Raw genomic sequence first — 57,671 nt, forward strand, 5'->3', positions numbered from 1 at the left:
CTTCACAAAGACGGCTGGCTCACGCACCGTGGTGCCGCCCGTGCGCCACGACCCAGTGATGAAGGCGTGCGCCCGTGCGCGGGTGATCGCGACGTAGAACAGTCGCCGCTCCTCGTCAAGGCGATGCTTACCCGCATCCTGCTTGAAATCCTCGATGGAGGTGTTCAGGGTCTTGTGATCGACGGCGTCGCGCCAGAACCACTCGGGCAGGTTGTCCCTGTCCATGCGCAACTCCCAAGGCAGCTCGCCAGTTCCGGAGAGCCACGCGGAATCCTTGTAATACGGGGTGGACTTTGACGGTGTCCCCACGGAGGGGAACTGGCCGTCGTTGAGCCCCGGCACGGCGACAACGTCCCACTCGAGCCCCTTGGAGGAGTGCACTGTGAGAATCTGAACAGTCCCAGGCTCGGGGTTCTTTACGGGGGTAGCGAGCCCACCTTCCTCACTACGAGCCACGTCGAGCCACGCCAGGAAGGCGCCGAGCGTGGTCCGCTCCGACCCCACCGAGAACGAACGCGCAGCCTCAACGAAGGCGTCCATGTTGCGTTGCGCGCGGCCGTCCGGACGCGCCACCGCCGACTCGATGTCTAATGCCCAGGCTCGCTCGGCAAATACGATGAGTTCGGTGAGCCCCAGGTACGTATGGGTGCGCACTAGATCGACGACCCGTTGCAGCACCGTCAGGCGTGACCTAGCCTCGTTACTGAGCGAGCGCTCCTCAAAAGATTCCCACGCAGGGTCGGGCAACTCCGCGAGCGCATCGACAATGGATGGCTCGCCCTCTCGGACTGCTCGTGCACCGGCGAGCTGACGCGACCAGTCCCCCAACGCCATCACATCGCGTGGGCCTAGGTTCACACGCTCTGAGGTCAGCAAACGCATCAGCGAGTCGCCCCTGGACGGGTCGTGGGCAACCTCCAGCAGCGCCACCACGTCCGTCACCTCTGGGGTGTCGAGCAGTCCACCGAGACCGACGACCTCGTACTCAATCCCTGCGGCCTCGAACGCATCGACGAGGGGGGCGAACTGCGCCTTACGACGGCACAGCACCGCTGCGGTGACCTCCTCAATCGCCACGCCGGCCATCTCGGCACACTGCGCCCGTCGCTCGATCAGGAAGCGAGCCACTCCGGCGGCTTCCGACAATGCATCGTCATAGACCACCGACTCAACCCCGGGTGCGGGGCGCTGCACGGGCGCCACCCCCAAGAACTGAGATTTCGAGACGAGGGGCTCGACGTGCACCGCGGACTCCTCACGCAGCGGTGCGGCCGCCGCATTTGCCGCGGCCAGGATGGTGGCCTCGTTGCGCCACGACACCGACAGGGTTTGCTGACGCACGCGATCGTCGCCGCCAAACTTGCGGACAAAGTCCTTGAGCGCCGCCGCCGATGCGCCGCGGAATCCATAGATGGCCTGGTTGGGGTCGCCCACCGCCATCACGGGATGATTGGCGCCGAACATTGTCGCGAACAGCTCGAGCTGGGCAGGCGACGTGTCTTGGAACTCGTCGAGCAACACCACCCGGTAGCGGCTGCGCTCGATCGCCTGGACTGCGGGGAGCTCCGCGAGTTGGACCGCCGTCGCGACCTGATCCGAGTAGTCGAGGTAGCCGCCCACTCGCTTGCGGTGCTGATACTCCTCGACGAGGTCCGCGAGCGCGATGAGCGAACGCAACTTACCCACCTGCCCACCGAGCGCCTTCGTGAAGACTCCCGGAAGGTCATCATCCATCTTCTTAGGAAGCATCTCCATGTCCGCCAGCGCACCTTGCGCCCACCTGCGCAACTGCGCTGGGGTCACCTGGTGATCGCGCATTTGGCCGCTGAGCCGGGGAATGGCCGAGACCACAGAACTTACCGCCGCATCGGTCTCAAGGGTGGCGGTCCAGCCATCCACGATCGAGACTGCAAGCTGCCACAGCGCGGCGTCCGTCAGCACGGTTGACTCCGGGTCGACGCCGATGCGTAGCCCGTGCTCTGCCGCCAACCGAGCGGCGTAGCCGTTGTACGTCGCGACCGACGGCGCGGGGCGCGCGGCATCCGTGCCAAAAATCTTGTCGAGGTGGAGCTGAGAGCGCTCGGCGATTTCCGCGGCGGCCTTGCGCGTGAAGGTCAGGCACAGGATCTCGTCCGGAGCGATGTCACGACCCAGCAGTTCGCGCCCGTGATCTACGAGGTAGGCGATGCGCAGCGACAGCGTCTCGGTCTTTCCGGAGCCCGCACCGGCAACCACGAGCATCGGAGCCAGGTCCGCACCGATGATCGCCTGCTGCTCGGGAGTAGGCGGCTTGCCTACACTGATGAGGTCGGCCAACTCGCCAACCCCGCGGCCAAGCCCCTCCACTGTGCCGGTGGCGCTCGAGACAACGCCGTCGCCCAAGGAGTCCTCGCTCATAGTTCGCTTACCTGCTTTCCGGTGGGGCGCGCGGGGCATGATCGCCGCACAGGGCAGTGATCACACATTGAGTTGGTGGTCGCATCGAACGACGCCCCCGTCATGATGTGCACGACCGTGTCGAGCCGAGCTCGGGTCGCGGCGTCGTCGACGGCCGGTTGAATCAACTCATTGACGGACACTCGGCTCGCGTCGCCCACAAAGACCAGAGACGCGTCGCGCGCCTCGGAGACGCCCTCGAACGCGCCGTGGTTGGCCGCGAGTTGGTACATCGCGAGCTGCCCGTGGTCGACGACCTCTCCCTTGGGAATGGCAGTGCCGGTCTTGAGGTCAACGATGCGAGCCTTCCCATCGCTGATCTCCACTCGGTCGGCCTGGCCTGCCAGACGCGCCCGGCCGAGCGTCACCGCAAAATCTTTCTCCACAAAAAGCTCGTGCGGAACCGAGCCCACAATGTATGCCGCGAGTTTTTTAATCATCGCGCGAGCTCTCTGATAGTCGACGCGCTGCGCCCACGTTTCCAGCCCGCCCACATCGGGCCACCGCCGCTCAAACTCAGCGAACAGTTCCGTCTCCGTGCCCGAGGGTAGTGCCGCTGCAATCTCGTGAATGAGAGTGCCGAGGTCTTGCGCCTGGGTGCTTTCCTTGCTTCCGCCAGCGCTCTCGAGGGCCCACTTCAGCGCGCAACGCTCGACGGCGTCCACGCGCGACGGAGATACCCGCACCACGGCATCGTCATCCCAGAAGGGGAGGTCCGTAGATGGCTCGGGGACGCCATTCCAGCGCGCGGGGTGCGCGCCGGGAAGGTCGAGGAGCGCAAGGTTGGCGAGCATGCGCGCATAGGCGATCCTGTCATCAGCCGATGCCGCCTGGGCCTCCGTGCGCAGCGTCGCGACCGCCGCGCGCAGGTCCGCGACGCGCCCCAGTTCTGTGGCGTCGATCCTCTTGACGCCCGTGGCCTCCTCGATGATCGACACGAATCTCGACGGTCGAGATTCGTCTCCCTCGAGGCACGCGACCACTAGGCGCTGCCGTGCGCGCGAGACAGCCACCAATAGCGCGCGGGTCTCGTCGTCAAGCACGGCCTTGCGCGCGGAGTGCGCCGCCACGACCCTACTCTCCGCGGTCAGCGGGATCGCGTCAGCTCGCCCCGCCACGATGTCAGCGAAGTGTGCGGCGCCCAGCACTGAGTCGCGCAGCTTCAAGTTGGGCCACACTCCCTCGTCGAGGCCAGCCACCACCACCACGTCCCACTCCCGACCGGCGGCCGAGGCTGGGGTGGCGAAGGACACCACGTCCACTCCCACGGCACGCGCGCCGAGTGAGTCCGCGGCGAAGTCTTGCGCCTCCAGGTACTCGAGGAACTGTCCGATGCGCGCTTCGGGCATGCGCTCGGAGAATGTCTGCGCGGCGCGCATCAGCGCGATGACCGCGTCCAGGTCAGCGTCGTCCCGGGAGGAGCCCGCGAGAGCGGCGTCTCGCCACGCGTCGGACACTCCCAAGGAATCCCATACGGCCCACAGCACTCCACCCGGGGTCGCTCGTGGCGCTGAGGCCGCCGCGCGCCCCACCTCGACCGCCAGCGCAGCAATCCGTGCCCTGCGTGCCTCAGGCTCACCGAGCGCACTCAACAACTCCGGCGATTCAAGTGCGGCGATGACGAGTTCCGCACCTGTGGCAACGCCACCCTCCTCGCGGTTGGCCCGCACAAGTGCTCGCCGTAAGCGCCTGATCCCGATGGCGTCGAGTCCAATTAAACGTGAGCCCAGTAGCTCGAGCGCAGTGTCCTCTGTCCACTCCTCGCCCAACGCCAACCGAACAACGCTGAGGAGTGCCGCGACGGCGGGCTCGCGATGCAGTGCCAGCGCATCGCCAACCGTCTCGCACGGAATATCCGCCGCGATAAGGTCGGATCGCAGTTCGCGCAACTGAGCGCCTGAGCGGGCAATCACCACCATTTGCCCCCACGGTGAGGAGTCGCCGTCAAAGCCGTGGCGCGCTCGCCTGAGCTGCGCGGCAATGGCCCGCGACTGCGAGTACCGGTGCGGCGCCACCATCACGCGAACGCGCGACTCGACGTCGTCAGCTGACTCCCCTGAGTCCGTTTCGGCGCTGTCATTCTCGTCGCCGCCAGCACCGTCAGGGTGGATGTCGGCGCTGCTCTGGGGCGCGTCCGCCGGGTTCCGCTCAGGCCCGGGCATCATGCGGATCGCGGAGCCCGCGGGCATACCGATCCGGTCTGCCACGCGCTGAGTGAGCGCGGCGAGGGCGGGGTGCTGGCGATACTGCTCGGTCAGCGTGAGGACCTCAGCATCGAATCCGCCCTCACCCAACGGACGCGCCGCGGCGCCCAGAGCACCTGGCATCGCGCCTCGGTAGCCCTGCACCGACTCGTCCGAGTTTCCGAGCACCGCGATGCGGGCTCCGTTCGCCGCCGCCACCTGCAACAACCTTCCGGTGGCGGATGTCGCGTCGTGGAAGTCGTCCACGATCACCAGATCCCACCCCGGACGGGGCCCGTCGAGAACCTCGTCCCATTGCTCCAGTACATCGGCCGCGTAGGAGACGACGGCAGCGGGGTCGTACCTCGCACCTTGATCGCCAGGAGAGCCTCGCAGCGCCATCACGTTGTCGTACTCCTCGTAGACCTGCGCGGCCGCCAGCCATTCAGGTCGCTGCGTCAGTCTGGCCAGCTCGGCCATGTCCCCCGGGCCTAGGCCCGACTCAGCCGCGCGCATCAGTAAATTCCGCAGCTCCTCGCGAAATCCCGCGAGCGCCGTCGCCTCTAACGGAACGGCGCTTGCCCAATCCACGCGGGCCCCCTCACCTGCCGCGTGGCCCGCGAGCAACTCGCGCAGAATGACGTCTTGTTCCGCGCCGGTGACCAGCGCGGGCGGTGGCATCTCGTCGACGCGGGCGCGCGCCGCGAGCAACGCGTATGCGGCAGAGGCCGCGGTACGCACCACAGGTGACCCTGTGGGCCGGCCCATAGCCGCGGAGACGCGGTCGCGAAGAAGCGCTGCTGCGACACGGGTGGGAGCGATCACCAGCACTCGCTCGGGAGCCAGGCCGGCCGCCACGGCGCGCGCCGCCCCCGCGACTGCGACCGCAGTCTTACCCGAGCCGGGAACACCCACGATGGCGAGATTGCCTGTGCCGGCCGCCACGGCATCGGCCGCACGAGTTTGTGCCGCGTCGAGTGGTGGCTCGACGGCGCGGGCGAGCGGGGCGACAAGCGCTAGAGACGGCATGTGCCTATTCCACCAGAGACCACTGACGCGTCCAGAATCCCCGTCGGCCAGCCGCTACGAGGAAGGGCTTGGAGCTGGCGAGGGGTCGTCAGCGGGTACTGCAGAGTCCGGGAACGCCCATGGGTTGGTAGTGCAGTCCTCCATCGGCTCTCGCTGGTCCGCCATGACGAGGGCAGAACCGCGTACACACTCGCCCTCCGCCTCACCAAGGATGTGGCCCGTGTCGTGTGTGATGAGGAAATCGCGCGCTCCGACGATGTCGTCGCCATAGCCTGGCAGTCCCGCGATCCAGTCGTACTGGCTGATCGCCGCGGTACCCCGGTCCGCACAGGTGGCATCCGCAGTCGGCGTCGAGTCCTCCCCGTTATCCGTCGTGGGCTCTCGAGTAGCCGATGCTCCCTGCCCCGTGGCGTGAGGGTTCGGGCACAACGCCGCGGCCGTATAGGGACTCGCCATCACGATACGCACGTCGGGCACGCCCTGCGTCAAGACGAATTGCATGCGGTCCCCACTGCCCCAGCCGCGGGGGTCGTTGAGGATGTTCATGACGTATGTCCCAAACTTTGCCGCATCGATGTCGATGCCATCCTCGACATCGATGCGTACCAGGCGCACAGGAATGCCGTTATCCGGCACTGGATCCTCACCAGGTGCGGCCGTGAACGTTTCCTCACCGTGCAGGGTGTAATCCAGCGAGAACACCCCTGCGTCATAGTCGTCCTCAGTCAACTCACGGTCGATGGGCTCGAGCGGAGGGACGGACACCTCGACAGACGGCGAGGGTGTAGGGGTCGGGGTGGGCGATGGCGAGGTCTCATTGGCCGCTCGGTACATACCCGGAATCTTGCTGGTACCCCACCCGGTGGCAATGCCTGCTCCGAACGCGAGGGCCACCACGACCGCGGTGATTACTGCGGTACGCCAGGAGATTCCCCTGCCCGCGAACAGGCCCTCGGAACGCCGACTCATGCCCCTACGATAGTTCGTAACACCCGTCGCAAGAACCAGTGGAGGCCAAAACGTGGAAGTTAGAATCGGCGTACAGAACGTGTCGCGAGAGATTTCGCTCGACACGGATATGACTGCAGACGCGGTCGCCAAGGCAGTAGCCGATGCAATCGCTGGCGGCACGCTCGACCTCACCGATGCGAAGGGCCGCCGCATCGTGGTGCCGTCCGCCGCAGTGGGTTACGTAGACATCGGCGAGGAAACCAAGCACCGCGTGGGCTTCGGCTCCTAGGTAGTTCTCGCACGTAAAGCCCCCTTGGTGCCACCGGCTGCCACGGGGGCTTTGCTATGCCCCAAGGCGTCTACCCGGCCAGAGTCGCGAGTCGGTCTCGCACAGCCTCCACCACGGCGCCGATGCTGGCTCCGCTGACGTCGACGGTCACCCCAGGCTCGTCCCCTGCCAGGGGTTCGAGCGTCGCGTACTGCGAATCGAGCAGGCTCGTGCCGGCAAAATGATCAGTGGCCGCGCTCCTGGCTCGCACCCGCTCCTCCAGGACGACCTGGGGCGCCGCGAGGTGGACGAACACGGCATCGGGCGCGTGGGCGATCAGGGCCTCACGGTAACTAAGGCGTAGCGCGGAGCAGGCGACCACAGCATCGGGCCGACCTCCCAGCCACGTGCCGACTATGTCGAGCCATGGCCAGCGGTCGTGGTCGCTCAGCGGCGTACCCGCTGCCATCTTGGCGACGTTGGCGGCCGGATGGAAGGCATCGGCGTCCGCGAAAGGGCTCCCCAGCGCAGTGGCTAGGGCAACTCCCACGGAGGTTTTGCCGCACCCGGTTACTCCCATCACGACCACTCTCATGTCAGCCAGCCTATGGGAACTTTCTTGGTAGATGGCCAGAGCAGGCGCAGCGGCGCGCTCTATACTCACCATCATGAAGCTGAACCGCGTCACCAGCGTTGTCTCCGCTACGTTCCTCGCGTCCGTTTTGGCGATGTCGGCGCTACCAGCGGGCGCGGTTGCTGACGACCAAATCGGCATCTACCCCACGTGGGAGATTTCCGGCAACACTGCCAACGCAACATTTTCTGCATCGACCGCGCCTGCCCCACTCTCGGCAACCTCCGACGCGTCGCGGTTCAGCCAGGCCACGGGACGATCGGCATTCCTTGGGCCTGGGACCGACTTTGGTACAGAATTTGGCTCCTCGCGACAACAGCCCTACTTAACTGTCGGCTCCGCCGCAACAGGCAACTCGACGACAACGGTGACCTTCACGGCGCCGCCAAGCCGGGAATGGGGACTCGCACTCGGGGATGTCGACTCGGAATGGGTGTTCGTCGAGGCGCTCGACGCCTCCGGCAACCCTCTCTCATCTCCCACCGATCTCACCGCGCTCGGATTTCAAGGTGTGGACAACTATTGCGCCACCTCCCCCAAGCCCACTTCTTGCGCATCAGGGGTGTCCTCTGATGAGCCGCGTTGGATCACGGCTCCCGAATCAATCACGTCGACCTGCGTCGGAGTGCCCACGACGGTGAACTACGTCGGCGGCACCTTGCGAGGTAACGTTCCCGACACGTCGGGCGCCTACGGCTGGTTTAAGCCCACGGCAAATGTTGCCCAGGTGCGACTCACATTCGGCTCCCTCTGCGGGATTCCCACTTATCAAATCTGGGTCGCCGGAAGCACGGATTCCGCTGCGATAAGTGGCACCGTTGACGTAGAAGTGGCTCCAGGGAGCGCAGCCCCGACCAGCTCCGTGCGTGCCGTCCTGCGACGCGCGAGTGGCGAACCTGTGGTCGACGCTGCCGAAGAGCCCGTTGAGTCCGTTGTCGCGTCGGACGGAAGCTACGGCTTCCGCACACCGGTAAGCGACGAGCCGCTACTCATCACCTTCGAGACTCCCGCGGGCTTCACTGCCATCGATCCCATCACCGTGGTTCCCGACGCGCCCACTGTTTCGCTCGCGGCCGTCGTCGTGCAGTACAGCGATGGAGCATCGCCGTCGCCGAGTCCGACACCCATTCCAAGCGTCACGGCTGTTCCACGACCCAGCGCAACAGCCGATTTACCAGAGCCGGCTGCGACCTCAGTTGATTCGTCCCCTGCGCCCGAGCTCGCAGAAACGGGAGTCTCCAGTGGCGGCTTATGGGCAGTGGGTGCCGTGGCAGGGCTCGCAATTGCCACGGGATCCGTGATGGTATTCCGGTCGCGCACGCGCAACTCATATACAATGGCGGGGACCCGAGGTTGACCGGTCGTCATGTGAAGCGCGGTACCGCTACAGATCAGCGATGAGCCGCTAAGAAGATGATTCGCGATCGGCTACCCGCCATGCGCGCCACAATACGCGCGCCGAATCACTAGGAATACCCATGACTGATACTCACTCGAGTATGCAAACGGCAGACCAGAGCTTTGCCGACTTCAATGTCAACCCCGCCATCGTCGAGGCGCTCGCCGATAAGGGAATCATCAACCCCTTCCCCATCCAGGCGATGACCCTTCCGGTCGCGCTGTCCGGCCACGACATCATCGGCCAGGCCAAGACCGGAACCGGTAAGACGCTGGGCTTTGGCGTCCCGCTGCTGCACCGCGCCATCTCCCCAGGCGAGGAAGGCTGGGACGAGTACGCGTCGCAGGGCAAGCCCCAAGCGCTCGTTGTCGCCCCCACCCGCGAGCTCGCCGTGCAGGTCGCCAACGACCTCGAGCAGGCGTCCTCCAAGCGCTCCACGCGCATCGTGCAGATCTACGGTGGCCGTGCGTACGAGCCTCAGATTGAGGCGCTCGTCCGCGGTGCCGAGGTCGTGGTCGGCACCCCCGGGCGCATGATCGACCTGCTCAACCAGGGCCACCTGGACCTGCGCTTCATCAAGACCGTGGTGCTGGACGAGGCCGACGAGATGCTGGACCTGGGCTTCCTGCCCGACGTCGAGCGCCTGCTCGCCGCGACTCCCGAGTCGCGTCACACGATGCTGTTCTCCGCGACGATGCCGGGCGCGGTTGTCGCCCTGGCTCGCCGCTACATGACCCAGCCCACGCACATCCGCGCCTCCGAGCCGGACGATGCCGGTGCGACCGTCAAGGCCACCAAGCAGTTCCTCTACCGTGCCCACGCAATGGACAAGGTCGAGGTGCTCGCCCGCATCCTGCAGTCCGAGGGTCGAGGCCGGTCCATCGTGTTCGCGCGCACCAAGCGCACCGCGGCCAAGGTGTCTGACGAGCTGCGTGACCGCGGCTTCGCGGCCGGCGCACTTCACGGCGACCTGGGCCAGGGCGCCCGCGAGCAGGCGCTGCGCGCGTTCCGCTCCGGCAAGATCGACATCCTGGTGGCGACCGACGTTGCCGCCCGCGGTATTGACGTTGACGACGTGACCCACGTCGTCAACTACCAGTGCCCCGAGGACGAGAAGACCTACCTACACCGCATCGGCCGTACGGGTCGCGCCGGCAAGACCGGTACCGCCGTCACGTTCGTGGACTGGGACGACCTGCCTCGCTGGGGCATGATCGACCGCACGCTCGACCTGGGCTACCCGGACCCGCAGGAGACCTACTCCAGCTCGCCTCACCTGTTCACCGACCTCGACATCCCCGAGGGCACCAAGGGGCGCCTGCCCAAGAGCCAACAGAAGCTCGATGGACTCGACGCCGAGCGTGTCGAGGACCTGGGCGAGACCGGCAAGAAGCCATCCAGCGGTGGTCGTGATGGTGGCCGCGGAGGCCGTGATGGTGGTTCACGTGGGAGCCGCGATGGTGGCTCCCGCGATGGCGGCCGCGGTGGTCGCAGCCGTTCCGGCGGCAACGGTGGAAGCAACTCCAACGGTGGCGGTCAGAGCCGTTCCGGTGGCCAACAGCGTTCGGGCGAGGGCTCGGGAGACTCCGCCGCAGCATCGGCCGGTGAGGGCGCCCCTAAGCGCAACCGCAACCGTCGTCGTCGTCGCAGCGGTGGCTCGGGCGAACAGGGCGGCCAGAGCGTGGCCCCCGTCGCATCGGAGTAACTCCTGATGGCAGTTCCCAAGGTGCTGTTGTATTACGTCTTCACCCCGCTGAGTGACCCGGACGCCGTGCGGCTTTGGCAGCGCGACCTGTGCGAGTCACTCGGCCTCGGTGGCCGCATCATCCTGTCCAAGGACGGGATGAACGGCACCGTGGGCGGGGACATCGACGCTGTCAAAAAGTACCTGCGCAAGACCCGGGAGTACCCGGCGTTCAAGAACATGGACGTCAAGTGGTCCGACGGCAACGGCGACGATTTCCCCCGGCTCAGTGTCCGTGTACGGGACGAACTGGTGAGCTTTGGCGCGCCTGGGGAACTCAAGGTCGACGCCGACGGAGTGATTGGTGGCGGCACCCACCTCTCCCCGGCGGCGCTCCACGAGCTGGTCGCCGAGCGGTCGGTCTCGTTCTTTGACGGCCGCAATGCGGTCGAGGCCCAGATCGGCCGCTTCAAGGACGCGGTAGTTCCCGACGTGGCGACCACGCGGGACTTTGTGGCCGAGCTCAACTCCGGGAAATACGACCACCTCAAGGACACACCCGTCGTCACGTACTGCACTGGTGGAATCCGCTGCGAGGTGCTCAGTTCGCTCATGATCAACCGTGGATTCTCCGAGGTCTATCAGCTGGACGGCGGCATCGCGCGCTACGGCGAGGAGTTCAAGGACTCCGGGCTGTGGGAGGGGTCGCTGTATGTGTTTGATGGCCGCGAAGCTGTCACCTTCAGCGATTCTGCGGCGATCATCTCCGCGTGCCGGTCGTGCGGGTCGCCCTCGGCCCGCCTGCAGAACTGCTGCGACTCCGCGTGCCGTGAGCAGTTCGTGATCTGCACCACGTGTGCCGCGGACCGGCACTTTTGTGCCGATCACGCGGTCGCCAGTAGCGCTTAGGTTGGCTCGCTAGCTCTCGGCGCAGTCGCGCTCGCGGGCTCGGGTCACGAGGGTGGTCACCTGACGCGCCGCGTTCTCGAGTGCGGTGGCTGCGACCTCCGGGCGCATCGCCTCCTGCAGGTCTAGGGGGCGAGTGTGGATGGGGAAAACGGCATCGAATCCGGGCATCGGCTCCCCCGGATCGACTGCTCCTGCCAGTGCGACCACCAGGGGGTTTCCGCCCTTGCGCGCGCGCTGCGCGACTCCCGCGGGGACCTTTCCCATGGAACTCTGAGCGTCGATTCGCCCCTCGCCGGTGAACACGAGGTCTGCACCGTCGAATGCCCCGGGGGCCGTTGCGTCCAGAATCCAGTCCACCCCGCTGCGGAGCGTGCCGCCTAATGTTGCGAGCCCGGCGCCGAGTCCCCCCGCCGCGCCTGCCCCTGGCATCTCAGCCACGTCTTTGCCTAACGCTGCCGACCAATGGCGCAGGCCGGTTTCCAGGCGGGCAACCATGGCAGGGTCTGCGCCCTTTTGTGCCGCGAAGGCGTGAGCCGCACCGTCCTGCCCGGTCAGCGGCGCCGTGACGTCGCTCAGCCCAAGAAGTTCGTCCACCCCGAGCGCGGGCAATTCCGCTGTGACCGCACCGCGCAGAAGCGGGTTCCCGTCAGCGGGGTTGAGTGCTGTCCCTGCGCCGTCGCGGATGGTCCCACCCAGGCCGGCGATCAGGCCTGTACCGCCGTCGGTACACCCGGTACCGCCCAGCCCAACGATGATCCGGCGCGGATGGTGCTTGTCAATCACATCGCGCATGAGGCGGCCGAGGCCAAAGGACGTGGCGACAGCCGGCGAGTCCTGAGAAGGCGCACCGGCGCCGTCATGCGGGAGCAAAGGCAGGCCCACGACTGACGCCGACTCGATGACCGCCGCGGTGCCCAACATCACATACGACGCGGTGATTGGCCGTCCCAGAAGATCCGTGGCCGCGATCTGGTGGCGCACCGCACCTGCCACACTCGCCAGAGCGTCGACGGTGCCCTCGCCTCCATCCGCGACGGCGATCACGGTGACGTGTGCCCCCGGCACTGCGGCCCTGACACCACGCGCAACGGCAGCACCGGCATCGGCGCTGCTGATCGATCCCTTAAAGGCGTCCATCGCCACGACCACGCGCGGCGACGGCCTCATTGGTCCCGTCCTTGGCTCGCTCGGCTCTCCACGTCATTCCGCAGTTCTCGCGCGCCGCCGAAGCCCATCATCCGCGCGCTTCCTTGAGCGCCGAGTAGGCCTCCGGGGTGGTCAGGTTCTCGCCCAGCCGGTTGAGCTTCCCGGTCCCGTGATAGTCGCTCGCGCCGGTGCGCACCAGCCCCAGGCGCTCGCCGATCCTCGCGAGCCGCGTGCGTTGCTCGGGCGAGTGGTCACGGTGGTCGACCTCGAGACCCACCAACCCGGCCCCGGCCATCGACTCGATGACGCTAGTGGGGACCACCCTGCCCCGCGCATCGGCGCCGGGGTGGGCGAACACGGGCACGCCACCGGCCCGGCGCATCGTCCGCACCGCCGCGGTGACTTCGGGTGCGTAGTGAGGAACGTAGTACCGCGAGTTGCCTGCCAGGATCTGCTGGAATGCAGCGTCCCGGGTGGGTACGACGCCGTGGTCTACCAGGGCATCGGCGATATGGGGGCGGCCGATGGTGACCGCGCCCCCTGACCGAGCCACGACTTGATCCCACGTCACCGGATAGTCGATCGAGATCTTCTCGACAATCTGCTGAGCGCGGTTGACGCGGGCGTTGCGGGTCTTCGCGAGCATCGCGGCAACCTCCGCATCGGCGGCATCGTGCCAGTAACTGAGGAGGTGAATGCTGATTCCTCTATGGCTGCAGCTGACCTCGATGCCTGGGACGAACTCAAGACCGAGTTCCGCCGCGCAGTCCGCCGCCTCCGCCACCCCGTCAATGGTGTCGTGGTCGGTGAGCGCTACGACGTCGAGCTCCGCACGCGCGGCCGCAGTCATTACCTGCGCCGGCGACTCGGTTCCGTCGGAGACTACCGAGTGGGTGTGGAGGTCAATACGCATGCGGCCAGCCTAGGCCCGGGGGTGCGTTGGCACACACCGGGCCATGGCTGGCCGTAGCGAGATGGCGCTTGTTGCTACTTTCCGCTCAGGTACCGACGGCGCGAGACGAGCACCAGGCCGAGCCCCACCAGAAGCAATACAGCAGTATCGGTGAGTGACCCGATCACGTCCGACGGACCCGTTCCGGAGAGTTCGGCCGACGTCGTGACAACCGTCGCGTCATCGTCCGATGCGGCCACCGGGGTAGCCGCGGTCGTCACCGCCGCGGGGTCGGGGTCGCTGTCCTCGGAGGACTCTCCCGCTCCATCTGCTTCATTAGCCTCAGCAGCAGCATCATCGGAGACTACTGGCTCCGCATCGATGGTCTCCTCGGCCGCCGGCTGCTCCTGGGCAGGTACCTCAACGGGGGTCTGACCCGTGATCTGAATGGTCGTTGTCGAGGTGACCGAGACCAAGGTGCGGCTCACAGCGGCGGCGCGCGGGTTGCCCGGGCCCAACGGAATGTAGCCGCTTAGCACCACCGTGATTGTCAGCTCGCTGTCGGAGAACAGGTCTGTTGCGGGAATCACGTAGTCCACCGAGCAATCCACCACTGCTCCTGCAGCGACGATGCCGCTGTCCGGGATGTCGCAGTCAGCAACCAGCCCTAGAGGGGCGGTGATCTCAACGGTCGCGTCGCTCAGATCGAAGAGCTGCGAGTTAGTGATCGAGAACGGCAACGTGACGACGCCCGCGGTGCGGCTGACATTCTCAGAGCCCGGAAGCGAGACTTTGGTCTGCTCGAGCACAGTGTGGAAGTCGGCCAGATCGGCACGTCGGTCGGCCACATCCTGCTTAGCCGCATTAAGGCCCTTGATGAGTTTGTTGAGAGCCTTCTTCTCCGCCTTCTTTGTCTCGATGTCGAGCTGGAGTTGGTCGAACGTACCCTGGAGGGTGTTGGCTTCTGCGACAGCATCCTGCCAAACTGCACGCGCCGTTACGAAGAGCTGCCACTTGGCTGGGACCGCAAGAGCCAGCGCGTCGTACTCTGCCTGGAGCGCGTCGAGGTCGTCGCCTGCCCCCTTGGCCTCAAGAGCCGCCACATCAAACTCTGTCTTAGCCGTGTCGTAGGCGTCCTTCTTGCCCGCGACACCGATCAGGGCACTGTTGTACGCGAGCCCCACAAAGTAGCTCCACCGTTCGGCGTCATCTGCGGCATCGTCCGCGTCGTCATAGGCATCTGAAGCGTCGTTGCGCTCTAACTTGAGTGCAGCAAGGTCGTTCGCCGCCTCAATACCGGCGGACGTGCGGCAAGAGTCCCACTTGAAGTAACTGCAAACACCCGTGGACTTCCAATTCGCGGCAGTCGAATAGAAGATCGATTGGGCTTCACTGTATTCAGCCTTCTTGCCTCCATTGCCATCCGCGCCTTCGTAAATCTCGCGGAGCCGGTCCGACTCAGCGCGTAGATCCTTGGCCTTCTGCTTGGTATCCTCATTGGCTCCAGCGAGCTCCCTGACGGTCGTCGTGTTGTCACCGTCGAAAACGAAGGCCCACAGCGTCCACTTTCCGGCGATGACGTCGTGGACGCGCGCGCTGTACGCCGCGTCGGCAGCCTCATAGGCAGGCGTGACCCGCTCGAGTTCCTCGTCAGCGGTCTGGTTGCGCTGCTTCGCGTCTTCAAGGTGAGACTCGGCCTGTCCGAGACGTCCCTTCGTGTCAGCCCAGTCGCTCTTCAGCCCGCTCTTGGCAACCCTCTTCGCTTCGGCGTCGTCGATCGCATCTGCGAGAGGCCCCGACTGCTTCTTCGACGCCTTGTTGAGAGCCTTCAGATCCTTCTTAGCGACATTGAACTGCGCGACAAGATCGCCATATGCAGCGTCAAACGCGTCGGCGTGAGTGGTGACGCCATCCCAGTCCCCGTCAATGTACGACTGGTTGGTGGAATTAGCGGTGGCCTGGGCCGTCAAGGCCAAGTCCGCGGGAGTCGGCTCAGCGGTTGCGGTAGCGGCTGGCGCAATGGCCAATCCCGCCAGGGTAAGGGTGAGCGCGGCCGCAATGGGCACGCGCAGGCCAAAGTTTGGCATGCGAAGGTCTTCTCTCAGTAGAAGCAAATATGGATGGTGATGACAACGGGTGGATACACACAGCCATAAGCCCTACGTACCCTCAGCAAAACAAACGCTACAACGAGGACCCGACAATGTCACTGAATTAGAGTGACGAAAATCACATTTACCTGGCATGTTGCCCCACTTTGTCCCATGATGGGCGATTAGTTCCTGCCACTTCGTGGCGCACTCTCACAGGATCGAGGACCGCCGCGCATGACAAACTGGGCGCATGAACGATTCTGCGAAGACCCCCGCCAAACGACCGAGCGCGAACAAAGCGCGTCGCGACCTCCCCTCGACAGAGGAGTTCAGCGACTTCATGGGTTCCAAGTGGGCTCCTCCCGAGGGCGCCGCCGGCAGCCGGATGGCGGCCGCGTCATACGCCGCCACGCGCCGAGCGCGCCTCAGCGAGATGTTCCCCGGCCAGCGCATCGTCTCCCCTGCCGGAGATCTCAAGCCACGGGCCAACGACACCGACTACCGCTTCCGCCCCTTAAGCGACTTCGCCTATCTCACTGGCCTGGGCATCGATCACGAGCCTGGTGCCGTCCTGGTTTTGGAGCCCAGCAAAACAGGGCATGACGCGACGCTTTACCTGATTCCGCCTGCCACCGCCGAGGACGAGGGCTTCTACGCCGATGCTCGTTCGGGCGAGTTCTGGATTGGCCGCCGGCCCAGCCTGGCCGACTTCGAGGCCATGACTGGCATCGCAACCAAGCCGCTGAAGGACCTTCCCCGCGATATTCGCTTAGCTAGCCAGCCGCACAAGAACGTCCAGCGCGCGCTCGCCAACCTGCGCATGGTCAAAGATGCGTACGAGATTCAGCAAATGCGCGACGCGGTCGACGCGACCATTGCCGGCTTCGAGCGCGTGGTGGGGGAACTCCCCCGAGCCGTCGCCCACAAACGCGGCGAGCGCGTGATCGAGGCGACCTTTGACGGCCACGCGCGCGAGGAAGGCAACGCGGTGGGCTACGAGACCATCGCAGCATCGGGCCCACACGCGACCACCCTTCACTGGATCCGCAACGACGGCCAGGTTCACGAGGGCGACATCCTGCTCCTGGACGCTGGGGTCGAGGTCGAGAGCCTGTACACGGCGGACATCACGCGGTCGCTGCCCATCTCCGGTGAGTTCACGGACGTGCAGCGGCGTGTCTACGACGTGGTCCTCGAAGCCGCCGACGCGGCCTTTGCGGTCTCTCGCCCCGGCGCCACGTTCCGCCAGATTCACAACGCGGCCATGGAGGTCATCGAGAAGCGGCTGACCGAGTGGGGCATCGTGCCCGAGTCCACGGACCCCGACGCGCGGCTGTATCGACGCTGGATGGTTCACTCGACGTCGCACCACCTGGGACTCGACGTGCACGACTGCGCGCAGGCCAAGCGGGACCTCTACATGGACGGCGAGCTCGAGGTCGGCATGGTGTTCACCATCGAGCCCGGGCTGTACTTCCAGCCCGGCGACCTGGCGGTGCCTGCGGAGCTTCGCGGCATCGGAGTGCGCATCGAGGACGACCTCTTGGTGACCGAGGACGGAATCGAGAACCTGTCGGCGGCACTGCCGCGCGACCCTGACGCCGTGGTCAAGTGGATGGCCGGACTGCGGCATTGATGCGGCAGCAGAGCTGACCAGACCACGATGATGACTACTCCTGTGGAATCTGAAGGCGCCGCCGAGGCTGTGCCGCCCAAGCGTCGGCGGCCGTTGTGGGTCTGGCTGCTGGTCGGCATTGGGCTTGCCCTGGTATTCGTGCCGGTGGGCAAAATAGTCAGTTGCAGCGACTCGGCTGCGGGCGAGGGGTCATGCACCACCTCCTATGTGTCAGTAGTAGGCATGATCACGGGAATCGGCTACTCAGGCTCCTAGCCCCACACCCCTCACCCAGTAGCGGTCCCTCAACGTACGAAAACTGCAACTGATTTTTTCTAGCGGTCCCAAAGGGCGCGCGGGCATGAGTTGACGGTCGCGAGCGTTGCACTGGGAAGCCCCTCAGCACCAACCAGAAACGGCACCATGTCTGTCAACAGCGCATCCGTCCCACTGTCCATCCTCGACCTCGCGCCCATCGGCCCGGATGAGACTCCCAAGCAGAGCTTTGAGAATTCGGTCGCACTCGCGCAGACAGCCGAGCGCAAGGGGTACACGCGCGTCTGGTACGCCGAGCACCACAACATGCCGGTCATCGCCTCCTCTGCGACCAGCGTGCTGATCGCCCACATCGCGGCGCACACGTCGACTATCCGCCTGGGTGCCGGTGGGGTGATGCTGCCCAACCACTCGCCGCTCACCATCGCGGAGCAGTTCGGCACGCTCGAGTCGCTCCACCCAGGACGGATCGACTTGGGACTCGGCCGCGCCCCCGGTGGCGACCGCGCCATCTTCAACGCTCTGCGGCGCGACCCCGGCGCATCGGAGCAGTTCCCGCAAGACGTGCTCGAACTTCAGGCATACCTCGGAGCCGAGTCGCGCGTTGCATCGGTCAGCGCGTACCCCGGCAAGGACACCAACGTGCCGCTGTACATCCTGGGGTCGTCACTGTTCGGCGCCCAACTCGCCGCAGCACTTGGCCTGCCGTACGCGTTCGCCTCCCACTTCGCGCCCGACGCACTTCACGAGGCGGTCGCGCTGTACCGCCGCGACTTCAAGCCTTCCGAGCAGCTCGATCACCCTTACGTCATCGCTGGCGCGAATGTCTTCGCGGCAGACACGACGGCCGATGCCGAGGCGCAGTTCGAGGCGGCGCGTCGCCGTCGCGTACGTGGCATGATCGCGCGCAACCAGGCGGGCATCGAGTACACCGATGCTCAGATCGACGAGTTCCTCACGACCCCGGCGGGCGCCAACATCGCGAACATGATGCGGATGACCGCCGTGGGCACCTCGGACGAGGTCGCCGACTGGTTAAGCGAGTTCGCGCTGACCGCGCAGGCGGATGAACTCATCGTCGCGCACGGGGCACTGGACGTGGCGGACCGGCTTCGTTCCGTGGAGCTCGCTGCTCCTGCCATCTGACCAGCGCACACTTTGGGACCGCTAGGAAAAATCAGCTGCAGATTTCGTACGTTGAGGGACCGCTACGAGGTGGTGCTGCCGAGACCCCTCCTAGGCGACCTTATCGGCGAGCACCTTGATGCCCAGGCGCATGTCCTCAGCGGGCAAGTAGAACGGTAGTCGGAAGTGATCGGCTCCCGCACCCGGGATTACCTCGAATGCCGAACCCGGTGCGACCGGAACACCCGCCGCGGCGGAGCGTTGCGCGAATCGCTCCGCGCCTCCATCGGGAAGGCGGATCCACAGGCTTGGTCCTCCCACAGGCGCGGTGTACTCCCAGTCGACGTTGGCCTGCCCAATCACATCCATGGCCACCGCCAAGGACTCCCGCAACTCACCCATGCGCCACTGGAGCGTGTCGTCGTAGTGGTCGCTGAGAAGCTTGGCACCAATGCGCTGGAGCATGGCCGGCCCTCCTAGATCCATCGCAGCACGGCGGTGGCGCAGTTGTGCGGCAAGCGTCGCGTTGGTGTGCAGCCAGCCAATGCGCAGCCCGCCCCAGAACACCTTGGAAAGGCCGCCGATAGTAATCACGGACTTCCCGCCGGGAAAGGTCGCCATAGGGCTGCGCTTCACTCCGTCAAGGGAAATGTCGCCGATGATGCGGTCGTCAATGATGGTGGTGTCCGTGGCCGCCGCAGCGGCGACGAGCCGTGCCGCGTCTTCATCGGACATCGCCGTGCCGGTCGGGTTGTGGAACGTCGTGACGTAAGCCGCGTCGGGACGAGCCGCCTTGAAGAGTTTTGCGGCGGCGGACACATCCAGGCCGTCACGAGTCATGGGCAGGGCCATAGGACGAGCACCCGCGGCTGCCACCGCATCGAAGACTCCGGGGTATGTCACGGACTCGAGCGCTACTGCCCCGCCGTCGCTGGCGACACCGGTCACTGCGAGCCACACCGCCTGTTGGCCGCCAGCGGTGATCACGATCTCGTCTGACTGCGCCCTGATGCCGCTGGCCCGCAGGTGCTCCACGATCGCGCGCGTCAGGTCGATGTCGCCCAGCGCCGCATAACCATTGCCGACCACCGCCTGCCCACCCAAGAATTCTGAGGGGCTGTTGAGGGCATGGTGAACGATCGGTGCCGGTGGGGGCGAGGCGGTGTTGAACGCCACCAGTGGCGGCTGCTGGCCCACCAGGATCTGCGCGAACCGATCCTGCGGAGACAGGGCCATCACGCCGCGCGAAAGCGAACCCAGGCGCGGCGCCGCGCCCGGCGTCACCTCGAGCCACTCCTGGTCACGAAGTTGCTGGTAGGCAGCAGTCACGGTGTTGCGCGAGAGGTGGAGGCGCTGAGCTAAGGCACGCTCGGACGGCAGCCGACTCCCGTGCTCAAGCGACCCGGATTCGGCTAGCGAGACAATCGCGTCCGCGAGCTGCTGATAGAGCGGCCCGGTGCCGGACTGCCAGTGGTCGAGGACGTCGGCGAGCTGGTCGGCAGTGGTACGCATGAAGCAAGTGTCCCGCAAACTGGCCCCAATAAACAAGTGCCAAAGCGTTCTCTCTGGCCCCGAAAATCAGGAGCCAATCCATCCACGATGTGCGAGCCAGCTAACGCACGCCCAGATGCAACGGTGCCCCGTCCGTAGTCCGGACGGGGCACCGTTGCACTTACGTTACTTGTCCGCGAATCGGCGCCCAGCGCCCAATAGCGCCGCTCCAACAATGAGCATGAGCACAACGAGGGAGATGGATGACGTGGCGCCGAAACCCGTCTGAGACAACGTCTCGCTCTTGGTGCTCGTCGGCACCGCCTTGGCGGCAGTATCGCCCTCTGGTGCCTCAGCAACGACCGCAGACTCGCCAGCCGCAGTAACAGGCGTCACAACGGCGGGAATGCCCGTCGTGGCCGTGTCGACAGGGGCAGCGTCTCCACCTGTCACGACAGCGACCACTCCGTCGTCCTCTCCCTCCGTCACCGCTATTGCGGCCACAGTGACCGCCTGCCAGCCCACGATGAGGTTGTCCGCGCCGTACAGTGCAATGCGGTGAGCGCCGCCGGCAAGGGCCGTCGGAATCTGACCCGCGAAGACGCCGACGCCAAGCACGAGCGGCTCCGAGAAGGCGACGACGTGGACACCCTCGGGCGAACCCTCGATGCCGGCGCAGTCTGCATCACCAATGGTGAACATGTCCCCCACGGCGACCTCATCTGTCGGGTTGCCGTCGGCGTCGCACACAGTGATGATTCCTTCAGTCTCCGCCGTAAGATCCGCCTCGATTGGTGCAAATGGCGTAAGCACGGGGTTCGCGAACACCGGAGCCGCGGGCAACTCGAGAGTGCCCGTGTAGTGGGACCCCGTCGTCGGGTGGTGGTCTGTGTAGACGAAACCGAGCGGGGGGAGAGCATCAAGCGTGACACTTCCAGCCGCCTCGTCGGCTGCCGTGGCTTCCATCAGAAACGAACTAGGTCGGGTCGGATCATTGGTCTGATCCCAGTCGAAGTTCCATGACGTCACCATCTCCGGGTGCGAGCCGGAAACGTTCATGTCGAACGACTCCGCTCCCAGCACATAGGCGATGGTGAGCGGGAATGAAACGAAGTCGCCCTCATCAACGCGGCCGTTCGAGTTGTAGTCCACGACAATCTTCGGGGCACCCCAGGTCACAGCAATCGGGGCAGGCGTCTCGCATGCCACGTTCGATTCCAACCGCTTCGTTGTGACTGGCGCATCGACACTCGACCACGCAAATCCTGGCGCGACAGTGCCAGTGATGATCACACCAGACTGCTGACCCTCCCAATACGGCTCGACGGTCCACACGACGCCCTCCGTGTCGTCAGGTGCCACACCATAGATGTTCGCCACACCGCACGGGTCCACAATGGCCGAGTCGGGTGCAGCCTCGGGCCCGGGTATCGTCTGCCTCCCGGTCGCGGTCGGGGTGGTCGGGAGCGTGATGGTGGTCGACCCAATGTTTTTAGAGGAATCATCGTTGTCTTCATACCGGTACGTGAGTTGCAACCCGCTGCGCGACATGGAGTTGGCGTCAGCCTCGGCCGCGGTGGCTGCGAACTGCGCAACCATGTGGAAGTTCCCCGCTGTCGCGGTGTAGCCCTGGGAGCCGCCCTGCGTGACCCAGTTCCAGTTCAGCGCCATGTAGAAGTCGTTCGAGTTACCCGTGAACGGCAACGTGAGAGGGAAGGAGACCAACTCGCCATCGTCGATGAGCCCGTTGCTGTTGGTGTCGTCTACGTCAGCCAGGAACGGGGTTCCCCATTCGACATCGAACGGCTGAACACACGGGACATCCGTTCCCGCGGCCTCCCAACGGGTCTTCCCCGTCAACACATAGCCAAATGCGGCAGATGCAAGGGCCACTGCCCCGCTCGTGCCCCAGTTAACGCCGGACTGGACAGGTGGAAGAACCCAACGATCTGCGGCTGTGCCGCAGGGGTCAAGGAAGGAGGGAGCCAACGGCTCAACACTGATCAGGCGCGGCGCTCCGGCGAACGTGGTCCCCGGAATGCCGAAAGCCCCGGCGGCGTAGCCCGCCTCGTCGCCACTCGCTTCCCAGGACGCGGTCCAATCTGCTGCACCCGCCGAGATACTCACGCTGTTGTTAACCTGATCCGCGGCTGTGGCAGTGACGAGGTAACCCACGCCATAAGTGCTACTGCCATCGCCGTAGGACACATTCGTGGAGCCCTCTGGGGTTTGGAACCTAGCCTGCAGCGACCAGGGACCACCGTCATTCCAGGTTAACCGAGTACTGAGTTCAAAAAACAGCAAATCTCCCTCGTCGATCGCGCCGATGATGCCACCATCGGTAAGAAATATGGGAGCGTCCCAGGAGGACGTGAATTCGGCATCTACCCCTACTAAGGGGGCTGCCTGGGCGGGTGCTACTGCCAGGGTTCCGACCATCACGGCGGACAACGCTGCCCCTGCCGCAACCCGAGTCTTACTCATCAATACACGCTTCACTACAGCTACCTTTCTAGGGGTGCCACGCCGTCCCTCAACAGCGAAAACGTGACGCAATGTGCCAGCAATGGCATCGCGTGACCTTAGCACCAATACGCCCACAATCCGAGATCCTGCGAGGATTGCATTCCGGACCCAAAGTAGGCACAGAATCTCCTGCTAACTCACCAATTTGCTGCCCAGTCCAGAATGTCTCAAATGCGGCTTTGCCGAGTCTCACCCGGCAGTCTCGAGGCGCCCGCATGGGGCCACTCGGCCAAGAACTGGCCCCAAATAATAGGCTCCAGTTCCAGCCCGACTGGCACCTGTATCTCGGGGCCAGTCGGGCGTAGTCTCGAGGCATGAGCATCGACACCACGCACCCGGCCGGCCGCCCCTCGACCCAGCCCACCGAGGCGGATCTAGCGATCGCCCTGGACCGGGTCCACACCAACCCCGTCTCCCGAGGTCGCACTCGTCAGCGCCTCGCCCTCATCACCGAGGCCGCGCGCCGCTCTGGAAGTTACGTTGCCAACGCGCCGTACCGCGCCGTCGCCCCGGCCGATGCGCTGGCCGGCTTGGACGCTTTCCGTCGCCCCTTGCAGGACTCCCCCATCGAGCCGCGTGAGGTACTCGCCGAGTTGGACACCTTTGGCTCCCCCGCCACGGTCGTCAGCACTCACGGTCGCTACTTTGGCTTCGTCAACGGTGGCATCGACCCCACGGCTCAGGCCGCCTCAATCCTTGCGGGCACGTGGGACCAGAACGCCGCGATGCCCGTCCAGTCTCCCGTGGCCGCCACTCTGGACGATGTGGCCGGCGCATGGGTGGTTGACGCACTCGGCCTACCCTCCAGCGCCGTGGCGTCATTCTGCGGAGGAGCTACCGTGGCGAACCTGACGGCGATCATCGCCGCCCGCGACGCGCTCTACGCAAAGCAGGGCTGGGACGTCGCTCGAGACGGTCTTGTCGGCGCCCCGGCCCTGCGCATCATCCTGGGAGCGGAGGCACACGCAAGTGTCTACAAGTCGCTACGCCTCGCGGGCTTCGGCACGGCTCAGATTGAGCACGTCCCTACCGACGAGACCGGGGCGGTCCGGGCCGATGCCTTCCCTCACGACACCAGCGACGACACCCTTGTCATTCTCCAGGCGGGCAACGTCAACACCGGCGCGTCGGATCCGTTCGTGGACATCATTCCCGGCGTGCGCAAGCGCGGCGGCTGGGTCCACGTCGACGGCGCCTTTGGCCTGTGGGCGGCAGCCTCGCCCAAGCTCCGCCACCTCGTAGAAGGTAGCGAGTTGGCTGACTCGTGGACAACTGACGCCCACAAGTGGCTCAACGTTGGCTATGACTCGGGCATCGTCATCGTGCGCGACGTCGACGCCCTGGTGCGTGCAATGTCGATCGACGCCGCCTACCTGGCAACCGAGGGTGCTCCCCCCTCGATGAACCGCGGCATCCAAATCTCGCAGCGCGCCCGCGGCATCGAAACCTGGGCCATGCTCGCAAGCCACGGCAAGGAGGGCCTCGCGGACCTCATCGAACGCACCTGCGAACTCGCCACACGCTTTGCCAACAACTTGGCCGACGGCGGCGTGGAGATCCTCTGCACCCCCGTCCTCAACCAGGTGCTGGTCTCCTTTGGCGACGACGTCACCACCAACAAGGTCATTGACGCGGTTCAACTCGAGGGCACCATGTGGGCGGGCGCCAGCGAGTGGCACGGCCGGCGGGCAATGCGCCTATCCGTCTCAGATGCAGCTACCACTACGGATGACGTAGATGCTAGTGCGATCGCACTCTTGCGGGCCTGGGGGGCAGTGACGCTACGTTAGGAGGGTGAATGAGTTCGTTCCGACGCCCCCTCCCGAGGTCAGGATCGATAGCGCGCTCGTGACGACCCTTTTACAGGAGCAACACCCGGACCTCGCGGATCTGGCGTTGGGTGACCGCCACGAGGGGTGGGACAACGTCACGTGGCGGCTAGGGGATGACCTCGCCGTGCGTATGCCACGCCGCGCCATCGCCTCCACGCTGGTCGCGACCGAACTGGCCTGGTTGCCGCGAGTGGGCCGGGACTGGCCGTTCCGGGCACCGCTCGCGGTGCGCATCGGAGACCCCTCGGACCGGTATCCGTGGCACTGGTCAGTGGTGCCGTGGATCGATGGCCACCTTGCCTTTGACGAGCCCCTCAGCGCCCTGGGTGCCCACGACCTGGGGCTCGCCCTCGCCGCCCTCCATCAGCCGGCTCCCGCCGATGCTCCCATCAACCCGTTCCGCTCCAGCCCACTGTCTGAACGCCTTGACAGGGCACGAGCGCGCATCGATGCCCTCGCAAGCCAACAGGCCACTCATCCCGCTCCCAACGGCGCGGTGCTCGACGTTGACGCCGCAGAAGCCCTCATCCGTCGCGGTGTACGGGGAACCCGACCGGAACGGGTCTGTGCGCACCTGGACCTTCACGGGGAGAATGTCATTACCGCCAGCGGCCGACTCTCCGGGATCATCGACTGGGGCGACGCAGGGGCGGGCGACCGCGCTACGGACCTCGGCCAGGCCTATGTCCTGTTGGGACCAACGCTGTGGCGGGTCATGTTGGAGGCGTACGGCGGCGTCAACCGAGCCACCCGTGAGCGCGCCAAAGCCGAGGCGGTCGCGTATGCCGTCACTCTCGCGACCATGACGGACGGCCCCTACGCCGCCTGCGGCTGGGACGCCCTGGTATCCCTAGGGGTAGCGGTCCCCGCGGCCTAAGCCGCCCCCGCGCCGCCCAATGCGGCTCCGACCTCCTCGCGGACGGCATCGGCTCCCTGAGTCCCTGGCCCTGCGGCACTAGGATGATGCGCATGAGCACCACGAACGACCGCGTCTATGTCGCGCGCCTGGCGGGCACAACTGTGTTCGACCCCATCGGCGACTCCGTGGGCCGCGTGCGCGATGTAGTGATGCTGGTGCGTCGCAGCGGCGCGCCCACCGCCGTGGGCCTCGTGGTCGAGGTGCCAGGCCGCCGCCGAGTGTTCATGCCCCTGACCCGCGTCACCTCGATTGCCGCTGGCCAGGTGATTTGCACGGGCGTGATCAACCTGCGCCGCTTCCAGGCACGCGGCTCCGAGACCCTCGCCATCGCGGAACTCTTTGAGCGCAGCGTCAAGCTCAAGGAAGACAAGTCCACCGCGCACATCGAGGACATTGCGATCGAGCGGGATCACACGCGCACGTGGCGAGTCACCAAGTTGTATGTGCGCAGCGCCGAGCGCCGCAAGGGCGTGCTGGGCTTCTCGCGCAAGGGCGAGACTTTCGTGGTCGACGCCGATGCCGTGACTGGCCTGGCAATTCGTGACAAGTTGCAGGGCGCGGCCCTGGTGATTCAGACCTTCGCGAACCACAAGCCAGCCGACCTCGCCGCCGCACTGATGGAGATGTCGCCCCAGCGCTCCGCGGAGATCGCAGCTGCGCTGGACAACGAGCGGCTCGCCGACGTGCTCGAGGAACTTCCAGAAGAAGACCAGATCCAATTGCTGTCCACCCTGCGGTCCGAGCGTGCCGCGGATGTGCTGGAAGCCATGGATCCCGACGACGCGGCCGACCTACTAGGCGATCTGCCCGCGAGCGAGGCCGAGGCACTGCTGCAGCTGATGCAGCCCGAGGACGCCAACTCGGTGCGCCAGTTACTCGACTACGACGACGACTCCGCCGGTGGTCTCATGACCACGGAGCCCGTGATCGTAGGCCCGGAGACCACCGTCGCCACCGCCCTTGCGATGGTGCGCCGCCAGGAGATGCCACCCGCGCTCGCGTCCATGGTGTTCGTGGTGCGGCCTCCGGTGGAGACTCCCACCGGCCGGTACATCGGCCTGGTACACATCCAGCGCCTGCTGCGCGAGCCGCCGCATGAATCTATTGGCGGTTTTGTCGACCCGGCCATCTCGGCCCTCGCAGTCACCGATACCCTCGCGGAGATCTCCCGCCTCATGGCGGCCTACGACATCCTCGCGCTGCCCGTAGTGGACGACGACAACCGCCTACTGGGCGCGATCTCGATCGACGACGTGCTCGACCATCTACTCCCGGCCGACTGGCGCGAGCAGACCGAACTCGACGTGAGCGAAGAGATTCAGACCACCAAGGGAGGCTCCGATGGCTGAACGCCTCGACCGCCCCAAGTCCGACCAGCACCGCTTCACGTGGCGACGCGGCCCCAAGGGCTCGGACCGCTTTGGCGCCTTCTCCGAGGGCATCGCGAGATTCCTCGGCACGCCCCGTTTCTTGCTCTACCTCACGGTGTTCTGCATCGCGTGGATCGCGTGGAACATCTGGGCGCCCGCTGACATGCGCTTCGACTCAGCTGCGCGCGGCTTCACCGCGCTGACGCTGATGCTGTCCCTTCAGGCCTCATATGCCGCGCCCCTGATCCTGCTTGCGCAGAACCGCCAGGACGACCGCGACAAGGTGGGAGCCGAGCAGGACCGTCAGCGCGCCGAGCGCTCGCTCGCTGACACGGAGTATTTGGCCCGCGAGGTCGCGGCACTGCGTCACGCGGTATCCGACACCGCCACGCGTGACTTCGTTCGCTCGGAGCTGCGCGCCCTGCTCGAGGAGCTGCGCTCAGACGACGAGGCCGGTCACGACGACCGCCCCCGCGAACGCTCATCCTCAAAGTCGGAGCGTCCCAAGAAGTAGTCGTTTCATTCGGCCAGGGCTACCGCCTACGATGGACACATGCCTACGGTTGAACTAATTCAGACTGCCCTGTCCAAGGTCATTGACCCGGAGATCCGCCGTCCCATTACGGAAATCGGCATGGTGCGCTCCGTCGATTTATCGGACGATGGCGTGGCCACCGTTGGCATTGATCTCACCACCGAGGGCTGCCCGATGAAGGCCCGCATTACCGACGACGTCAGCAAGGCTGCGAGCTCCGTTGCAGGCGTGACTGACGTCAAGATCGAGCTGGGCGTCATGAGCGAGGAGCAGCGCCTCGGCCTGCGCTCGATGCTCCGCGGCGGCAAGCCTGAGCCGGTCATCCAATTCACGCAGCCCGGCAACATGACGCGCATCTACGCCGTCGCCTCGGGCAAGGGCGGTGTGGGCAAGTCCACCGTGACCGCCAACCTCGCGGCTGCCATGGCGGCCGACGGCCTCAAGGTGGGCGTGCTTGACGCGGACATCTTCGGCTTCTCGATCCCCGGCATGCTGGGCGTCGAGGGTCAGCCCACGCGCATCGACGACATGTTGCTGCCCCCCATCGCGAACGAGGTCAAGGCCGTGTCGATTGGCATGTTCGTGCCCTCCGGCCAGCCGGTCGTCTGGCGCGGACCCATGCTGCACCGCGCGATCGAGCAGTTCCTCGCGGATGTCTACTGGGGCGACCTGGACGTGTTGCTGCTGGACCTCCCCCCTGGCACGGGCGACATCGCCATCTCCGTCGCACAGCTGCTTCCGCACGCCGAGCTCCTCGTGGTCACCACCCCGCAGTCGGCCGCAGCGGACGTCGCCGAGCGCGCAGGATCGATCGCCACGCAGACGTCACAGAACGTGGTGGGCGTTATCGAGAACATGGCCTGGCTCGAACAGCCCGATGGATCGCGTCTGGAGATCTTTGGCTCGGGTGGCGGCCAGATCGTATCCGACCGCCTCACCAAGGTGCTCGGTACCTCAGTGCCGCTCATGGGCCAGATCCCGCTTGATATTCAAGCGCGAGAAGCCGGCGACGACGGCACCCCAGTCGTCCTCGCTCACCCGGAGTCCCCCGCGGCGGTCGAGTTGCGCAAGATCTCGCGCATGCTCGCCAGCCGTCAGCGCGGCCTCGCGGGTCGCTCGCTGGGCGTCACACCCAAGTAGTCGGAAGCGCGGCCCTGGCCGCGCCGTCAATCAGTCGAGGTCGATGCGGCCTGAGGGCTTGGCGCCCCAGCCGACGATGATCGCGGCCACCAGGCCGGCCAGCACTCCTCCGGCAGAGATAGCCGGGGTGGCCAGCGCTATAAGCAACGCGTCGTTGAAGCCGGGGCCCGAGGCGCCGATCTGCTCGAGAGCGGAAATCGAGCCCGATGCCGCGCCGGTGACCGCCATAATGTGCACGCCGAGCGCGGTGGCCACGAACGCCACGATCTGAGTGAGCAGCCCCTTGGCCTCGGACAGGTAACGAACAGTGAAGCCCACCGCAGCGGCCATGAGCGCTCCGAGCAGGATCATTGCGAAGGCACCAGGCTTGTTCGGCACCAGCACTGACAGCAGAAGGCCCAGCACGAATGCGACCACCAGCGCGGCGGTCAACACCCCCATGCGGTTGCGGCGCAACGACTCCAGAAACGACATTCCGACCTCACCCGCGCGGGCTGTTCGGGACGGCTTTGCGGGGGAGGCCGATGCGACGGGTTCACCCGGCTTGGTAGGCACGGTGGGCTGTGGCTCGGGGCTGGGCGTGGTGGCCATGGGCTACTCCTTAGTCGAACGCTGTCGTCTGTTCCCGTTCATCATCGCACGCTGCCACTGACACTCACCTCCCACGACAGCGAGGACACTGGCAGAATTCAACTATGGCGCAGAACCCGGAGGATCTAGCCCCGCTGTGGCGCATACCGTGGACCACGGAACACGGCGAAGCGCGCGCCCGCGAACTCTTCCACCACACGTTCGGCGCTGCCCCCACCACGTTCCAGTCAGCACCTGGCCGGGTCACACTCATCGGCGACCACACGGACTACGCAGGCGGCCTTTGCCTGACCACAGTTCTGGACCATCAGACATTTGTCGCGGCCCGGGCGAGGGACGATGCGCGGGTGCGAGTCGTTTCCGCGCAAGGCGGCTTGGTCGAGGGGCCCGACCACGTGTGGGAGGGAGATCTCACCGCACTCACCCACGCGAATGGACTAGGTTGGGCGCGTCACGTCGTGGGCGTGCTGTGGGCGCTCATGGAGCGGGGGTTTGCCTCACGGGGCATGGACATCGCGATCGACAGCTGTGTGCCCATCGGTGCTGGGCTGGGGTCCTCAGCCTCCCTACAGTGTGCGGTCGCGCTCGCGGTGAACGACTGCTGGGAATTGCTGCTCGACTCCCCCGAGGGCCGCTCGGAGCTAGCGGAGGCCGCCATCGACGCGGAGACGCGCTTTGTCCAAGTCCCCACCGGCGGGCTCGACCACTACAGCATCATGCAGTGCGAACGCGGCCAAGCGGTTCTGCTGGACTTCGCGACCCGGCCTCCCGTTCTCACGCAGCTGCCACTGTACTTTCCCGAGTACGGACTATGCCTACTGGTGATTGATACGTCCGAGCGCCGGGACCTTAGGGACGCTCACTACGCGAAGCGCCGAGCGTCCTGCGAGGCTGCTGCGAGGCAACTGGGCGCCCCGTCGTTGCGAGACGTCTTCGAGTCACCACAGTGGCTGCGCCGCGTCAACCAACTCCGGGATCCCGTCGTGCGAGCACGGGCGCGCCACGTAGTAACCGAGCTGCACAGGGTACGTCTCATCACAGACGAGCTCGCCGGGACTGGCCCTGCACATGAGAGATTCGTGAATGCGGGCAAGGCGATGTACCGCTCCCACGCGTCGTTGGACGTCGACTTTAAGGTGAGCACCGACGCGCTCAACCTCGCGGTCGACTCGGCTTTTCGCGTGGGCGCTCTGGGGGCGCGGCTAGTGGGAGCAGGTTTTGGCGGGTCGGCAATTGCGTTGGTGCGAAGGACGCAAGTGGAGACCACCGCGCGCCTGATTAACGCCGCCTTTGCTGATCGCACTCTGGCACGCCCCGCGTTCCTGACGGTTTAGGTCGGGTTTGGGCCTATCCCAGGTCGTAGTCGACCACGAGCGGCGCGTGGTCGGTCCAGCGCGCATCCCAGGACGCCTGCCGATCAACCCGGGCGGCCGTTACGGCTGCAGCGAGAATAGGCGTCGCGAGTTGGTAGTCGATCCGCCATCCGGCATTGTTGTCGAACGCCTGCCCACGCATTGACCACCACGTGTATTCGCCCTCGGCGTCGCCCACCACCTGGCGGTGAGTATCGACCCAGCCAGCGGCGAACCACTTGTCCAGGTAGGCGCGCTCCTCGGGCAGGAAACCGGCAGCCTTGAGATTTCCCTTCCAGTTCTTGATGTCGTTGTTGGTGTGCGCGATGTTGATGTCGCCCATCACCACCACACGCTCGTACTCGTCGGCAAGTTCGGCGAGGCGCGCGGTCATCGACTCCAGGAACTCGTACTTGTCGTCCATCTTTGGTGTGCCTGCCGTGCCGGAGTGCACGTAGGTGGAAACCACGCGTACCGGACCCGCCGGGCTCTGCACCGTGGCCTCAACCCAGCGCCCGGTGTGGGTAGCCTCAGAATGGATCGCACCGGCGACACCGAGTCCGTAGACCACGTCAGTCAACTCGGTACGCGACAAGATGGCGACACCGGAGCGGCCCTTCTGCTCCGAGGCTTGGTGCTCCACATGCCAGCTATCCGGGAACGCAGCGGTGACCACCTCATCGGGTGCCCGCACTTCCTGCAGGCAGATGACGTCGGCTTCAACGCCGTCCATCCACTCGGTCATGCCCTTCTTAAGGGCGGCGCGGACTCCATTGACATTGACGGAAACTATTCGCATGAACCGAGCCTAACGGGACGTGGCGTGCTCCCTCGACGGCGGTCGGGCATTCCCATTCCCGCCACCGGTCGTGGTGCCTGGCGTGTCCTCGGAAACCGTACGTGGAGCGAAGATTCGGTCGCCAATCTTCATGAGGGGTCGCTGGATCAATCGGTCGCGTACAAGTTCGATCGCGGTCGCCGCCGCGTAGACAACCAGCGTGAACCCGATCGCGTGCCACCACAACGTTGAGGGGTCCGCGGCTGCGCGCTCGGTGCCCACCCAGCTCTCCCAGATCAGCGGTCGCAGGATCGCGTTGTCGTGGATGAGGTAGACGCCAAAAGTCGCCGCGGCGATGGTGTTGATAGCAGGCGAGAAGCGCGGCCGCATCTTGGTCACGGCCACCAGTCCACAGATCGCAGACAACGCCACGAAGGGGGCGTATTGTGAGCGCATCAACTCAGGATCGAAGCCAAGCCCAGGATTGGTCGCGGCCACGTCGCTGGCAAGCAGCGTCGTCACCGGCACCAACGCGGCGAAGGCGGCGGCCGATGCTGCCCACCATTTAGCGGGCCCGCTCACCCGGTACTTGGCGACATACGCGGCCACCAGGTACAGCGCGACAAACCACGTCATGCTGTTGGCACCGAACTTGACATCGGGAATCACTGAGAGCACGCTCCACGCAATCAGGACTACTGCGACCAGCGTGAGGTGCTGACGCTGCGACATAGCCTTCACCAGCAGGTTAATAAAGGGCGAGAAGATCATCAGCATCACGTAGACCGTGACGAACCAATAGAACTCTGTCGCAACAGGGAAGAGCGCGCGCCACGTGGTCTCGGTGTCGACGCGGTCCGGGATCCAGATCAGCGCGACAATGAGGATCATCCACGAGGTTGACCACACCTGAATCAGGATTGAACGGAGCCCGCGCCACCGGAAGGTGGACTGCGCCATGAAGTACGCGCCGATCAGCACAAAGGCGTCGACTCCCCACTTGCCCATGGTGGAGTAGCCAGTCAGGAAGCGCTCGGCGTCGCTGGGATCTGCCGAGCCGAGCACGCCGCCGTGCACTCCGTAGTGGTACGACACGATCGCCAGCATCGCGAGGATGCGGTAAACCTCGATCACCGAGTTGCGTTGTCTAGCCATGGCCTGACCCATTCCGACGCCGGGGGCGCCAGGTAGTGGGCGCCACGCTGCGCAAGGATTGGTTGAGCGTCTCAAATGTCACAAAGAGGTAACGCCTGAGGCGCCCAGCTTACTCCCGAGCGTCAGGATTCAGCTGGCGCGTTCGGCGCTTTCCACCACGTTGCTCAGCAGCATCGCTCGTGTCATCGGACCCACTCCCCCAGGATTGGGCGAGTACCAGGAGGACTTGGCCACGGCATCGGCCGCAATGTCGCCGGCCACCTTGGACTTGCCCGTCTCCGGGTCGGTGACGCGCGAGACGCCTACGTCGATCAGCACCACGCCATCCTTGACCATGTCCGCGTCTATGAGGTTGTGGACGCCAGCGGCGGCGACGATCACGTCGGCGTTGCGGGTGTGGTTGGCGAGGTCGCCGGTCCCGGTGTGGCACAGCGTGACGGTCGCGTTCACGGCCTTACGGGTCAGCAGCAAACCGATGCTGCGGCCCACGGTCGTGCCTCGACCGACCACGGTCACGTTCTTGCCATTGAGCGAAATGCCGTGGCGTTCGATGAGCTCGATGATGCCCTTGGGTGTGCAGGGCAGCGAACTCGTGACGTCCTCCGCGGTGCGCAGGACTAAGCGCCCCAAATTGGTGGGGTGCAGGCCGTCCGCGTCCTTGTCCGCATCTATTAACTCGAGGACGCGATTGGTGTCGATGCCCGCCGGGAGTGGGAGCTGGACGATGTATCCAGTGCAGTCGGGGTTCTCGTTGAGGCGCGTGACTGCGGCCTCGATGTCCTCCTGCGTCGCGGTCTCCGGCAGGTCCTCACGGATGGACGTAATGCCCACCTCGGCGCAGTCCTTGTGCTTGCCGTTGACGTACCAGGTGGAACCCGGGTCTTCACCCACGAGCAGTGTCCCAAGGCCCGGGTTGATGCCCCGGGCCTTGAGAACGCTGACGCGTTCGGTGAGTTCCGACTTGATGGCAGACGCGGTGGCCTTGCCATCGAGGACCTGTGATGAATTCTGTGCGGTCATGTCAGACTCCCGTTTCGCTGCTACTACTGCTGGAGCCCGTCGTAGAGGGGGAATCCGTCGGTGAGCGTGAGGACGCGTGCACGCAGTGCAGCGGTGTCCGCGCCGCCCTTCAGGGCAGTAGCGATGACGTCGGCGACCTCGGTGAACTCCTCGGCGCCAAAGCCGCGCGAAGCCAGCGCAGCGGTGCCGATGCGCACCCCGGAGGTGACCATCGGCGGGCGGGGGTCGAACGGAACCGCGTTGCGGTTAACGGTGATGCCACACTCGTGGAGGAGGTCCTCGGCCTGCTGACCGTCGAGCTGCGAGTTGCGTAGGTCGGCCAGCACCAGGTGGACGTCAGTGCCGCCAGAGACGACGTTGACGCCGGCCTCGATGGCATCGGGAGAAACCAGGCGCTCTGCGATGATGTTTGCACCCTCGAGGACGCGCTCCTGGCGCTCCTTGAATTCCGCACCGGCGGCCGCCTTGAGCGCGACTGCCTTGGCGGCAATTACGTGCATGAGCGGGCCACCCTGCTGACCAGGGAAGACTGCGGAGTTGAGCTTCTTGGCGAGCTCCATGTCGCGCGACACGATCAAGCCCGAGCGGGGGCCGCCCAGGGTCTTGTGCACCGTCGTCGAGACGACATCGGAGTGCGGGACTGGGCTGGGGTGCAGACCCGCGGCGACCAGGCCGGCAAAGTGAGCCATATCGGTCCACAGCTTGGCGCCGACCTCGTCGGCAATAGCGCGGAAGGCCGCGAAGTCCATGTGGCGGGGGTACGCGGACCAGCCGGCGATGATGACATCGGGACGCTCGGCGAGCGCCTGCTCACGGACACGGTCCATGTCCACCAGGTGAGTGTCTTCCTCGACGCCATACGCGGCAACCTCGTAGAGCTTGCCGGAGAAGTTGAGCTTCATGCCGTGTGTGAGGTGGCCGCCATGGGGAAGCGAGAGGCCCATGATCTTGTCACCAGGCTTGATCAGCGCGTGCAGGACGGCCGCATTGGCGGTCGCGCCCGAGTGGGGCTGGACGTTGGCGTACTCGGCGCCAAAGAGAGACTTGGCGCGCTCGATGGCGAGGTTCTCAGCCTTGTCGACCTCTTCGCAGCCACCGTAGTAGCGACGGCCCGGGTAGCCCTCAGCGTACTTGTTGGTCAGGACCGAGCCCTGAGCCTGCAGCACGGAGCGCGGCACAAAGTTCTCGGAGGCAATCATCTCGAGCGTGCCCTGCTGACGGGCGAGTTCGCTGTCCAGGATGGCGGCGATGTCGGGGTCGTAGTCCTGCAGCGTCGCGTTCATGACTGCTGCGGTTGCGCTGGAATCGGTGCTCATTGGCGTTCCTTGAGGTCGTGGCGGGCAGGCCGCCGGCTTGTCAGTTCTCCGGTGACCATGGCCCAGGCGGACGACCATCAGTCTTTTCCAGTGCCGCTTCCTCGTGGTAACCCACTGCGCCAGTCGCGACGTGGGCCAGTCTAGCAAGGTCATAGGGCGTGGGCGATCGGTGCTGGCGTCGCCCGCTGTTAACCTGCGACGTATGGCGGAAACGAGCATGGCGGCCCCCTCAACGCCGGACGACAAGCGACCCACCGTCTCGCGCCTCTACGCGCTCGACGGCCTCCGCTTCTTCGCGGCGCTCGCGGTGCTGGCCTTCCACTTCACTGCGCGCTCCAATAATGCCTGGGGGCAGCCAGTAGAGGCCAAATTTCCCCACCTGTCATTGGTGACCGCGCTGGGTGCGTTTGGGGTCGACATTTTCTTTGTCATCAGCGGCTTTGTCATTCTGATGACTGCGTGGAACGCGAGCATTCCCAAGTTCGCTGCGAGCCGCGTCTCGCGGCTGTTCCCCGCCTACTGGGCCTGCGTCGCATTGAGTTCAATCCTGCTCATCGCGATCTGGCCGGTGAAATCAGTGTCGTTTACCCAATCAGCCACAAACTTCTCCATGGTGCAGGCCGCCTTCGGAATTGGAGACGTCGACGGCGTGTATTGGACGCTGTGGGCCGAGCTTCGTTTCTACATTCTCATCGGGATCTTCGTCGCGATTGGGATTACTACTCGTAGGGTGCTCGCCCTGTGCTTCGTCTGGCCGATCCTGAGTGGCATCGCGCTCACCACAAATTCAGCGCTGCTCAGCGAAGTGCTGGTGGCCGAGTGGGCGCCCCTGTTCAGCGCGGGCATGGCACTCTTCGTCATCAAGCGTGAGCCACGGAACCTCGCGGCTTGGTTGGTGTTCCTCTTCACGACCCTGCTCGCCGCGGGCTATTCGGGTCAGGTCACCCTTGACCGGATCATCAACGACCTTACGAATCGTGACTTCCCACCGTACGTGGGCTGGGTCGTAGTAGTCGTTTCCATTGGCCTCGTCGCCCTGCTCACCTTGACGCGGTTCTCACAGTGGGGTGGCAAGAAGTTCCTGGTGCTTGGGGCGTTGACGTACCCGCTCTACTTGCTCCACGAGTACTGGGGCTGGTGGATCATCAGCCTTCTCGAGGACAAACTTCCTGCCTATGCTGTGCTCGCCCTCGCCACGGCCTTCTGCATCGCTTTGGCGTGGGCTGTCTACTACTTCGTGGAACGTAACACCGTCAACAGAATGCGGCGCCGCCTCGAGAGGGATCTGGTCAAGCTCTAGTACTTCGCGGTAAAGGACCAGAGCCACGGCGACTTTCCGCCCACCAGATTGCTGCGAATACTCTCTGGCCCGCTGATCGTCGCCGTCTTGCCCGATGACGACGTCGCTGTCACGATCCTCGCCGCGGCATCGGAGCCGCCAGCGGTCCGCGAGGTGACCTTGATGGACACGACGTCGGACAAGCCAAAGACGCTCCGCGCCTTCGCCTGAGTCAACGTGTAGGTCCACGAGTCATTGGGGTTGGTGGACTTCAAGGACCAGCTGTCGTCGACGGACTTGAGGTACCCCGGCTGTGAGGACCAAATGTCCTCCGAGTTCTCGGTTTGGCCGCCTGAGGACGAGAAATAATAGGTCCTGGCAATTGAGCTCCCGTACATCAGCACCTTGCCCTTGGACCCCGCAGAGCTGTTCGTCGCGTCGACTGCCTTGACCCATTCCTTGCCGTAGTACGCATTAGTACCTTCGTTTTCCTTGCGCCACCCTGTGAAGTTCTGGCTGCGAGTGTCGTCATACAGATTGCAGTTGCACGTACTGCTGTAGGAATTGACAGCATTTAGCGCGTAGCCGCGTGCGGCGATGGCCTGCGCCTGCAGCGCCTCCGCGCCGCCGTTGTATCCCCATGACGAGGGCATCTCCGCGATGCCGTAGAGATACTCAGTGTTGAGCTTGAGTTGGTTGGCGACGATGATACGCGAATAGGCCGAGCGGCTATCCGGAACTGAGATCAGAAGCTTGCCGTGGCGGTATTGACCGTTGGCCTGGCTAGTTCCGCCCTCTCTATCCAGGAGTTCCACGTAAGGGTCCTCCGTCGAAGTGGACTGGTAATAGGAGGTGGCTTCCCACTGTAGGGAAACATCCTTGGTGGCCGTCGCCTTGGTTCCGTTCTCGCGCGTAACGATGACCTTGGTGCCGTCGCGCGTGACCATGAGGTCCTCGTTGTTCTTGCCTGTCCACGTGGTACTCAGCTCTGCTGCGCCGTCCTTCCAGTTGTAGAAGCGCATGCGCCATTGTCCGTCGTCAGTCGAGTCGCTTCCGGGAGAACGGACAACGACGTTGACACTGTTGCGGTTGTCGGAGCCGGACCCGAATACCTCGACCCGGATGTCCATGTTCGCGTCGTCAGTCTTGACCGTTGTACCGGTGTAGTAGTGCTGCAGAATCTGAGTTTCAGACGAGCCGTCCTTGGCCATACCGTATGCGCCGTATTGCGACATACCGACACCGTGCCCGTACCCGGCTCCGCTCACCGTAAAGGTGGAGGGAACCTCGATAGGAGGGTTGTCGAGTGGATGTCCGTCGAGTCGGTAGAGAAAGGCCGCGATTGCTTCTCGGGCAGTGTCCCCCTGTGGCGCAAAAGAGCCGTTGCTATACCCGGTGGTGATCCCGGCCGTGTAGAGCCAGATGATCTCCTTGAAGAATTGTGAAGTGGTCGGCACGTCGCTGAACGGCGAGTAGCCCGGCACCGTCACCGACGGCCACCCTTCGTACCGGTAAAGGAACGCAGCAATCGCTTCGCGTGAGATGGATTCGTATGGGCGAAAGGACCCGTCCGCGTACCCGGTGGTGATCTGCTTCTTCGACACCCACACGATCTCCTTGTAGAACTGATCGGTGGTCTTGACATCACTAAACGGCGACGAGCTTGGCATCGACGAGATCTTTGGGCTACCGGCCATGCGATATAGGAACGCAGAAAATGCGCCGCGACTGACCGATTCCTTGGGGCGGAAGGTTCCATCGGCATATCCGGTGGTGATCCCCTCGCCGGCGAGCCACGTGATCTGGCTGTAGAACTGGTGGCTCTTGGGTACGTCCGGGAAGCTCGGCGTAGCCGCTGTAGCAGAAGCCGACAGCGGGACACTCACTAACAGGGCCAGCAAGGTGGCCGATACAGCACTCCACAGTCGTCCACGAGTACGAGGAGTCATCGCTACATCCACCTTCGGATCGTCTAACAATCAATGCCTAACGGAGTGACCAGTGTGACACATGTGACAACGTAGTCAAGGGGCTTGAGACCTTCGAAGGGACGCACTCTACGTCGCTCGAGGTAACCCTGGAGGTACGGGGCGCATGAGGAATAGGTCACACACGCTTGAAGTGGCCCTGGGGTGCTCGAACAATGGGGCACTAAGTACCAACGACAATTCGGACACTGCTTGGGCGAAACCTGTACGGAGGAAAAGTGGCACACAAAAAGAGCGACCGCGTGCGAATAGCGGGCTTGGTGCTGGTGGCCACCGTGGCAGGAGCATTGGCCATGCCCGGTGCCGCGCAGGCAGCCTCAAGTTCAACCCAGGTTGGCTCGGACTACATCCTCGACGCGACGAATAGCTACCGGGGCAGCAACGGCCGCGGTGACCTCACACGCGACGGCAGCATCGACTACGTCGCGCAGCGCTGGGCGCAGAAGATGCTCGCAAGCGATACCCTCGCACACAACCCCAGCTACGGTGACCAAATGCCTCAGCAAGGACTAGGCGCCTGGGGAGAGAATGTGGCCTACGCATGTGGGTACGGCGGCGTGAAGGCAAACTCGGCGACCATCATGAGTAGTTGGAAGAAGTCAGATGGTCACCGGAAGAATATGCTGAACGGCTCCTACACTCACATCGGCATCGGTTTCGCGTATGACGGCCGCTCCGACTGTGCGTTTGCCGTACAGGACTTCGGCAAGTACAGCAGTACCTTCACGGATGTGCCCCGTAGCCACCAGTTTTCCTTTGAGATCGAGTGGCTGGTGGATCGGGAGATCACGACCGGCTATTCAAACGGTCACTTTCAGCCACAGAGTTCTGTCACGCGTGAGGCATTCGCAGCATTCCTCTACCGAATCGAGGGCGCCCCCAGTTACTCGCCGCCATCCAAGAGCCCGTTCAGGGATGTCTCGCCCGGCGACAAGTTCTATAAAGAGATCACCTGGTTGGCCGACGAGGGCATCACTACTGGATACGCGGACGGTAGTTTCAAACCGGATGAGCACATCTCACGACAGGCAATCGCGGCATTCCTCTACCGTGCCGCTGGCAAGGTCGCGACCACTGATCCCACTTCGGCACCGTTCCGGGACGTCGGCCGCAGCGACCAATTCGCCACTGAAATTCAGTGGCTTGACCGCAGCGGTATCACGACCGGCTTCTCCGACGGCACCTTCCGTCCATACGACGACGTCTCACGCGTGGCCACCGCGGCATTCCTCTACCGTGGTCGAACGATTATCGGACGGTAGATAGCGGCCCGCATCGCACAATAAGACTGGGGAAGATCATGACTGTGTCATCGTCACGAGTTCGCTTTCAGCCACCACGTTTGGCTCGTGCCCTCACCTGGGCCCTGGCGCTGGCGACGATCGCCGTGGCCCTGAGTCCATCGCTCGCGCACGCGAAATCGGAGTTTAACGACGTCGATCAGTCGTCCAAGTTCTACGCCGAGATCACTTGGCTCGCAGATCAGGGCATCTCCACCGGCTACTCCGACGGAACCTTCCTCCCCTACGACGCAATCACTCGTGACGCCATGGCCGCATTCATGTATCGCCTCGCGGACAAGCCAGCCTTTGATCCGCTAAAGCGCTCCCCGTTCACGGATATCACCACGCGTTCCAAATTCTTCAAGGAGATCAACTGGTTGTCGTCGACCGGAGTCACTACGGGGTACGCGGACGGCGGCTATGGTCCCTACAAGTCGGTGACTCGCGATGCGATGGCAGCATTCATGTATCGCCTCGCAGGCAAGCCATCCTTTGATCCACCTGCCCGTTCACCGTTCGTGGATGTCGCCCCCACCTCCAAGTTCTACAAGGAGATCACGTGGCTCGCGAGCACCGGCATTAGTACCGGCTGGTCCGACAACACGTACCGCCCGTCACTGGCGATTGCTCGCGATGCAATGGCTGCCTTCATGTACCGCTTTGATCGCGAGGTCGGCGTAGCAGGTTCATGGGAACCGTCAAACCCGGGCGACAGCAAGAACTGCAGCGACTTCTCACATTGGCGCGATGCGCAAGAGTGGTACGAGCGCTATTACCCGTACCACGGAGACATCGGTGGTCTAGACGGAGATGGCGACGGCATCGTCTGTGTTTCCCTACCTGGGCACCCTTAAGTTCCTCGCCGCTGGCACTGCCAACGCGCGCAACACGCGCAACACGCGCAACGCGCGCTAGGGCGGTAGCCATCACCTAAGGGGGCCGCGCACTAGTTTTCAGCGCGCCCTCCACGTGTGCCTAAACTCCGCGACGGGTGCGCCATTGAACTGCCCCCTGCCGTGAATCCGTCCATTTTGTCGCGCTTGTCCGGTTATGTGGACTACCTACAGTGCAACCGTTAGCGAAATGAGTGACGTTAACATTGACCCAAGGGATAGACCCACATTATTTGTTGCTTCCCTCTGATAGCGTTCTGTCAGCATTGCCCCAAAGTGGGGCGATGGAATTGAAGGGAATCATGAGCAATATCAACCTGTCGCTGAGGACTAAGCGAGTGCACACCGTCGTCGCGCTCGCCACAGTCTTCGCACTCGCCATCATCGCTGCTCTCGGAAGTGCGCCGTCAGCCTCTGCCGCAACGTCAGACGCCCAGTTCAAGGACGTACCGCTCGACGCAAAGTTCTACACGGAAATCGCATGGCTCGCGGACCAGCAGGTCACCACCGGCTACTCAGATGGTGGGTTCCACCCCTCACAGTCCGTCACTCGCGAAGCATTCGCGGCGTTCCTGTACCGCCTCGCGGGCAAGCCTTCCGTGTCACTTCCGTCCCGTTCGCCGTTCAAGGACGTCAGCAAGTCGGATCAGTTCTACAAGGAAATCGTGTGGCTGTCGAAGGAGGGCATCTCCACCGGTTACTCCAATGGCACCTTCAAGCCCGGTGACAAGATCACCCGTGAGGCGATCGCCGCATTCCTCTACCGCTTCAACGGAACGCCTTCGTTCAAGGCCCCGAGCAAGTCCCCCTTCAAGGACATGAAGACCAGCTCGAAGTTCTACAAGGAGGTGACCTGGCTCGCCAAGAGCGGCATGACCACCGGCTACTCCGATGGCACCTTCCGCCCCAAGATCAACGTATCGCGCGAGGCAATCGCAGCGTTCCTGTACCGCGGCGACACCATCCTCGACCGCGACGGCACCTACAAGGTGGGCTCCGACATCAAGGCAGGCACCTACACCGCGGTGACGGCGGGCGATAAGTGGGGTTTTGACTACTGCACCTACCAGCGCCGAAGCACGAGTGGTACGGAATTCGACGGGATCCTCGGTATCGATGGAGTCACCCACGGTCGCATCATCGTCACGATTCTCCCCACCGACAAGTACTTCAAGATCTCGGGTTGCTCAGGTTTGACGTCACTGCGCAAAATTTCACCTGATGCGACATCCATGGGTGACGGAATGCACGCCGTTGGATATCACATGAAGGCCGGAACATACGAGGCGCCCGGAGCAAAGGGCTCCGACCTCTGCTATTGGTCCAAGACGTCGGCGTTCACCGCCGAGTACCGCACCATCATCGACAACGAGGCCATCGAGGGCAAGCCCGCACGGGTGAAGGTCTCCGCTGGACAGGGCTTTGAGTCCTACCAGTGCGGCACCTGGAAGCGTGTGGGCAACTAGCCAACCGCTATGAGAAGAGGGGTGTCCGCGCGAAAGCGCGGGCGCCCCTCCTTCTTTTTGCGTGCCGTCGAAGCCGACCGACAAGAGTCAAGAACGCAGCTCACTTGCCAGGCCCGCGTGTGGTTTGCGGCGGCGGCGCGTCGTCGTGAGTGGCACGGCGCAGATTCTTATTCACAGCATCGTCGATGGTATTAGGCAAGCTGATGCCGCGGTCACCACCTATGGCATCGCGGAAGCGATCCCATCGCTGCTGGTACTGCTCCGAGAACCGGCTGTTCGCACGGGCCAACTTACGTTCTCCATAGAAACGACGGGCCCAGAAGGAGGTCGGCTTGGCAAGCCGAATCGCGCCCACGATGCCGATAAAGGGCACCAGGAAGCCGACGAGCCCAAAGAGCAGCTTGCCCTTGAGGAGGGTAATGATCACGTACGTGACGTGAATAATAAGACCCGCGACGAATACCCATCTGGACTCGTCCGCAGCCTTGCCCAGATCCCCTGGTGACACCTGAATGAGCAAAGCAGCCGCTAGGACCCCCGCCACTAGGATCGCATCAATGGATTTACGCCCCTCGTTGCTCCAGTAGACGTCGTCCAGGTGTAGCCATAGCGCGAACTCATCGAGCGCGAGCGCCGCACCCGCACCAAACAGGGCCGCAAGGACCTCTGCCCAGGGATGCTCGGGCGCGTACCGAAACTGCAACGTCCCGGTCACTAAGACGAGCAGGATTCCCCACACTTGGTGGTGGATGTGCACGCCGCCAATGTGGATATCGGAAAGCAACCCACCTTTTTCATCCGTAGCCTTGTCTTCCGCCGGCCTATTCTGATCACCACGAATCTTGCGAGTAATCGCGCGCGTGACAGCAAACGTGACAATGAAACCGATCAGCAGCCACAGCGCGGGTGCTCGCCCGGTATCGAGGATGTTGTCCGTGTACCAGTTCATGGCGCCGTCCGCCCCGCGCGTTCTGGACTAGTTGTCGCCGCGCACCGCGGAGTCATCAAACTCGTCGATGACCATGCCCGATTCGAGCACCTTGCGCAGGTAAGCGTAGGTAAGGTCTCCGGCGACCTGGTCGAACTGGTGCTCGTAGCCCGCCTTGTTGTAGAGCGCGATGTTGTGCTTGGAGTTCTGGCCAGTGAAAACCCATACCTCGGCGGTGTTCTCAGGTAAGTAACCGAGAACCGCGAACAGGAGTTGCGTACCGATGCCCTTGCCCTGCTGGTCGGGGGCGACGGCGAGGCGGCCGATGGTCGCCTTTTGGTCCTCAATGCCCACGCGGATCGAACCCACCATGCGGTGACCCTCCCATGCGCCAAGCGTGACAACGTCATCCTCGGCGAGGTCTACCTCGAGTTCCTCGAGCGACTGGGTGAGTGCGGGGATGTTCGGATCGTTGAAAATCTGCGCTTCGGAGACGAAAGCGGCGCGGCGCAACGTCAGCAGTTCTCCCGAATCGGAGGCGCCCACAACATCGATTCTCAGCTGGCTCTTCTCGCTCATGACTCCATCGTGGCACGCGTTGGGACGCGCGAGGCCCACCACACGGGTTTCGATGCGAATTCGTAGCGTCTGCGGCAGCCACGCCAGCGGGGACGCGCAGGCGCTACAGGTTAGGGTTAACGCCAGGACTTCCCGTCAGCACCCACTCAGCCGTTAAGGACATTCCACCACGACGATGCTTAGCACACTCCGTAGACAAGCCGGCCGCACCATTCGCCGCCTCGGCCTCCTGCCCGGCGGCATCCCCGATGGCCTCGGCGAGGACGCAAAACTCGGTGACTACGTCATCGAATCCGGCGCAGTGGTGTTCTTCCCGGACACAGTTGAGAACCTCTACCAAATCCGCCAGTGGTACGGCGCTCTGCAGGAACTTGACGGCGAGATGGGCGTGACCATCGTCACGCAAGACAGCCGCACGGCGCGAGCCATTCGCAGCGAGATCGACCTTCCCGTGCTCATCGTGGCCCTCAATCGCACCTACTCCGCGCTCATCCGACGCTCGCGGGCGCGCATCGCGATCTACGTGGGACATTCGAACAACAACGCGGTGGGGTTACGTTCCACCCACGTCGCGCACATCTTTCTGGCACACGGCGACAGTGACAAGTCGGTGTCCGTGTCCAATCAAGTCAAGGGCTTTGACTTCGCCTTTGTGGCAGGCCAGGCCGCGGTGGATCGCTATGCTTCCTCGGTCCTGTTCCTCGACGCCGAGTCGCACCTACGCATCGTGGGTCGTCCTCAGCTGCCGGAGCCATCTGCACGTGAAGTCGCTGCCGGCGCCACCGTCCTGTACGCGCCCACCTGGGAGGGGTCGCAAGACGTCAACGCGTATTCATCTGTAAAGTCCCACGGCATGGCACTCGTACAGTCGCTAGCGGCTGATCCTGACCTCAGCATCGTCTACCGCCCCCACCCACGCACTGGCGCCTCTGACAAGTCCTTCCGCGAAGCCGATATTGCGATCCGCGCTTACATGGAAACACTCGGAGAGCGCGGGCGCGTCGATTCCAGCAGGGACCCAGGCGTGGCTTTTGAGTCCGCAGATGTCTTGATCTCCGACATCTCCGCGATGTGCGTCGACTGGCTCTCACAGCGCAGGCCGCTCCTCATCACCGTCCCCGAGGAACGCGAGGCTGTACCGACATCGCCTTCCAGATTAGTTCGGGTATGTCCGCGCGTGACGGTGGAGGACGCCCCGAGTGCCGCGGCGCTCGTCCGCGGCGCTATCGCCGACGCGTCGACCCCGGAGGTCCTCGACCAGATGGCACAGTATTATTTAGACGGCAAGACGGGTCCCGATGCTATGGCCGCATTCGTTCGCGAGTGCAAGAACATCGCTCGCCTTCGCGACGAACAGGCCAAAGGACCCGAGGGAACAGACGATGAGTGATGCCCCGCGCCCCGAGCGCCCCACCATCGAGCAGATCCGAGAAGTCTGCCAGCCAGACTCGATCCGCAAGCGCAAGAACGCGGAACACTGGACTGGGGATGTCTTCACCCGCAGCATCTCCCCCTACCTCACGCGTACTTTTGTGCACGCGGGAATCTCTGCCAACGGCGTCACTGTCGGGATGATCCTGTGCGGGTGGGCTGCCGCCGCCGCGTTCTTCATTCCAGGGATCGCGGGCCCCATCCTCGCCGCGGTGCTCGCCATGTTGCAGATGTTGCTGGATGCCTCGGACGGCGAGGTGGCGCGCTGGACCCGCAAGATGGGGCCACGTGGGATCTTCCTCGACCGCTTCGCTCACACGACCACCGAGTCGCTCATCCCCATCGCGATCGGACTGCGCCTGACGATCGAATCCTCGGACAATAACTGGGCGTGGGCCTTCGTTGGAGCCGTGCTCGGCGTGCTGGTTCTGGTCAACAAGTCGCTCAACGAGGCCTCCCGCATGTCGCGCGTCGAGTCGGGTCTGGATCTTCCCAAGAAGACCGACGGCACGTCAGCACCGCGAGTGGGCTGGGTGGCTACCGCGCGCCGCGCCGCCAACTTCGTGCCCATTCACCGCGCTTACCACTCGGTGGAGCAGACTCTCGTGGTTCTCGCGATCGCCATCGTTGGTCTGGCTGCCGGATTCAACGGCGTCGCGGTAGCGCTGATACTTCTGGCAGTCGCCGCGCCGTTGGTGATCGCAGGCCATATGGTCGCGATCCTCACTTCGTCGATGCTGAGGAACCCTCACACGTGAGCGTGACATGGTCCGCTGTGGTGCTGTCGCAAGGCGACCGTCCCACCGAGCTCAATGCCGCAGTGGACAGCCTCCTCGCGCAACAGGATGTCTCGCTCGAAGTGATCGTGGTAGGCAACGGATGGGACCCCATCGGTTTGCCCGATGCCGTACGCACCGTCTATTTGAAAAAGAACGTAGGTATTCCCAAGGGGCGAAATAAGGGCGTCAACAAGGCGAATGGTAAGTATTTCTACTTTCTCGATGACGACGCGATGTTGCCTGAGACCGACACGGTCGCCCGCATTGAGCAGATGTTCGATGAGAACCCTCAACTTGGAGTTATTCAGACGCGAATCGCCTCGCCCCAGGGCGTGAGCGCGAAGCGCTGGGTGCCACGTATGCGGGACAAGGACCCGATGCACTCTTCCGAGGTGTTCTCGGTTCTCGAGGGCTCCGTGGCAGTGCGTAAAAAGGCGCTGAAGAACGCTCGCGGCTGGGCGTCTCGCTTCTTTTACGCCCACGAGGGCATAGAGCTGGCGTGGCGAGTGTGGGACGCCAACTACACGGTCGAGTACCGAGCCGACTTGGTCGCGCACCACCCGCTAATCGATCCCGCGCGCCACGACGACCAGTTGCGCCTCAACGCCCGCAACCGCGTGTGGCTCGCCAAACGCAATTTGCCGTGTCCGGTCGCCATCGTGTACATCTTCAACTGGTCAGCCGTGTCTGTAGCACGCAACGCTCGCCACCCTTCATCGGCTTGGGCCTGGGTGAGGGGCGCCTGGGAAGGCGTCACGACCGACGGCGGTAGGCGTCGTCCGATCAGCTGGAGCACGGTGGGGCGTATGACCAAGCGCGGGCGCCCTCCGATTATTTAGTACCGATGTAGCGTTATAAGAAGACCGCCCCCTGGGGGAACACAAGGAGTAAGCATGAGCACCAAGGTCATCACTTTCGGCACCTATGACGTCTTCCATGTTGGCCACGTCAACATCCTGACGCGCGCTCACGACCTGGGCGATCACCTCACCGTGGGTGTCTCAACCGACGCCATGAATTTCTCCAAGAAGGGCCGGTATCCGGTCTACCGCCAGGAGCACCGACTCGAGATTGTCGCGAGCATGGCTTGCGTGGACGAGGTCTTCATCGAGGAGTCGCTCGACCTCAAGCGTCAGTACCTGATCGATCACAAGGCAGACATCCTGGTGATGGGTAACGACTGGGAGGGACGCTTCGATGAGTTCAAGGACATTTGCGAGGTCAAGTACCTTCCGCGTACGGACGACATCTCGACTACTGACATCATTCAGGACATTCGTAGTCGCATTGACGACTGACGCGGATCACCTCGCCCGCACGGTTAGGCTTTGCCCATGAGTGAACCCACCGCTTTCGTTCTTAGCCTGTCCTGCCCCGACAGGCCCGGCATCGTCCACGCCGTCACAGGGATGTTGGCCCGTCACGGTGGCAACATCACGGAGTCACAGCAGTTCGGCGACGCGGACACGGGACTGTTTTTCATGAGGGTCGAGGTCGCGTGCGCCGTCGCTGAGGCTGACCTAGAAGCCGCCGTGGCAAAGCTCGCCGATGAGTTTCAGATGACGTGGAAGCTCGACATCGCGGGGCGCAAAATGCGCACCGTGGTGATGGTCTCTAAATCCGAGCACTGCGCAAACGATCTACTATTTCGCGAACGCGCCGGGACGCTCCCTGTGGAGATCGTCGCGATCGTCGGCAATCACCCCAACCTTCGCGAACTGGCCGAGTTCTACGGCAAGCCATTCCACCACGTGCCAGTCACTCCTGAGACAAAGTCAGACGCCGAGCAGCAGGTGCTCGCTCTGGTCGACGACCTCGACGCCGAACTAGTGGTGCTCGCGCGCTATATGCAGATCCTTTCCGAGCCGATGGCTGACGCCTTGCGAGGTCGTGCGATCAACATCCACCATTCGTTCCTGCCGTCCTTCAAGGGAGCTCGCCCCTACTTCCAGGCTCATGACCGCGGCGTGAAACTCATCGGCGCCACGGCCCACTACGTCACCGCAGATCTGGACGAGGGACCCATCATTGAGCAAGACGTGGACCGCGTTGATCACAGCTATACGCCAGAGACCTTGACCGCCATCGGCGCCGACGTCGAGCGTCGCGCATTGGCACGTGCGGTGCGCTGGCACGCGGAGCACCGAGTGCTACTTGACGGCCACCGCACGATCGTCTTTAAGTAGCGTCGTTTTCGCAAAAACGCTAAAGGCCAAGCACGCGTGCTGGGGTGGAGGACGCGGCCGCCTCTGCGTCGTCTCGCGACACACCTGCCTCAACACACACGTCGACAGCGCGATCCATCGTGAGCGTCGAGCCTGCGAGGGTATGCGTATCTGCTACGTACGCGCGCCCGTCCTCCGTCACATCAACCTGCAACGTTCCCAAGGGGTAACGACCGGGTGCCGATGCGGCGGCGGCCATCGCGTCCGTCACTAGTACTATTCGGCCGGGGGCCGCACGGAAGATTGTGGCGATGAGGCTGGGGTCCACGTGGATACCATCAGCGATGAGCTCTATCGCGACGCGGTCATCCGCTAGTGCCGCGCCTACCGGTCCGACCTCGCGGCCCACGATTCCTCTCATCGCATTGAACCCGTGGGTGACCAGGGTGGCTCCCCTGTCAAAAGCCTCACGGGCCGTCGCGGCATCGGCTTCAGTGTGCCCAACGGCCACCACCACGCCCGCCTCGACGCATTGCGAGATCGCGTCCAAGGCGCCGTCGAGCTCGGGTGCGATGGTGATCTGCCGAATGATGCCGTCCCCCGCCTGCAACAGTTCCGCGATCGCGTCGCGTGTAGGCAGGCGCAGTGACGCGAGGTCGTGCGCACCCTTGCGTGCCGGAGCGATAAAGGGTCCCTCGAGGTGGACGCCAAGAATGGACTCGTCGCGCACCATCGCCTGACGCACGATGTCCATCGCTGCGATAGTGCGCTCGGAAGACTCGGACACCAGTGAGGCCACCAGGCGCCCCGTGCCGTGGGCGCGGTGAGCTGCCAACGCGGCGAGGGTGCCATCGACATCGGCACCAAACGCGTGCCCGCCACCACCATGGCAGTGAATATCGACGTAGTTACCCATGCCCACAGCCTAAAGCTGCTGCCAGTCGGGCGAGTTGCTCTGTGCCCACCGGTAATAGGCGTCGTGCTTGAGCTTGCTCGCCGCGGCCTCGTCTACCACCACGGTGACGTGCGCGTGGAGCTGGATCGCGGACCCTGGCATCGAAGCCGTCAGCGGGCCCTCGACCGCGGCAGCCAGAGCATCGGCCTTACCCGCGCCAAAGGCGAGCAGCACCAGATGGCGGGCACGCAGGATAGTGCCCAGACCCTGCGTGACACAGTGGATTGGCACCTCGTCAAGACTGGAAAAGAATCGCGTGTTGTCCAGGCGAGTCTGCTCGGTGAGCGTCTTGACGCGAGTCAGTGACGCGAAGCTGGAACCGGGCTCATTGAAGCCTAGGTGACCGGTCGTGCCGATCCCCAGCAGTTGGAGATCCACACCGCCGTGGTCGACCATGGAACGCTCGTAGCGCTCCCCCGCCGTCTGGATGCCGTCGATCGAACCGTCCGGAACGTGGACGCGCGTGGGTACCAGACCCAGCGGCTGCGTCACCTCGCGGTCAATCACGGAGTGGTAGCTTTCCGGGTGGTCCACCGGGATCCCCACATACTCGTCCAGCGCGAACGCAGACATGCGCGAGAAGTCGGTGCCCGCGGCCGCACGCTCACGTAACGCCGCGTAGACGGGCAGCGGAGTGGAACCAGTCGCCACACCCAAGGTGAAGTCCGGGTTGGCGGTGACTCGTGCCGCGATGTGGTCGGCAACTAGCGCCCCACCCTCGGCGGGCGAACTGACAATGCGAACTTCAGCCACGGCCGGCCCCCATCATTGCCGCACCCACGGCAGCCAAGGGCTCCGAGGAGTCAAGCGCCTGCACGCGATCTGACAGAGATAGCGAGTTCAGGAACGCGCTGCGCTCCTGCCATTCATTGAGAACGGCCAGCGTTCCCTCCATCAGCGGCTCGCCCCACTTGGTGAGGCCACCTCCAAGAATTACCTCGTCGACGTCGAGCGTCAACACCAGTACACGTACCGCGGAGGCGATGCCGTAGAAGAGTCGATCCCGAATCACCTCTGCCGCGGGGTCGCCCAAGGTCGCCGCACGCAGTACTTCTTCGGCGGTGGTGTTACCACCCCACTGACGAACAATGCCGCTTCCCGATGCGTAGGTTTCGATGGCGCCGGGCGTACCGTCTGCGTCCAGCGGTCCCGAGGGATCAATGGCGATGTGCCCGATCTCCCCTGCCGCGCCACGACGGCCGCGCCACACCTTGCCGTTGAGAACGATGCCGGCGGCCAGGCCGGTGCCAAGATTCAAGAAGGCCATAGACCGGTTGCCGTTGCCAGTGAGGATCCAGGCGCCGACCGCGGCCGCGTTCACGTCATTGTCTACGACGGGGGTGATTCCCCAGGCATCGCCGAGTGTCGTTGCGACGTCAAGTCGCTCAACACCCAGGTTGTAGGCATGAGTCACGACGCCATCCACGACGGCACCGGGAACGCCGATGCCCACGGACTCGACGTCGGAGATGCCGATCCCAGCCTCAGCGCACACATGCGCCACGGCTTCCAATGTTGCGGCAACGACGGCGTCGTTTCCCTGTCCTGAAGGCACGCGGTGCCGCTGGGACACCGTCCCGGCGGCATCCGTCAAGACCACATCAGTCTTGGTGCCACCTATGTCTACTCCCACATGCACGGCTACTGTCCGATCAAGTCGAGGAGCGCGTCGCCTACCAGGCGTGACGCTCCGAAGGTTGCAATGTCTGCGTACGCGAGCGACTCGTCGGGCCAACCCATATCCACCACAATCACGTCACCGCGCTCCCGCAGTGCGTCGATCGCGTCACGGATCCACTCGTGACGGTGGTTGTCCTTGCCCACCACGATGGGTAGCGCGCCCTCGGGCACGCGATCTACCAGCGTCGCGGCATTCATTGAACTTACGACGGCCGATGCCTCGACGCGCCCGGTTGCGAACGGCCCCCAAGGTGCGGGGCCCACTGCAATGTTGAAGGCGGGCTGAAGCTGGAGCCAAGCTACGGGGCGAGGGTCGGCAATCAATTCGCGTGCAGCATCACTCACCGCGAACGCGCCCGCCACGACCTTGTTCGTCAAGCCCGGAACCTTGCCGAGGTTCAGATCTGCGGGCGGCTGCAGTTCAGCGCGCCGGGAGGCGAGCGTCGAACCGAGAGATTCCACCCGACGAGCGGCGTCCGCGAGGCGGCCGCTCGCAAGTTCGCCAGCGGCCACTGCGTCATCAATTGCCGCGACGATCTCGCCCATCTGGTCGTCCGTGTTCTTGGTACCGATGCACAGCAGGTCGCACCCGCCGTCAATGGCGAGCACGGCCGCGCGCGCAATGCCCACCTCGCCGCTGGCGCCCTTCATGTCAAGCGCATCGGACACGATGACGCCGTCAAAGCCCATCTCGTCGCGAAGCAGGCCCTGGAGTATCGGCTTAGAGAACGTCGCCGGCACGGAGGGGTCGAGCGAGGGCACCATGATATGCGAGGACATGATGGTATCGATGCCAGCCGCGATCGTGGCGGCGAACGGAGGAAGCTCGCGCGCGCGCAGCGTGGCGGGGTCGGCATCGATGCTCGGCAGGTCCACGTGTGAATCCTGTGCCGTGTCGCCGTGGCCGGGGAAGTGTTTGGCATTGGCCGCGACACCGGTGGACTGTACACCGCGAGTCCAGGCGGCGCCGTGCACGCCTACCTGCTCGGGGTCAGTGCCAAAGCTCCGCACCCCAATGACCGGGTTGTTCGGGTTGGAGTTGACGTCCACGTCGGGCGCCAACGTGAGCGAGACGCCTACGCGACGCAACTCCCAGCCCACCTGTTCGCCCACGCGGTAGGAGATATCAGCATCGGCGAGCCTGCCAAGCACCGCGTTGCCGGGAAACGGCGAACCGGAGTGCTGGTAGAGACGTGAGACGTCGCCCCCCTCCTCGTCGATCGAGACAACCGCGTGCGGGTTAGCTTCGTAGATGGCGTCGGTAAGGGCGCGAAGCTGTTCCGGGTTGTCGACATTGTCGACGAACAGGCAGACACCCCCCATTCCCTCACGCAGGCGACGCGCCACCCACTCGGGAAGTTCGAGTCCCACAAAGCCAGGCATGAGGGTGCGCAGCGCGCTCATCCCTTAACCGCCCCGCTGACGAGACCCGAGGTCATGCGGCCCTGAACGATGAGGAAGAACACGATGACTGGCACGGCGACCAACGTGGATGCAGCCATGACTTCGCCCCAGTCAGTCGCTCGAGTGGCCGAGGCTTGCACAAATCCGCGCAGCCAGAGCGGCAGGGTCTGCGCGTCCTCCGCGGGAAGCAGAATCAGCGCGACCGTGAACTCGTTCCATGCCTGCAGGAACGCGTACACGCCCGATGCGACAAGGCCCGGGGCCAGGAGTGGGAACGTGATCTTCATGAAGGCTTGGAAGCGGCTGAGCCCGTCCACCATGGCGGCCTCTTCGAGGTCCGCCGGAACACCGGCGACAAAGCCGCGCAGCATCCAGATGGTGAACGGCACCACTGCGGCGATGTAGATGATCGAGACACCAATCACGCTGTTCAGGAGACCAAGTGAGCTCATCATCTTGTATTGAGCGAGGAACAACGCCTCGGCGGGGAGCATCTGAATGAGAAGCACCGCGACGATGAAGGTCTTGCGCCCACGGAACTTAAATCGTGAGATGGCGAGCGCCGCGAGGAACGCAAACAGGATGCAGAAGAACACCACAATCAGCGTGATGGCGACTGACATGCCGAGGGCCCTAAAGAAGGTGCCGTCGTCCATCGCGGACGTGAAGTTGCGCCATGAGCCACCGAACGGCAGGAACGTCGGGGTGAAGCGCTCCAACACGGTGGTGGGCAGGAATGCCGAATTCAGCATCCAGTAGACGGGGAAGATCCAGACGAGCGAGATGACTATCGCGAGTACGGATAGTCCAACGCGGGACTTGCGCTTCATCAGTCTTCCTCCTTCATAAGCTTGCGGACGTACCACCAGGAGATGGAGATAGTCAGGATGAGCACGATCACGGATGCGGCAGCGGCGGAGGCGAAGTCGTTCGAGCCGGTACCGACCTTGTAGATATAGGTACCCAGCAGGTCAAACTTGGAACCGCTGGCGCCCGCGTCCTGCAGAATCTTGATCTGCGCGAACACGCGCAGGTCCCAGATCACCTGAAGCAACATCACGATGGCGATGACCGGCTTGATCATGGGCAGGATGATGAGGCGCAAGCGCTGGCTGTTGGAGGCTCCATCCAGGGCGGATGCCTCGAGGACTTCATCAGAAACCTGCGTGAGGCCCGCGAAGATGGAGAACGCGACGAAAGGCACGGACATCCAGGTGACGATGATGCCCGCCATCAAGAAGAACGTCCACGGGCTGGCGAACCAGTCGAACCGGTACATGTCGACGCCCGGAATCTTGTCCAGCAAATAGTTCACCACACCGCGGCGGGTGTCGAAGAGCCAGGTCCACACCGTCATTGAGGCGACGATCGGCATCGCCCAGGCGAGCAGCATCGAGATCTGGAGAATGAGGCGGACGGCCTTGTTGACCGCGTTCATGAGTAGAGCAAAGGCGAGACCCAGCACCAGCGTCAGTCCCGCGACAACGAAGCAGAAGACGAGCGAACGGCCCACGACCTGCCAGAACTCGGCGTCCGAGAGCAGGTCGATGTAGTTCTGGAGGCCAATAAACTCTGCGGCTGCACCGAACTGCTGTGCGAGTCCGTATGACTGGGTTGACGTGACGAGCTGCCACGCGGTCGGATAGCCGGTTCCGACGAGGAGGATGCCGATCGAAGCTGCGATCAACCAGTACGGGGCGCGGCGAGCGCGGCGCTTGGCCTTGCTAGCGTGCTCGGCAGCCTTGATCGACTCTTCCGACTGGGCCTGGCGCTTGGGGGAGGTCACGGGTGAACTCATGGCGTTCTCCTCCTCTCTTTGGGGTCGTTTAAATACAGCGTATGGGGATTCAAAGTTTGGGGTGGGGCCGGGTCACCGCTGGGGGAGCGGCGACCCGACCCGGGCGCGAGACGTATCTCGCGCGGGTGGTGAGCCGCGAGCGACTCACACCCAGGTGGGGCCCCGGCCCGTCAAGAACGGGGCCCCGGTGTGTGGCTGATTAGCCGTTGAGCATCGGGGTGATCTGAGCGTCGTACTCGGTCGCGAGGGCTGCGATGTCGCCGCCTGCGTTGACCTTGCCGAAGAACTCCTCGAGGAGGCTGCTGCCCTCGACTGCTGCCCAGCCCGGCGCGGCCGGGGTGAGCTTGGAGCCGGAAGCTGCCTCGATGTTGACCTTTGCGAACTGGTCGTCACCAAGTGCCGAGGTGAAGTCCAGGTTTGCCGGGCCAAGACCCGCACCAGCAAGCATCGTCTGGTAGTCGTCGGAGAAGATGATGCTCATGAGCTGCTTGGCCGCATCCTGGTTCTCGGATGCAGCGGAGACACCGATGTTCGAGCCACCAGCGAATACGGGGGCGATGCCACCGTCAACGCCAGGAAGAGCGAACGTACCGAAGGTGTCGTCGTCCCAGGTCAGGACGGGGGTGGTGCCGTCGTCGCCAACTACAACGTCACCGTTGTCGTCTTCCGACGTGAGGCCTACCGACCAGTGGGCCCAGTTCGGAGCCATGATCGTTGCAGCCTCGGGCTTGCCCGTCGACTCGTTGTTGTTGATGTTGACCCAAGGAGTCGAGTCAAACTCGCCAACCGGGGCGTTAGAGGAGGAGGTGTAGAGGTCCTGAAGCATCTTCAGGCCCTTCTGGGTGTTCGGGTCGGACAGGGTGGAGACCCACTGGCCGTCCTCCTGCTTGGCAAGGTCGCCACCGTTCGCGAAGATCCACGAGATGCCGTTGCGCCAGTCGGATCCACCGAGGTAGAAGCCCGACATGTCGTCCGTCTTCAGCTTGGCGGCGTTGTCGTTGAACTCCTGCAGCGTGGTGGGCTGCGCCACGCCTGCTGCGTCGTAGATGTCCTTGCGGAAGATGATGGAACGCGAGCCGAAGTAGTACGGCATTGCGAAGTTCTTGTCATCCTTCTTACCGACCTCGACGAAGGACTGAAGCAGGCTGTCGCCGCCCAGTTCGTCGTACATGTCGGTGAGGTCGCTGAACGCGCCAACTGCAGTGAAGGTGGGTGACCAGGTGTTACCGATCTCCGTCACGTCGGGGGTGTTGGCCGAGTCGGGAAGCGCGGTGGTCAGCTTCGCGAGTGCGTCGCCCCATCCCTGCTCCTCGATGGTCAACGTGCCACCGTTCTCTTCTGCATAGGTGTCCTTGAGGTACTGACGCAGGTCCTCGTTGGTGTCGCCACCCATGAGCCACAGAGTGATGTCTGCGGACTCGGCGGTCATTGCCTCGTCCGTAGCACCGGTCGATGCCTCGGTGGTGGGCGCGGTGGTCTCTTCGTCACTGGAGGTTGAGCAGCCAGCGAGCACGAGTGCGGTAGCGGCCGTTGCTGCGGCTGCTCCGATCATCGTCTTCTTCATAGCAGTGTCCTTTTCTCTTTGCTGCCGTGACCGCCATGGCCACGTCGTTGTGGTGATTTTTGGGGTTTAGTAGACCCCGAGTTGGCCGGTGAGGACCATGACTACTGCTCCGAGCACGATGATGTCGCGTCCGAGGGTTGTCATTCGGACCGAAAGATCGCCGACAAACTCGGCCATCGTGCGGTCTCGGAGGGTGTCGGCGGCTGCTGCAATGAGCGGGCCGTCGATCAGTTCGGAGGGGCCGCTGAGCACGACTTCCCCCAAATTCAGGGCGCCCACAATGGGCGCGGTGGCGATGCCGAGGCGTTCGCCGGCCTCGCGCAGAATTGATTCGCGCTCGGCTTCAGTGGTCGCGTTCGCGAGGCGGGCCTCGATGCGCGGGATTGCAAGCCAAGTTTCGAGGCATCCGGACTTGCCGCACACGCAGATGTCGCCGCCGTCGGTGCCGACCATGACGTGGCCGATCTCGCCGGCTGCCGAGCCGGATCCGTAGACCTGCTGTCCGCCCACGATGAGGCCTGAGCCCACACCGCGTCCTGCACGCACGAGCATCATGTCCGCTCCGCCGCCACCAAACGTGCGCTCGGCGAGCGCCGCGATGTTCGCATCGTTCGCTACTTGCACGGGGAGTTGTGCGCGCATCGACAGGATCTGCTGGAGAGGGAGGTCCTTCCAGCCGAGGTTGGGTGCGCTGAGGACGGTGCCGGTGGCATCGACGATTCCGGGGCTACCAACGCCTACGCCGAGGATGGGTGCGGTGGCCGCGGCGACGAGTCGTTCAAGGATGAGGGCCGTCGCCTCGACGGCCTCTGAACCGGTCACGCCGGTCACGTCGAGCTCCTCACGGTGCAGGACCGTGCCATCGAGGTTCGTGACGGCGCCACGGAAACGGGAGTTGAACGAGAGGTCGAGGCCCACCACCACAAAGCCGTTGCGGTTGATGTCGAGCATCGTGGCCGGCTTGCCTGGACGTGAGTCCGTGCGGACTCCGAGTTCGATCACGAGGTTCTCGTTGATGAGGTCGCCGATCAGGTCGGAGATCGTCACCCGGGTAAGCCCCACCTCCCTGGCGAGGTCAGCGCGGCTGAGGCCCTCGGCGCGAAAGAGCGCTTGAAGCACAAGTGCGCGGTTGTGGCTGCGAGCGTGCTCCGGAAGGACGCGCGCACCAGCCTGCACTGCGCCGGCCCAGGCCGTGCTGCGTGCGGGGTTCGCGATGCCAAACTCACCGGTGTTGGCCGCCGTTGTGGCGCTCACACCGGAAGTGCGTCGCTGCGCTTCCTCGGTTGTCATGTTTGTTAGTAAAGGTCACTAACAAACAAAAAGCAAGCCCAAAACCGAAATCTCGAAAACTGTTACCGGGCCGTAACACGATGCCTGCGCGACACCCCGACCCGAGGCCCGAGTGCTCACGATCGCCAAGGCGCCCAGCGAGCGCGAGAGATTCTTGGTAGTTAATGAGCGCACGCGATAACCTTGGGACGCGCACTCGCGCTCTCTCCCAGACCCTCTGAAGGGCAAGTATGAACGTCGTTGTTGTCGGTGACATTGGTTGGCAGTTTCTCTATCACCTAGGCGATGAAGCCATGACTGAGGCTGCCATTGACATGCTGCGCGATCGCCAGGTCGATCAGATCACGCTAGTAGCCGGCCAACCGGCCGTGTCGGAAGCGTTCTACGGGCTCCCCTGCGTGACGCGGGTTGGATTCAAATCCGGCTGGAGTCGAAGGGGAAATGCAGGGCACCTTCGCAAGGTAGCGACGCAGCTCGCGGACGCTACCTACGATGAGAAGTCGATCTTTGCAGCCATCCGCGATTGCGATGTTGTGCTCATCGCCGGTGGCGGGAACATGAACTCGCGGGACTATCACCTGCTGTATGAGCGCGTCGCCGCCAAGCGTATCGCTGAACACTTTGGGAAGCCGCTCTATGTCTCCAGTCAGACAGTCGGCCCGATGCTTCTTCCCGAGGATCGCGACCTCGTTGTCGAGATTGCTGATTATGCGAATGCCTTCGGATGCAGAGAGGCCACGACCACGGCGCTCATGCGGCGCCACGTGGCACGTCCCGATCGAGTTCATCACACGCTTGACGACGCCTCCGTCCTGACCTCGGACAGCAAGGCGCGAGAGGTCGTACAGGAGCTCGCGGGTGATAAGCGATTCGTGGTGGCCTCGTTCACTAATCACCACGGTTCGATCTGGGCGAACCGCGACTCGTACTACTCCGACATTGCAGCAGCTTGCGCCGCAATAGCCTCGGACAACGACGTCGAGGTGCTCCTCGCTCCTCACGCTGGCTCGCTAGACCCCGCCCAAACATCGCGGGACCAGGAGAGCAATGAGATCATCGCCAAACTTGCTGACTCGCCGAGGGTTCGGGCAACCCGCATGATCACGGCACGCGAGGACGTCGCCTTGATTGAGGCCGCTGTGCTGTCGCTGTCGACCCGCTACCACCCCACCATTTTCGGACCGTCTGCCGCGACGCCCACCATTGGGATTGCGCCTTCGTACTACTCGTCAATTCGCATGCGCGGTTCGATGCGCAACGTGGGCCTCGAGCGTTTCGTGTTGCCCACCAGTTCGATGCATCTTTTGCGCGATGCTGCTCGGGAAGCGATCGGCAAGGACGAATCGCTAGCGCGGTTCCTGGAGTCCGCTCGCGAGCGCGCGCTTGGATTCCAGCATGCCTGGTGGGACGGGCTCACGGACGCAATGCGCACTGGTAGCGACGTGAATTTCACTGCAACACTGGAGGCGGAAGCGTATGTTCCGGCCGGGAGCTGGTCAGCGGAGAACGAGATCATCATTCCGG

The 57,671-nt window shown here is 64.1% G+C and carries 48 protein-coding genes and 1 riboswitch (2 of these 49 running past the window's edge); of the genes, 23 read left to right on the forward strand and 25 right to left on the reverse strand.

The genetic code is table 11. The annotated features are described in order from the left end of the window. The 3 genes in view from AOP77_RS09955 to AOP77_RS09965 are tightly spaced (at most 54 nt apart) and all read right to left on the reverse strand, a layout consistent with a single transcriptional unit that may run on beyond the window. On the reverse strand, positions 1 to 2,397 hold the 5' portion of the coding sequence (locus AOP77_RS09955; RefSeq protein WP_062213121.1) for an ATP-dependent helicase. It extends 879 nt beyond the left edge of the window; only the first 2,397 of its 3,276 coding nucleotides appear in the window; it begins with the start codon at positions 2,395 to 2,397; the stop codon falls past the left edge of the window. Then, positions 2,394 to 5,648: a UrvD/REP family ATP-dependent DNA helicase gene (locus tag AOP77_RS09960; RefSeq protein WP_062213124.1), complete on the reverse strand. Its 3,255-nt coding sequence runs from the start codon at positions 5,646 to 5,648 to the stop codon at positions 2,394 to 2,396. The genes AOP77_RS09955 and AOP77_RS09960 overlap by 4 nt, the downstream gene beginning before the upstream one ends. 54 nt (positions 5,649 to 5,702) lie before the next feature. Further along, complete coding sequence (locus tag AOP77_RS09965; RefSeq protein ID WP_062213126.1) at positions 5,703 to 6,617, reverse strand: DUF3152 domain-containing protein; 915 nt, start codon at positions 6,615 to 6,617, stop codon at positions 5,703 to 5,705. 52 nt (positions 6,618 to 6,669) lie between these two features. Here AOP77_RS09965 and AOP77_RS09970 point away from each other — a divergent pair, with 52 nt between their 5' ends. Further along, the gene (locus AOP77_RS09970) at positions 6,670 to 6,888 is read left to right on the forward strand and encodes a DUF3107 domain-containing protein (protein ID WP_061962824.1); all 219 of its coding nucleotides are present in this window, start codon (positions 6,670 to 6,672) and stop codon (positions 6,886 to 6,888) included. 70 nt (positions 6,889 to 6,958) lie between these two features. Here AOP77_RS09970 and AOP77_RS09975 read toward each other — a convergent pair whose 3' ends face one another. After that, positions 6,959 to 7,462 (reverse strand): gluconokinase, encoded by a 504-nt coding sequence (locus AOP77_RS09975; protein WP_062213480.1) that lies wholly within the window; start codon positions 7,460 to 7,462, stop codon positions 6,959 to 6,961. Between the two features lie 73 nt (positions 7,463 to 7,535). Here AOP77_RS09975 and AOP77_RS09980 point away from each other — a divergent pair, with 73 nt between their 5' ends. The 3 genes from AOP77_RS09980 to trhO all read left to right on the forward strand — a co-directional run bounded on the left by AOP77_RS09980 (position 7,536) and on the right by trhO (position 11,493). Next, positions 7,536 to 8,858: a hypothetical protein gene (locus tag AOP77_RS09980; protein ID WP_062213128.1), complete on the forward strand. Its 1,323-nt coding sequence runs from the start codon at positions 7,536 to 7,538 to the stop codon at positions 8,856 to 8,858. Between the two features lie 121 nt (positions 8,859 to 8,979). Then, entirely contained in the window at positions 8,980 to 10,605 is a 1,626-nt protein-coding gene (locus tag AOP77_RS09985) for a DEAD/DEAH box helicase (protein ID WP_062213132.1), read from the forward strand. A gap of 6 nt (positions 10,606 to 10,611) precedes the next feature. After that, positions 10,612 to 11,493, forward strand: coding sequence for an oxygen-dependent tRNA uridine(34) hydroxylase TrhO (gene trhO, locus AOP77_RS09990; protein WP_062213135.1), 882 nt, complete (start codon positions 10,612 to 10,614; stop codon positions 11,491 to 11,493). Positions 11,494 to 11,502: 9 nt separating this feature from the next. On the opposite strand, the gene AOP77_RS09995 is transcribed toward trhO, so the two are convergent. The 3 genes from AOP77_RS09995 to AOP77_RS10005 form a co-directional block, all read right to left on the reverse strand. Continuing rightward, positions 11,503 to 12,660, reverse strand: coding sequence for a glycerate kinase family protein (locus tag AOP77_RS09995; protein WP_084622531.1), 1,158 nt, complete (start codon positions 12,658 to 12,660; stop codon positions 11,503 to 11,505). 67 nt (positions 12,661 to 12,727) lie between these two features. Next, on the reverse strand, positions 12,728 to 13,552 hold the full coding sequence (locus AOP77_RS10000) for a PHP domain-containing protein (protein WP_062213143.1): 825 nt from the start codon (positions 13,550 to 13,552) through the stop codon (positions 12,728 to 12,730). Between the two features lie 74 nt (positions 13,553 to 13,626). Continuing rightward, entirely contained in the window at positions 13,627 to 15,618 is a 1,992-nt protein-coding gene (locus AOP77_RS10005) for a hypothetical protein (RefSeq protein WP_062213146.1), read from the reverse strand. A gap of 256 nt (positions 15,619 to 15,874) precedes the next feature. Between AOP77_RS10005 and AOP77_RS10010 the strand changes: the two genes are divergently transcribed. The 3 genes from AOP77_RS10010 to AOP77_RS10020 all read left to right on the forward strand — a co-directional run bounded on the left by AOP77_RS10010 (position 15,875) and on the right by AOP77_RS10020 (position 18,661). After that, on the forward strand, positions 15,875 to 17,260 hold the full coding sequence (locus tag AOP77_RS10010; protein WP_062213149.1) for an aminopeptidase P family protein: 1,386 nt from the start codon (positions 15,875 to 15,877) through the stop codon (positions 17,258 to 17,260). A gap of 30 nt (positions 17,261 to 17,290) precedes the next feature. After that, a complete protein-coding gene (locus AOP77_RS10015) occupies positions 17,291 to 17,515 on the forward strand; it encodes a hypothetical protein (protein WP_152649858.1) in 225 nt (74 codons plus the stop codon). 147 nt (positions 17,516 to 17,662) lie between these two features. After that, a complete protein-coding gene (locus tag AOP77_RS10020) occupies positions 17,663 to 18,661 on the forward strand; it encodes an LLM class flavin-dependent oxidoreductase (RefSeq protein ID WP_062213158.1) in 999 nt (332 codons plus the stop codon). Positions 18,662 to 18,751: 90 nt separating this feature from the next. Here AOP77_RS10020 and AOP77_RS10025 read toward each other — a convergent pair whose 3' ends face one another. Together AOP77_RS10025 and AOP77_RS10030 are read right to left on the reverse strand one after the other, a co-directional pair. Beyond that, a complete protein-coding gene (locus tag AOP77_RS10025; RefSeq protein ID WP_062213161.1) occupies positions 18,752 to 20,152 on the reverse strand; it encodes an aminotransferase-like domain-containing protein in 1,401 nt (466 codons plus the stop codon). A 165-nt stretch (positions 20,153 to 20,317) separates the two neighbouring features. Then, positions 20,318 to 22,615, reverse strand: a complete 2,298-nt coding sequence (locus tag AOP77_RS10030; RefSeq protein WP_062213164.1) for a hypothetical protein — start codon at positions 22,613 to 22,615, stop codon at positions 20,318 to 20,320. A 356-nt stretch (positions 22,616 to 22,971) separates the two neighbouring features. Between AOP77_RS10030 and AOP77_RS10035 the strand changes: the two genes are divergently transcribed. From AOP77_RS10035 to AOP77_RS10055, 5 genes are all read left to right on the forward strand, one after another. Further along, positions 22,972 to 24,447 carry a pyridoxal phosphate-dependent decarboxylase family protein gene (locus AOP77_RS10035; protein ID WP_084622532.1) on the forward strand — a complete coding sequence of 492 codons (1,476 nt, stop codon included), beginning with the start codon at positions 22,972 to 22,974 and terminating at the stop codon, positions 24,445 to 24,447. A 4-nt stretch (positions 24,448 to 24,451) separates the two neighbouring features. Then, a complete protein-coding gene (locus tag AOP77_RS10040) occupies positions 24,452 to 25,366 on the forward strand; it encodes a phosphotransferase (RefSeq protein WP_062213167.1) in 915 nt (304 codons plus the stop codon). Between the two features lie 92 nt (positions 25,367 to 25,458). Continuing rightward, on the forward strand, positions 25,459 to 26,757 hold the full coding sequence (locus AOP77_RS10045; RefSeq protein ID WP_062213170.1) for a magnesium transporter MgtE N-terminal domain-containing protein: 1,299 nt from the start codon (positions 25,459 to 25,461) through the stop codon (positions 26,755 to 26,757). Continuing rightward, complete coding sequence (locus tag AOP77_RS10050; RefSeq protein ID WP_062213173.1) at positions 26,750 to 27,292, forward strand: DUF1003 domain-containing protein; 543 nt, start codon at positions 26,750 to 26,752, stop codon at positions 27,290 to 27,292. Before AOP77_RS10045 ends, AOP77_RS10050 begins: the two co-directional genes overlap by 8 nt. Positions 27,293 to 27,331: 39 nt before the next feature. Beyond that, positions 27,332 to 28,453, forward strand: a complete 1,122-nt coding sequence (locus tag AOP77_RS10055; RefSeq protein WP_061962836.1) for an Mrp/NBP35 family ATP-binding protein — start codon at positions 27,332 to 27,334, stop codon at positions 28,451 to 28,453. Positions 28,454 to 28,483: 30 nt separating this feature from the next. Here AOP77_RS10055 and AOP77_RS10060 read toward each other — a convergent pair whose 3' ends face one another. Next, the gene (locus AOP77_RS10060) at positions 28,484 to 29,044 is read right to left on the reverse strand and encodes a hypothetical protein (protein ID WP_062213176.1); all 561 of its coding nucleotides are present in this window, start codon (positions 29,042 to 29,044) and stop codon (positions 28,484 to 28,486) included. Positions 29,045 to 29,148: 104 nt separating this feature from the next. Here AOP77_RS10060 and AOP77_RS10065 point away from each other — a divergent pair, with 104 nt between their 5' ends. Further along, the gene (locus AOP77_RS10065) at positions 29,149 to 30,378 is read left to right on the forward strand and encodes a galactokinase (RefSeq protein WP_062213179.1); all 1,230 of its coding nucleotides are present in this window, start codon (positions 29,149 to 29,151) and stop codon (positions 30,376 to 30,378) included. A 13-nt stretch (positions 30,379 to 30,391) separates the two neighbouring features. Here AOP77_RS10065 and AOP77_RS10070 read toward each other — a convergent pair whose 3' ends face one another. From AOP77_RS10070 to glyA, 4 genes are all read right to left on the reverse strand, one after another. Continuing rightward, entirely contained in the window at positions 30,392 to 31,195 is an 804-nt protein-coding gene (locus AOP77_RS10070; protein WP_062213182.1) for an exodeoxyribonuclease III, read from the reverse strand. Between the two features lie 9 nt (positions 31,196 to 31,204). Further along, a complete protein-coding gene (locus AOP77_RS10075) occupies positions 31,205 to 32,329 on the reverse strand; it encodes an acyltransferase (RefSeq protein WP_160300072.1) in 1,125 nt (374 codons plus the stop codon). A gap of 129 nt (positions 32,330 to 32,458) precedes the next feature. Then, positions 32,459 to 33,349: a bifunctional methylenetetrahydrofolate dehydrogenase/methenyltetrahydrofolate cyclohydrolase gene (locus AOP77_RS10080; RefSeq protein WP_062213188.1), complete on the reverse strand. Its 891-nt coding sequence runs from the start codon at positions 33,347 to 33,349 to the stop codon at positions 32,459 to 32,461. A 23-nt stretch (positions 33,350 to 33,372) separates the two neighbouring features. Beyond that, complete coding sequence (gene glyA, locus AOP77_RS10085; RefSeq protein ID WP_062213191.1) at positions 33,373 to 34,665, reverse strand: serine hydroxymethyltransferase; 1,293 nt, start codon at positions 34,663 to 34,665, stop codon at positions 33,373 to 33,375. Positions 34,666 to 34,718: 53 nt separating this feature from the next. Beyond that, positions 34,719 to 34,802: riboswitch (ZMP/ZTP riboswitch) on the reverse strand. A 65-nt stretch (positions 34,803 to 34,867) separates the two neighbouring features. Here glyA and AOP77_RS10090 point away from each other — a divergent pair. Next, a complete protein-coding gene (locus AOP77_RS10090; protein ID WP_084622533.1) occupies positions 34,868 to 35,965 on the forward strand; it encodes an acyltransferase family protein in 1,098 nt (365 codons plus the stop codon). On the opposite strand, the gene AOP77_RS10095 is transcribed toward AOP77_RS10090, so the two are convergent. Then, a complete protein-coding gene (locus AOP77_RS10095) occupies positions 35,962 to 37,893 on the reverse strand; it encodes a SpoIID/LytB domain-containing protein (RefSeq protein WP_084622534.1) in 1,932 nt (643 codons plus the stop codon). The two genes, AOP77_RS10090 and AOP77_RS10095, sit on opposite strands and share 4 nt — an antisense overlap. Before the next feature lie 257 nt (positions 37,894 to 38,150). On the opposite strand from AOP77_RS10095, the gene AOP77_RS10100 reads away from it, so the two are divergent. From AOP77_RS10100 to AOP77_RS10110, 3 genes are all read left to right on the forward strand, one after another. Continuing rightward, the gene (locus tag AOP77_RS10100; RefSeq protein WP_062213199.1) at positions 38,151 to 39,194 is read left to right on the forward strand and encodes a CAP and S-layer homology domain-containing protein; all 1,044 of its coding nucleotides are present in this window, start codon (positions 38,151 to 38,153) and stop codon (positions 39,192 to 39,194) included. A 38-nt stretch (positions 39,195 to 39,232) separates the two neighbouring features. After that, positions 39,233 to 40,069: an S-layer homology domain-containing protein gene (locus AOP77_RS10105; protein WP_160300073.1), complete on the forward strand. Its 837-nt coding sequence runs from the start codon at positions 39,233 to 39,235 to the stop codon at positions 40,067 to 40,069. A gap of 341 nt (positions 40,070 to 40,410) precedes the next feature. Next, entirely contained in the window at positions 40,411 to 41,574 is a 1,164-nt protein-coding gene (locus AOP77_RS10110; RefSeq protein WP_062213204.1) for an S-layer homology domain-containing protein, read from the forward strand. A 100-nt stretch (positions 41,575 to 41,674) separates the two neighbouring features. Here the strand turns inward: AOP77_RS10110 and AOP77_RS10115 are convergent, their stop codons facing one another. Both AOP77_RS10115 and AOP77_RS10120 read right to left on the reverse strand, forming a co-directional pair. Beyond that, the gene (locus AOP77_RS10115; protein ID WP_062213207.1) at positions 41,675 to 42,523 is read right to left on the reverse strand and encodes a hypothetical protein; all 849 of its coding nucleotides are present in this window, start codon (positions 42,521 to 42,523) and stop codon (positions 41,675 to 41,677) included. Positions 42,524 to 42,550: 27 nt separating this feature from the next. Further along, positions 42,551 to 43,081: a GNAT family N-acetyltransferase gene (locus AOP77_RS10120; protein WP_061962847.1), complete on the reverse strand. Its 531-nt coding sequence runs from the start codon at positions 43,079 to 43,081 to the stop codon at positions 42,551 to 42,553. 175 nt (positions 43,082 to 43,256) lie between these two features. Here AOP77_RS10120 and AOP77_RS12285 point away from each other — a divergent pair, with 175 nt between their 5' ends. Genes AOP77_RS12285 through purU form a run of 5 tightly spaced genes read left to right on the forward strand, consistent with a single transcriptional unit; the run spans position 43,257 to position 47,477 of the window. Then, on the forward strand, positions 43,257 to 44,471 hold the full coding sequence (locus tag AOP77_RS12285; RefSeq protein WP_062213210.1) for a CDP-glycerol glycerophosphotransferase family protein: 1,215 nt from the start codon (positions 43,257 to 43,259) through the stop codon (positions 44,469 to 44,471). After that, positions 44,464 to 45,270, forward strand: a complete 807-nt coding sequence (locus AOP77_RS10130) for a CDP-alcohol phosphatidyltransferase family protein (RefSeq protein ID WP_062213213.1) — start codon at positions 44,464 to 44,466, stop codon at positions 45,268 to 45,270. Before AOP77_RS12285 ends, AOP77_RS10130 begins: the two co-directional genes overlap by 8 nt. Then, a complete protein-coding gene (locus AOP77_RS10135; RefSeq protein WP_062213217.1) occupies positions 45,267 to 46,130 on the forward strand; it encodes a glycosyltransferase family 2 protein in 864 nt (287 codons plus the stop codon). Before AOP77_RS10130 ends, AOP77_RS10135 begins: the two co-directional genes overlap by 4 nt. Positions 46,131 to 46,184: 54 nt before the next feature. Next, positions 46,185 to 46,589 (forward strand): FAD synthase family protein, encoded by a 405-nt coding sequence (locus AOP77_RS10140; RefSeq protein ID WP_062213220.1) that lies wholly within the window; start codon positions 46,185 to 46,187, stop codon positions 46,587 to 46,589. 36 nt (positions 46,590 to 46,625) lie between these two features. Beyond that, on the forward strand, positions 46,626 to 47,477 hold the full coding sequence (gene purU, locus AOP77_RS10145) for a formyltetrahydrofolate deformylase (RefSeq protein ID WP_062213223.1): 852 nt from the start codon (positions 46,626 to 46,628) through the stop codon (positions 47,475 to 47,477). Positions 47,478 to 47,496: 19 nt separating this feature from the next. Here purU and nagA read toward each other — a convergent pair whose 3' ends face one another. The 8 genes from nagA to AOP77_RS10185 all read right to left on the reverse strand — a co-directional run bounded on the left by nagA (position 47,497) and on the right by AOP77_RS10185 (position 56,147). Further along, the gene (nagA, locus tag AOP77_RS10150; protein ID WP_062213226.1) at positions 47,497 to 48,372 is read right to left on the reverse strand and encodes an N-acetylglucosamine-6-phosphate deacetylase; all 876 of its coding nucleotides are present in this window, start codon (positions 48,370 to 48,372) and stop codon (positions 47,497 to 47,499) included. A 9-nt stretch (positions 48,373 to 48,381) separates the two neighbouring features. Then, a complete protein-coding gene (locus AOP77_RS10155) occupies positions 48,382 to 49,164 on the reverse strand; it encodes a glucosamine-6-phosphate deaminase (RefSeq protein WP_062213228.1) in 783 nt (260 codons plus the stop codon). Continuing rightward, on the reverse strand, positions 49,157 to 50,044 hold the full coding sequence (locus tag AOP77_RS10160; RefSeq protein WP_236685814.1) for an ROK family protein: 888 nt from the start codon (positions 50,042 to 50,044) through the stop codon (positions 49,157 to 49,159). The genes AOP77_RS10155 and AOP77_RS10160 overlap by 8 nt, the downstream gene beginning before the upstream one ends. Positions 50,045 to 50,052: 8 nt before the next feature. Continuing rightward, positions 50,053 to 51,495: a glycoside hydrolase family 3 protein gene (locus AOP77_RS10165; RefSeq protein WP_062213233.1), complete on the reverse strand. Its 1,443-nt coding sequence runs from the start codon at positions 51,493 to 51,495 to the stop codon at positions 50,053 to 50,055. Continuing rightward, a complete protein-coding gene (locus AOP77_RS10170; protein WP_062213236.1) occupies positions 51,492 to 52,325 on the reverse strand; it encodes a carbohydrate ABC transporter permease in 834 nt (277 codons plus the stop codon). Before AOP77_RS10170 ends, AOP77_RS10165 begins: the two co-directional genes overlap by 4 nt. Further along, the gene (locus AOP77_RS10175; protein ID WP_084622538.1) at positions 52,325 to 53,293 is read right to left on the reverse strand and encodes a carbohydrate ABC transporter permease; all 969 of its coding nucleotides are present in this window, start codon (positions 53,291 to 53,293) and stop codon (positions 52,325 to 52,327) included. Before AOP77_RS10175 ends, AOP77_RS10170 begins: the two co-directional genes overlap by 1 nt. 199 nt (positions 53,294 to 53,492) lie before the next feature. Further along, on the reverse strand, positions 53,493 to 54,857 hold the full coding sequence (locus AOP77_RS10180; protein WP_062213239.1) for an extracellular solute-binding protein: 1,365 nt from the start codon (positions 54,855 to 54,857) through the stop codon (positions 53,493 to 53,495). A gap of 66 nt (positions 54,858 to 54,923) precedes the next feature. Beyond that, entirely contained in the window at positions 54,924 to 56,147 is a 1,224-nt protein-coding gene (locus tag AOP77_RS10185; protein WP_084622539.1) for an ROK family transcriptional regulator, read from the reverse strand. Between the two features lie 230 nt (positions 56,148 to 56,377). Here AOP77_RS10185 and AOP77_RS10190 point away from each other — a divergent pair, with 230 nt between their 5' ends. Next, positions 56,378 to 57,671: the 5' portion of a polysaccharide pyruvyl transferase family protein gene (locus tag AOP77_RS10190; protein WP_062213241.1), read on the forward strand. It continues 230 nt past the right edge of the window; 1,294 of the gene's 1,524 nt are visible here — the first part of the coding sequence; its start codon is at positions 56,378 to 56,380; its stop codon lies beyond the right edge, outside the window.

The sequence above is a fragment of the Demequina oxidasica genome (assembly GCF_000975115.1).
Classification (GTDB): Bacteria; Actinomycetota; Actinomycetes; order Actinomycetales; family Demequinaceae; genus Demequina; species Demequina oxidasica.

Excerpts from the sequence above, each read along its gene's own strand:
- glyA (WP_062213191.1), bottom strand. The coding sequence starts at position 34,665 with ATGAGCACCGATTCCAGCGCAACCGCAGCAGTCATGAACGCGACGCTG.
- AOP77_RS10015 (WP_152649858.1), top strand. The coding sequence starts at position 17,291 with ATGACTACTCCTGTGGAATCTGAAGGCGCCGCCGAGGCTGTGCCGCCC.
- AOP77_RS10180 (WP_062213239.1), bottom strand. The coding sequence starts at position 54,857 with ATGAAGAAGACGATGATCGGAGCAGCCGCAGCAACGGCCGCTACCGCA.
- AOP77_RS10020 (WP_062213158.1), top strand. The coding sequence starts at position 17,663 with ATGTCTGTCAACAGCGCATCCGTCCCACTGTCCATCCTCGACCTCGCG.
- AOP77_RS10105 (WP_160300073.1), top strand. The coding sequence starts at position 39,233 with ATGACTGTGTCATCGTCACGAGTTCGCTTTCAGCCACCACGTTTGGCT.
- AOP77_RS10010 (WP_062213149.1), top strand. The coding sequence starts at position 15,875 with ATGAACGATTCTGCGAAGACCCCCGCCAAACGACCGAGCGCGAACAAA.
- AOP77_RS10030 (WP_062213164.1), bottom strand. The coding sequence starts at position 22,615 with ATGAGTAAGACTCGGGTTGCGGCAGGGGCAGCGTTGTCCGCCGTGATG.
- AOP77_RS10130 (WP_062213213.1), top strand. The coding sequence starts at position 44,464 with ATGAGTGATGCCCCGCGCCCCGAGCGCCCCACCATCGAGCAGATCCGA.
- AOP77_RS10165 (WP_062213233.1), bottom strand. The coding sequence starts at position 51,495 with ATGAGCGCGCTGCGCACCCTCATGCCTGGCTTTGTGGGACTCGAACTT.
- AOP77_RS10070 (WP_062213182.1), bottom strand. The coding sequence starts at position 31,195 with ATGCGAATAGTTTCCGTCAATGTCAATGGAGTCCGCGCCGCCCTTAAG.
- AOP77_RS09985 (WP_062213132.1), top strand. The coding sequence starts at position 8,980 with ATGACTGATACTCACTCGAGTATGCAAACGGCAGACCAGAGCTTTGCC.
- AOP77_RS10095 (WP_084622534.1), bottom strand. The coding sequence starts at position 37,893 with ATGACTCCTCGTACTCGTGGACGACTGTGGAGTGCTGTATCGGCCACC.
- AOP77_RS10140 (WP_062213220.1), top strand. The coding sequence starts at position 46,185 with ATGAGCACCAAGGTCATCACTTTCGGCACCTATGACGTCTTCCATGTT.
- AOP77_RS09980 (WP_062213128.1), top strand. The coding sequence starts at position 7,536 with ATGAAGCTGAACCGCGTCACCAGCGTTGTCTCCGCTACGTTCCTCGCG.
- AOP77_RS10050 (WP_062213173.1), top strand. The coding sequence starts at position 26,750 with ATGGCTGAACGCCTCGACCGCCCCAAGTCCGACCAGCACCGCTTCACG.
- AOP77_RS10120 (WP_061962847.1), bottom strand. The coding sequence starts at position 43,081 with ATGAGCGAGAAGAGCCAGCTGAGAATCGATGTTGTGGGCGCCTCCGAT.
- AOP77_RS09965 (WP_062213126.1), bottom strand. The coding sequence starts at position 6,617 with ATGAGTCGGCGTTCCGAGGGCCTGTTCGCGGGCAGGGGAATCTCCTGG.
- AOP77_RS10025 (WP_062213161.1), bottom strand. The coding sequence starts at position 20,152 with ATGCGTACCACTGCCGACCAGCTCGCCGACGTCCTCGACCACTGGCAG.
- AOP77_RS09975 (WP_062213480.1), bottom strand. The coding sequence starts at position 7,462 with ATGAGAGTGGTCGTGATGGGAGTAACCGGGTGCGGCAAAACCTCCGTG.
- AOP77_RS10170 (WP_062213236.1), bottom strand. The coding sequence starts at position 52,325 with ATGAAGCGCAAGTCCCGCGTTGGACTATCCGTACTCGCGATAGTCATC.
- AOP77_RS10045 (WP_062213170.1), top strand. The coding sequence starts at position 25,459 with ATGAGCACCACGAACGACCGCGTCTATGTCGCGCGCCTGGCGGGCACA.
- AOP77_RS10110 (WP_062213204.1), top strand. The coding sequence starts at position 40,411 with ATGAGCAATATCAACCTGTCGCTGAGGACTAAGCGAGTGCACACCGTC.
- AOP77_RS10080 (WP_062213188.1), bottom strand. The coding sequence starts at position 33,349 with ATGACCGCACAGAATTCATCACAGGTCCTCGATGGCAAGGCCACCGCG.
- AOP77_RS10060 (WP_062213176.1), bottom strand. The coding sequence starts at position 29,044 with ATGGCCACCACGCCCAGCCCCGAGCCACAGCCCACCGTGCCTACCAAG.
- AOP77_RS09960 (WP_062213124.1), bottom strand. The coding sequence starts at position 5,648 with ATGCCGTCTCTAGCGCTTGTCGCCCCGCTCGCCCGCGCCGTCGAGCCA.
- AOP77_RS10000 (WP_062213143.1), bottom strand. The coding sequence starts at position 13,552 with ATGCGTATTGACCTCCACACCCACTCGGTAGTCTCCGACGGAACCGAG.
- trhO (WP_062213135.1), top strand. The coding sequence starts at position 10,612 with ATGGCAGTTCCCAAGGTGCTGTTGTATTACGTCTTCACCCCGCTGAGT.
- AOP77_RS10090 (WP_084622533.1), top strand. The coding sequence starts at position 34,868 with ATGGCGGAAACGAGCATGGCGGCCCCCTCAACGCCGGACGACAAGCGA.
- purU (WP_062213223.1), top strand. The coding sequence starts at position 46,626 with ATGAGTGAACCCACCGCTTTCGTTCTTAGCCTGTCCTGCCCCGACAGG.
- AOP77_RS10055 (WP_061962836.1), top strand. The coding sequence starts at position 27,332 with ATGCCTACGGTTGAACTAATTCAGACTGCCCTGTCCAAGGTCATTGAC.
- AOP77_RS10005 (WP_062213146.1), bottom strand. The coding sequence starts at position 15,618 with ATGCCAAACTTTGGCCTGCGCGTGCCCATTGCGGCCGCGCTCACCCTT.
- AOP77_RS10075 (WP_160300072.1), bottom strand. The coding sequence starts at position 32,329 with ATGGCTAGACAACGCAACTCGGTGATCGAGGTTTACCGCATCCTCGCG.
- nagA (WP_062213226.1), bottom strand. The coding sequence starts at position 48,372 with ATGGGTAACTACGTCGATATTCACTGCCATGGTGGTGGCGGGCACGCG.
- AOP77_RS12285 (WP_062213210.1), top strand. The coding sequence starts at position 43,257 with ATGCTTAGCACACTCCGTAGACAAGCCGGCCGCACCATTCGCCGCCTC.
- AOP77_RS10185 (WP_084622539.1), bottom strand. The coding sequence starts at position 56,147 with ATGACAACCGAGGAAGCGCAGCGACGCACTTCCGGTGTGAGCGCCACA.
- AOP77_RS10035 (WP_084622532.1), top strand. The coding sequence starts at position 22,972 with ATGAGCATCGACACCACGCACCCGGCCGGCCGCCCCTCGACCCAGCCC.
- AOP77_RS10065 (WP_062213179.1), top strand. The coding sequence starts at position 29,149 with ATGGCGCAGAACCCGGAGGATCTAGCCCCGCTGTGGCGCATACCGTGG.
- AOP77_RS09995 (WP_084622531.1), bottom strand. The coding sequence starts at position 12,660 with ATGAGGCCGTCGCCGCGCGTGGTCGTGGCGATGGACGCCTTTAAGGGA.
- AOP77_RS10115 (WP_062213207.1), bottom strand. The coding sequence starts at position 42,523 with ATGAACTGGTACACGGACAACATCCTCGATACCGGGCGAGCACCCGCG.
- AOP77_RS10175 (WP_084622538.1), bottom strand. The coding sequence starts at position 53,293 with ATGAGTTCACCCGTGACCTCCCCCAAGCGCCAGGCCCAGTCGGAAGAG.